This is a genomic window from Sphaerisporangium sp. B11E5, assembly GCF_039871875.1.
Taxonomy (GTDB): domain Bacteria; phylum Actinomycetota; class Actinomycetes; order Streptosporangiales; family Streptosporangiaceae; genus Sphaerisporangium.
The window spans coordinates 227332-285002 of the sequence record NZ_JBDPMD010000003.1 but is presented as its reverse complement, the minus strand read 5'-3'; the positions used below and the strand labels follow the sequence as shown (position 1 = coordinate 285002).

General features: G+C 72.7%; 20 protein-coding genes and 1 pseudogene (2 of these 21 only partly in view). 14 read left to right on the top strand and 7 right to left on the bottom strand.

The window, feature by feature from the left end; all coding sequences use genetic code 11:
• The 3 genes in view from ABGB17_RS05095 to ABGB17_RS05085 are tightly spaced (each overlapping or abutting the next) and all read right to left on the bottom strand, a layout consistent with a single transcriptional unit that may run on beyond the window.
• On the bottom strand, positions 1-701 hold the 5' portion of the coding sequence (locus ABGB17_RS05095; protein WP_347626600.1) for a hypothetical protein. It extends 265 nt beyond the left edge of the window; only the first 701 of its 966 coding nucleotides appear in the window; it begins with the start codon at positions 699-701; its stop codon lies off the left edge, out of view.
• On the bottom strand, positions 698-1744 hold the full coding sequence (locus ABGB17_RS05090) for a polyprenyl synthetase family protein (RefSeq protein WP_347626599.1): 1047 nt from the start codon (positions 1742-1744) through the stop codon (positions 698-700). Before ABGB17_RS05090 ends, ABGB17_RS05095 begins: the two co-directional genes overlap by 4 nt.
• Positions 1729-2349, bottom strand: coding sequence for a hypothetical protein (locus ABGB17_RS05085; RefSeq protein WP_347626598.1), 621 nt, complete (start codon positions 2347-2349; stop codon positions 1729-1731). The genes ABGB17_RS05090 and ABGB17_RS05085 overlap by 16 nt, the downstream gene beginning before the upstream one ends.
• A 240-nt stretch (positions 2350-2589) precedes the next feature.
• On the opposite strand from ABGB17_RS05085, the gene ABGB17_RS05080 reads away from it, so the two are divergent.
• Positions 2590-3756, top strand: coding sequence for a hypothetical protein (locus ABGB17_RS05080; RefSeq protein WP_347626597.1), 1167 nt, complete (start codon positions 2590-2592; stop codon positions 3754-3756).
• Here the strand turns inward: ABGB17_RS05080 and ABGB17_RS05075 are convergent.
• Both ABGB17_RS05075 and ABGB17_RS05070 read right to left on the bottom strand, forming a co-directional pair.
• Positions 3741-6113, bottom strand: coding sequence for a tetratricopeptide repeat protein (locus tag ABGB17_RS05075; protein ID WP_347626596.1), 2373 nt, complete (start codon positions 6111-6113; stop codon positions 3741-3743). The genes ABGB17_RS05080 and ABGB17_RS05075 overlap by 16 nt on opposite strands.
• A 95-nt stretch (positions 6114-6208) precedes the next feature.
• Complete coding sequence (locus tag ABGB17_RS05070; RefSeq protein ID WP_347626595.1) at positions 6209-7597, bottom strand: SAM-dependent methyltransferase; 1389 nt, start codon at positions 7595-7597, stop codon at positions 6209-6211.
• 1142 nt (positions 7598-8739) lie between these two features.
• Here ABGB17_RS05070 and ABGB17_RS05065 point away from each other — a divergent pair.
• Positions 8740-8982 (top strand): hypothetical protein, encoded by a 243-nt coding sequence (locus ABGB17_RS05065; RefSeq protein WP_347626594.1) that lies wholly within the window; start codon positions 8740-8742, stop codon positions 8980-8982.
• A 122-nt stretch (positions 8983-9104) separates the two neighbouring features.
• Here ABGB17_RS05065 and fdhA read toward each other — a convergent pair.
• Positions 9105-10319, bottom strand: a pseudogene (gene fdhA, locus ABGB17_RS05060) (formaldehyde dehydrogenase, glutathione-independent).
• Positions 10320-10574: 255 nt separating this feature from the next.
• Here fdhA and ABGB17_RS05055 point away from each other — a divergent pair.
• The 7 genes from ABGB17_RS05055 to fabD all read left to right on the top strand — a co-directional run bounded on the left by ABGB17_RS05055 (position 10575) and on the right by fabD (position 19735).
• Positions 10575-11018, top strand: a complete 444-nt coding sequence (locus tag ABGB17_RS05055; protein WP_347626593.1) for a CBS domain-containing protein — start codon at positions 10575-10577, stop codon at positions 11016-11018.
• The gene (locus ABGB17_RS05050; RefSeq protein WP_347626592.1) at positions 11015-12304 is read left to right on the top strand and encodes an ArsB/NhaD family transporter; all 1290 of its coding nucleotides are present in this window, start codon (positions 11015-11017) and stop codon (positions 12302-12304) included. The genes ABGB17_RS05055 and ABGB17_RS05050 overlap by 4 nt, the downstream gene beginning before the upstream one ends.
• An 81-nt stretch (positions 12305-12385) precedes the next feature.
• Entirely contained in the window at positions 12386-14581 is a 2196-nt protein-coding gene (locus tag ABGB17_RS05045) for a DEAD/DEAH box helicase (RefSeq protein WP_347626591.1), read from the top strand.
• Positions 14582-14644: 63 nt separating this feature from the next.
• Positions 14645-15550 (top strand): DUF6039 family protein, encoded by a 906-nt coding sequence (locus tag ABGB17_RS05040; protein WP_347626590.1) that lies wholly within the window; start codon positions 14645-14647, stop codon positions 15548-15550.
• Between the two features lie 4 nt (positions 15551-15554).
• Positions 15555-16778, top strand: coding sequence for a hydroxymethylglutaryl-CoA synthase (locus ABGB17_RS05035; RefSeq protein ID WP_347626588.1), 1224 nt, complete (start codon positions 15555-15557; stop codon positions 16776-16778).
• A gap of 5 nt (positions 16779-16783) precedes the next feature.
• Complete coding sequence (locus ABGB17_RS05030) at positions 16784-17494, top strand: enoyl-CoA hydratase-related protein (RefSeq protein ID WP_347626587.1); 711 nt, start codon at positions 16784-16786, stop codon at positions 17492-17494.
• Between the two features lie 15 nt (positions 17495-17509).
• On the top strand, positions 17510-19735 hold the full coding sequence (gene fabD / locus ABGB17_RS05025; protein ID WP_347626585.1) for an ACP S-malonyltransferase: 2226 nt from the start codon (positions 17510-17512) through the stop codon (positions 19733-19735).
• Between the two features lie 22 nt (positions 19736-19757).
• Here fabD and ABGB17_RS05020 read toward each other — a convergent pair whose 3' ends face one another.
• Complete coding sequence (locus ABGB17_RS05020) at positions 19758-20573, bottom strand: alpha/beta fold hydrolase (RefSeq protein WP_347626583.1); 816 nt, start codon at positions 20571-20573, stop codon at positions 19758-19760.
• Positions 20574-20670: 97 nt separating this feature from the next.
• Between ABGB17_RS05020 and ABGB17_RS05015 the strand changes: the two genes are divergently transcribed.
• The 5 genes in view from ABGB17_RS05015 to ABGB17_RS04995 are tightly spaced (at most 4 nt apart) and all read left to right on the top strand, a layout consistent with a single transcriptional unit that may run on beyond the window.
• Positions 20671-33780 (top strand): amino acid adenylation domain-containing protein, encoded by a 13110-nt coding sequence (locus ABGB17_RS05015; protein ID WP_347626581.1) that lies wholly within the window; start codon positions 20671-20673, stop codon positions 33778-33780.
• A gap of 4 nt (positions 33781-33784) precedes the next feature.
• Positions 33785-55933, top strand: coding sequence for an SDR family NAD(P)-dependent oxidoreductase (locus ABGB17_RS05010; RefSeq protein ID WP_347626579.1), 22149 nt, complete (start codon positions 33785-33787; stop codon positions 55931-55933).
• The gene (locus ABGB17_RS05005) at positions 55930-56895 is read left to right on the top strand and encodes an LnmK family bifunctional acyltransferase/decarboxylase (RefSeq protein ID WP_347626577.1); all 966 of its coding nucleotides are present in this window, start codon (positions 55930-55932) and stop codon (positions 56893-56895) included. The genes ABGB17_RS05010 and ABGB17_RS05005 overlap by 4 nt, the downstream gene beginning before the upstream one ends.
• Positions 56882-57118 (top strand): phosphopantetheine-binding protein, encoded by a 237-nt coding sequence (locus tag ABGB17_RS05000; RefSeq protein ID WP_347626575.1) that lies wholly within the window; start codon positions 56882-56884, stop codon positions 57116-57118. The genes ABGB17_RS05005 and ABGB17_RS05000 overlap by 14 nt, the downstream gene beginning before the upstream one ends.
• Positions 57115-57671, top strand: partial view of a hydroxymethylglutaryl-CoA synthase gene (locus ABGB17_RS04995; RefSeq protein WP_347626573.1) — the start only. The gene runs 682 nt beyond the window's last position; 557 of the gene's 1239 nt are visible here — the first part of the coding sequence; the start codon lies at positions 57115-57117; the stop codon falls past the right edge of the window. The genes ABGB17_RS05000 and ABGB17_RS04995 overlap by 4 nt, the downstream gene beginning before the upstream one ends.

Genomic DNA, 57671 nt, shown 5'->3' with positions numbered 1-57671 from the left:
CGCCCTGCCGCCAGATCGTCCCAGAAGTCGACCACGTCGTCGGCGAGCTTGGCAAGGATCCCCACGTGCCCGAACTGCTCGGTGGTCCGCTCACACGCTCGCGCCCCATGGAGGATGGCCACGACGTGGGCGAAACATTCGGCGAATCCGCCTGAGTCCAGCACCGCGCTTTCGAGGTCCTCCTGGAATGACCGGCTGGCCGGTGGAGCGGTGGTGATCTTGACGTAACGGTGGTACTGGCTGGAGATCCTCGCCATGAGGAAGTCCCTGACCGCGAACCGCTCAGGATGCTGTCCGAAGAATCCGACCAGAACGTCGAGCCGCTCCTGCACACGTGCCTCCGCGAAGACCGCACCGAACCGCAGTGACCCACCTGCCGTGAGTCCCCGTTCATATGCGTCGTCGAAGGCACTGATCAACCGGTTGAGGCGGATCATGAGAGGGCCGGTCTCCCGTCGCAGTGGATGCCCGGCCAACTCTGTGTACCCGTCCAGGAACAGATTGATGACGGCGTCGTAGAGCGCGGCGCGGATGCGCGCTTTGACGCGGATCCCAGAGGTCTCCCCGTGAACCGGAAGGCCCCGGCGATACGGCTGGCGCGCGGCGTGCCGGACGAAGTGACGTGCGAAGGGGCCCGAGGTCCTCACAACACGCGCCTGCGCCCGAAACGACCACAGGTCGGAGGTGGTCTCGGCGGTCATGGCGCGACCCCGATGGTGGGCACCGCGGACTGCCCGCCCGATCGCGTGGCGGAACCGGCAATCACGCGGGCGAACATCTCCAGAGGGGACGGAGAGGGCGAAGTACGTCCGTCCTGGCCCGCGGTGAGTTCGCGGGCCTCGATGACCAAATGGTGCGCCATCTCGTCGAGGCGTCTTCGCAAGCCGGTGTCGACGCCATGGTCGCGCATGAGATCGACGATCTCCCGCTGGTGTGTGCCTTCCCGTAGCCAGCGGGTCACTTCGGCGGCGGTGGCCGGAGCGGTCCGCTGAAGACGGGACCGTAACTCGATCAGCGGCCACGTGTACTTGCCCTCACGAAGGTCCTCGGACCGTTCTGGATCGCCGGCGAAGACGTCATCGTAGTCGTCGCTCATCTGGTATAAGGCGCCCGCCCGGGCACCGAATCCCTCGGCCGCGTGTTCGTCCCGGCCGGCCAGGAAGGCGCCGATACGGGCCGCGCACCCGAACAACCCGCCCGTCTTGTGCGCGATCATCGATTCGTACGGGAAGCGGGCCGGCTCCGGGTACCAGCCGAGATCCCACCCGATGTCGATTGTCTGCCCCATGAACAGCCGGGTCGCGGCCGTGTCCAGCAGTCGATGGATCTTGAGTCGATCGCTCGCGGGAAGGTTCTCCGCGCGATGGACCGGGTGGTAGGAGAGTGTGCGCAGCAGCCCGGCCAGATTGATGGCCATGCTGGTGCCGGACGTCGTGTGAACGGCACGCTCCCCGCGGCGGAGCTCGGCGTTGTCCTGGATGTCGTCGAGGATGAGGGAGGCGAGATGGAACAACTCAACCGCGACCGCCGCCGGATACAGACAGGGCAGTCCCTCCGCTGGGAGGCCGGCCGTCGCCAGCATCAGCAGAGGTCGCAGCCGCTTGCCGGGGCGGGCGAGTTGCGTGCAGAGCATTTTTTCCATCGGGGGAAGGTCCTCCCACGGCCACCGGGTGACCTCCGCGAGGGCGAGCCGGTCGATCTCTGTGAGCGAGGCCTCGAAACGAGCGGTCAGTGTTGTGAGCATCGTGTATTCCTCAGGGCTGTCTGTGCGACGGTTCGGGAGGTGGGAAACAGCAGAGGCAGCGCGGCGGTAACGTACGCGGGATGGCGGGCGGCCAGGGCGCGGATCATCTGCCCGCCCTCGGGAGTAGGTCCGGCGTAGGCCGACACGTAGGCCGTGCAGAACGCGGTCACGGTGGACTCGTCGGCCAGACGGCAGTGGAGCAGGGCCATCGCGGCGGTGACATACCGCCAGTAGCGCGCGCATTCCTCGGTCCGCCGGTCACCAGGGGCCGCCATCAGTGGAGCGATGGCGATGAGCCCGCCCATGAACTGGATGTGGCCGGGGCGCATGCCCGCGAATGCCAGATGCCTCGACGACAGCGCGCACGCGGCGTCGACGACGAGGGGATTCCTGATCCCTCCGCTCCAGGCGTTGTCGGTAGACATGCCGAGCAACCGGAGCAAGAAGCGCTTCTCAGCCTTGCCGTCGAGCACCGATCGGGCCATCCGTCCCTCGCGGGCGCGCACGTCCGTGAGGACGGGCAGGGTGAGATACGTGAGGAAGATCAGTGCGCCGGCGATCCCCATGACCCGCGGGGCCGTCCAGATCGATCGCACCGCTTCCATGTCCGGGTCGTATTCGGGGGACCGGACGTAGCCCGGTGGCGGTGGCCGGTCCGCACGTTCGCCGTTATCCATCGTTCCCACCTGCTTGGACCCGGCTTTCCCGGGCGGTCAACCGACAGCAAACGATGTGCGTCTACTTCGGCGGAACAGCACACGGAAATGTCCGTACAAAGTCGTACAAGTGGTTGTTATGTCGGGAGGCCGTGAGTGGACCATCATCCGCCAGCTGACCCTCGTATGGTGAGCGGCGAACTCGCTGCCGGACTCGGACCTGCCGCCGCCTCCGTCCTGTCGCAGTGGGCCGAGATGGAGGGCTATACCTTCAAGCTGATCCGCTGGCTGCTGAACGGCAGATCGACCGCGCAGGTGGCGGTGGTGCGTGAGGCGCACTCGGCCGGGTACCGGAATCTGATCCTCAAGGTCGACCACGTTCCTGCAGACAGGGCAGGGCTGTCCGAACGCCGCCGCCAGGTCGAGGCCTTCCAGCAGGCGCCTGAGGGTTTCCCCGAGGCCCACCTCGCGCGGACCGCGCACCAGTCGCTGCCCGTCGGCGAGGGCCGGTGGATCGTCTTCCAAGAGGTCGCAGGGCCGGCGATGGAGAGAACGATCATGCTCAGCACCCTGCTGGAGGCGGTCAGGTCGGGGCAGGACTCACCCGAGCTGTTCACGTCCGCGTGCGAGACGATCGTGCATTCGGTGCTCGACGCCTGGGCCGTTCATCCCGCCGCCTTCGCGGAGGACATGACCGCCTCTGAGTTTCTGCGGCACGTGCTTGTGGACAAGCTCCGGCCCGGTACGAAGCTCCAGACGCTGGCGGCGGCGCCGGCCGAGCCGGACGTCGTGCTGGACGGCGTACTGTCGCCGAACCCGTTCGCTTTGTTGTCAGGGCGGCTGGACGATCCCGCCGGCCCGTTCACGCCGTTCCTTGGGCGGGCCCACGGTGATCTGCACGTCGAGAACGTCCTGCTTCCGGTGGCAGCGACCGTCGACCCGGCCGGCTACCGCCTCATCGACCTGGCGAAATACTCCTCGGACGCACCTCTCACCCGTGATCCGGTGCACTTCGTGCTCAATGTGGTCGTCCGGGTTCTGCCCGACCTGTCCCCTTCCCAGCGGCAGGTGCTGATGGACGTGCTCATCGGACGCCCCGACCCGGCTGAGCGGCTGCCGTCCTGGCTGGCGGCCTTCGTGACCAGGATCCGCATGGCGGCCGAAAAGTGGCTGGCGAAGAGCAGCCTGGCCACCGAGTGGCGTCAGCAGAGCATGCTGTCGCTCATCGCGTGCGCGCTGATCTTCATGTCGCGTAAGTCGACGCCTCCCGAAGATCGGCCATGGTTCCATTCGCTGGCGGCGAGGGCCACCGCGGCGTACCTCGACCAGGTTTACCGCGGTCACGCGTATCGCTGAAGCCTTGCCAGACGCGCCCTGGTGGCGGCGGTGGCGGGATGGTCCTCACCGAGGACGTGGACCCGGGACTCGAGGACCTGCCGGAACAGGGAGACGGCTTCCACCGTGTGGCCCAGGCTCTGCCTCACCTCTGCCAGTGAATGCAGGATGCCGAGCGTCCGCGGGTGTTCGGGGCCGAGTACCCGCCCGGCGGTGCGCGCCAGGTCCGCCAACTCGGTGTCGGCCGCCACTAAGTCGCCCGCGTCCTGGTCCACCTTGGCCAGGTAGTGCCGTGTGATGAGGGTGGCGGGGTAGTCGTCACCCAAGAACTCACGCCGGGCGCGCAGCACCTCCCGCAGTCGTCGTCGCGCCTCATCGAGGCGCCCCTGGGCCCGCCGTAGGTCGGCCAGGTTGTTTCTGCTGGTCAACGTGTGCGGGTGGGTCGGCCCGAGCACCCGTTCCCGTGAGCGGAGCGTGTCTACGAACAGGGACTCCGCCTCGTCCCTGCGGCCAATGTTGCGCAGAGTCCTGGCCAGGTAGTGCCGGGTCGTCAACGAGTCGGGGTGATCGTCCCCCAACGTGCGGACCCGGGCTTCCAGAACGCGCCTGAACCCTCGCTCGGCCTGCTCGAGCCGCCCCAGGGCGGCGGTGACCCGGTTGAGGTCGTGGTCCAGCGTGAGGATGGCCGGATGGTCGGGAGAGAAGATCGTCCGTCCGACGGCCAGGGCATCCTCGTACCGTCCGGCGGCCTGGGCGAGGCGGCCCGCTGCCCGTAGATAGCGGGCGGCGAGCGTGGCTGGGCGGAGCGCCTGAGACGGTGGCTGCGCGAAGGGGCATTGCCGAAGGAGGTCGAGCGGACTCATGCAGTGGTCGGCCAGAACCCGCCAGTGGCTCCACGAAGCCGGGTCGCTCGGGTTGAGCTTCTCGGCGATCCGGGTGAGGACGGACGTGAGTAGGACCAGGTAGTCGTTGACGTGATCGCGCAGGTCTGGGTGTCTCAGGCCGAGCTCTCGGACCAGCGGATGGATCGTGCTGGTGTGGGCCACGTCGTCTTCGGCATCCGGAGTGCGCATGAGCTCCAGGAGGCCAACCCCCGCAAGCCCGGACAAGGCGTCCCGCAGCTCACGGCCGGTGATGGCGGGGAAGAGCGCCGACTGTGCGAGCTCTTCCACGTACAGCAGGATCCCATACGGTACCGGGGCCGGCCGCAGGCACGACAGGAGCCGCAGGAGTGGCCGGGCGTACGTCACCCCCCGCGCGTCGAGTGACTGGAGCGAAAGCTCCCAGGTGTGGCCGACGAGTTGCCGCGCCCCGCGCCCCGCCGGTCGTTCACCGACCAGCACCTCCTCGTGCATGCCCGCGTCGAGGGCGCGGGCGTACTCCGTGTAGGTGGCCGGCCCTGCGAGCGTCGCGGGCAGCAGGGCGGCCTGACTCAGGTGGCTCCCGGCGAGGCGCAGCGCCAGTGGCAACCCGGCGAGGCGCTCGGCCAGCGTGGTTGCTTCGGGTAGGGTTCCCGCGCGTGTGCCGGCCAGTTCGTGCAGGACCTGGCCTCCGTCGGCCGCGGACAGGGAGCCGACGCGATGAAGTCGGACCCACGAGCCGCGGGCCGAACCCCAGATCGCCGGGTCGCCCTGCCTGCTGGTCACGAGGACCGTTCCGTAGCGGCCTTCGACGGGACGCAGCCAGCCTGGCGCGTCGGTCACCGGGCCTCCGTCGAGCGCGAGGTCGTGTTCTGGGTCGTCGGCGTTGTCGATGATCAGCAGCCAAGGGCGGCGGTAGAGGTTGAGGAGCCGCCAGACCACGTCAGGGGCGCTGCCCACCCGCATGACCTCCCGTACCGCTCCGAGGTCGGCGGCGAGCGCCTGCATCCCCCCGGCCACGCCCGCGCTGCCGTCCGCCGCGATCCACCATGTCCTGACGCCCGTCCTGAGCGAGCGCCGGGCGAGTTCGAGAGCGATGGTGCTCTTTCCCACTCCGCCCAGGCCGTGCAGGATGTGCACCCGGTGGCCATTCCTCGGGGCCCCGTGGCCGAGACCGCGGCCGAGGAGTGCGAGCAGGCTGTCGCGTCCCCGGATCGCTGGCTCCTGGCGGAGCCGTTCGATCGGTGGCCGGGTGGAGACGAGATCGGCCTGCTCGGGGAGTGGTAAGGGCGACGACGGGCCCTCGTCGCTGGCCGGTGTGCTCGGCTCTCCGCGCCTCAACCTGCCCAAGGCCGACAGCCACCGGTCGATGTCCGTGAGGTCGCGGAGCCCGCACGCACGGAGGATCTTGGGCAGGTTGCCCGACTTCAGCGCGGGTAGGTGGCGTCCCGCGAAGTAGCCACCCAGGGTGCTGGCCGGGATGCCGGTGAGCAGCTCGATGTCCCGGATGCTCAACATCGCGCCCTGCCTGACCTCAGTGAGGGCGCGGCCGAGGTCACCGGGACTCTGGAAGGTGGTGGGGTCGGGAAACCCCGAAACGCGGATGAGGCCCGTCATGGACGGGTGAGCGGGGCCGGGGGGGCGAGGGTAGGGGCAGACTCGTGGAGGAGGGTCAGGTCGGAGCGTAGGTCGAGTTGGTGGGACCGCAGGACGGCGCCCCCCTGTTCCAGGAGTTCCACGGCGAGTGGCGGGTGGGCGGCGGCGTCGCGGACCAGGGTGTCGTGGTGGGCGAGCCGACGTTCCTGGTCGGGGTGGATGAGGCCATGCCACGCGACCAGTGGTACGAGGGCGACGGCCTGGCGGTAGGCGTCGGCCGCGCAGGGCCAGTCGTCGGCCAGGTGGGCGTTCAGGCCGCCGGCGGCGCGGGCAGCCCGCAGGCGGGAGTCCGGGGCGCCGGCGCCCGTCTGTTCGAACCGGGTACGCAGCGACAGTTCCCACTGGAACGGACGGACGGCCAGCACCGGGTGGCCGTCGGGCGTGGCGGCGACCGAGTCGCGGGAGGCGGTGAGGGCACCGGTCAGGTCGTCATGGTTCCCGGATCGGGCGAAACGCAGCCAGGGTGTGGCAGCGAGGTCGTCGAGGATGCGGGCAGGGTCTGGGCGGCCGGTCGGGGAAGCACCTGCAGCGGCCTGCGCCAGAGTCACCGCCTCCTCCGGCTCAGGACCCGTCGCGGTGTGGACGGCCTCGTTGAGGTCGGCCAGGTATCCCCGCCGCTCGAACCGGGTGCGCAGGACCGTGCCAACGTTGCCCGCGTACTCCAGCCAATGGGAGCGGTGGGTGACGGTGGAGGCGGCCAGCCGGAGCGTGGCGACCGCCTCGTCCAGGTCGGCCTCGGCGCCGGAACGGTCGTAGCGGGTGAGCAGCGCGGTGCCGAGTTCGGAGAGGTACACCGCCTGCGCCGGATGGGCGGGGGGCTGCCCACGGAGCGCCTTGGCGCGGCAGATCGACGGCACGGTCGAGCTTGGCCGGGTCGTCGACCTGCTGGACCTGCCGCGGCGCAGCAATTCCCGTACCCGGTGGAACACGGACCCCCTTCTGCATGTGGGGGGCAAGGACTTGCGGGCGAGGCTGCCAACGATGGGTGTGGTACGTGGAGTGCTGGTGGATGAGATCGGACGGGTCGGGGCGACACTCGGCCAGGGGACCAGGCCGGGGACGAGGAGGTCGAGGTCGCCGAAGTAGGCCAGGATCTCGTCGCGCGTGCGCCAGCGGCCGGTGCCGAGTTTCTCGTCGCAGATCTTCTCGCTCGCGAGGACCTCTATGGCGACCTCGGGGTGCGCCGCGCCGGGGTTGTGGATGTGGGAGATCGCCTGGTAGCTCCCCGGCGGCGAGCTGGACGCGGAAGCGGGACGCGGTGCCTGCCGGGTCCTCGTGGTTGTTGAGGTGGTGGAGAATCGTGAAGAGCAGCAGGGCGACGGGCTCGTCCCTGTTGATGAGGGCATGGAGCGAGGGGTTCGCGAGGATCCTCTCGGGTTCACGCAGGTCGGCCTGGATGACCGTGGTCGTGGTGCTGGTGGCGAGCAGGGCCCGCCCGCGCCAGCACGATGGGATCGTTGTCGACATGGACGACGCGCGCCTTTGGGGCGATGCCCTGCGCGACCTCGTGCACGTTGCCCTGGGTGGGCAGGCCAGAGCCGATGTCCGGGAATTGCTTGATGCCCGCCTCGGCGCTGAGGTGAGATCACCCGGCGGAGGACCCCGCGGTTGGCGAGGCCCACCTTCTGCGCGTCCGGGGTGATCTTGAAGACCATCTCCGCGATCTCCCGATCGACGGCGACGTTGTCCTTGCCACCCAGAAAGTAGTCGGAGACGCGGGCGATACTCGGCTTCGAGGTGTCGGCCTTGGGCGGCACGTTGTCCTCCTGGAGCTTGGTCCAGCTTCAGTCGCGGCCTGTTCCTGACACCGGCTTGTCCCTGTCATCGTCGTACGGCGGACGCGGGACCCTCACCTTATCGATCCCCGAATGGCGTGACCACCGATCTGTGATCACCGGGCGGGCGCGGCTCAGGGGTCGGCCCGCGCGGTGCGGTGCGGCACGCTCTACTGACTCCCGCGCCACGGCCAGGACGCCGGGCTCTCGGTCTCCCGTGCCGTCACAGCCCGCCGGACGCCGAGCACGGGCCGCGAGACTGACCAGGTCCGGCATGGTGAGGAACAGGGCGACGGACGTCGAGGAGCCGTAGGCGGAGTACAGCGCGGGAACACCGGGGTGCTCCGCCGGCGACGGTGCTGCCGATCGCGTACGCCGCCGAGGCCTGCGAGTGCGCAATATCTGCTTGGTGGTGAAGGGCAGGCCGCACAGGTCGTCCAGCCCGGCGACGCCCTCGGGTCGACGCCGTGCTCGGCGAACAGGCGGGCGTAGAACGGGGAGCGGGCGGGCAGCCCCGCGAGGTGCGCATGCAACATCGCGGTGACGGCGTCCCTGTCCTCGGGCCGGACGAAACCGAGGGTGGTCACGGAAGGTCCCCTCCTGGTCGGAATGGGACCCGACTATGACGACCGGCGGCCGGGACGGTCGACACGACTTCCGCCTCACGGAAGTCGTGTCGTCAGGGCCCGCCGGCGGCGTCAGACTGGTGATCCATGGCGGACAAAGTACGCACGGCCGTGCAGGTCGCCCTGCGGCGCATCGAGATTGGGGAGTTCCCGCGACTGGTGATCGGGCCGGACGAGGGCCTGCTCCGCGTGGAGGCCGACCGCGTCTGCGGCAGCGACGTGGAGGTGCACCGGGGCTACCACCGTGTCGCGGACGGCGACCGCTGGTGCCCGGCCACGAGCCGGTCGGCGTCATCGAGGAAGTGGGCGAACGCGCCCGCGGCCCGGTGACAGGTGACCGTGGAGATCCCCGTGCCGAGCCGCTTCTGCCGGACGTGCCTCGACGGCGGCTACCGGTCCTGCCCCAACCGGACCCCGGCTACGGCATGACCGGCGTCGACCGCGGCTGAGAGTCACCCCGTCAGCAGGCCGTGCGGGTCGAGGACGAACTTGCGGGCGACGCCGCGGTCGAAGTCGGCGTAGCCGCGGGGCCTCGTCCAGCGGGATGGGTGTCGCGTTGACGGCTTCGGCGATGTGGACCCTGTCGTGCAGGATGGCGTTCATCAGGGCGTGGTGGTAGCGCATGACGGGGCACTGGCCGGTGGTGAAGGTGTGGGACTTGGCCCAGCCCTGGACGATGCGGATGGACAGGGAGCCCTGTTTGGCGGCTTCGTCCGCGGCGCCGGGGTCGCCGGTGATGTAGAGGCCGGGGATGCCGATGCGGCCGGCGGCGCGGGTGATCTCCATGGTGGAGTTGAGTACGGTCGCGGGGGCCTCCTCGGCGCCGGTGCCGTGGCCGCGGGCCTCGTAGCCCACGGCGTCGACCGCGGCGTCCACTTCGGGGACGCCGAGGATCTGCTCGATCTGGTCGGGCAGGGAGGCATCCAGTGTCAGGTCGGCGATCTCGCAGCCGAAGCTGCGGGCCTGGGCCAGGCGGTCCCTGTTGAGGTCGCCGACGATCACCACCGAGGCGCGGAGGAACTGGGCGGCGTGGGCGGCCGCCAGGCCCACCGGGCCGGCGCCTGCCACGTAGACGGTGGAGCCGGAGGTGACGCCGGCGGTCACGGCGCCGTGGTAGCCGGTGGGGAAAATGTCGGACAACATCGTCAGGTCGAGGATCTTCTCCATGGCCTGGTCGCGGTCGGGGAACCTCAGCAGGTTCCAGTCGGCGTACGGGACCATGACGTACTCGGCCTGGCCGCCGACCCAGCCGCCCATGTCCACGTAGCCGTACGCGGAGCCGGGGCGGTCGGGGTTGACGTTCAGGCACACCCCGGTGTGGCCCTCCTTGCACATGCGGCAGCGCCGCACGCGATGTTGAACGGGACCGAGCACAGGTCGCTCGGCTTGATGAACTCGACGTCCCGGCCGCGCTCGACCACCTCACCGGTGATCTCGTGCCCGAGCACCAGCCCGGGCGGCGCGGTGGTGCGGCCGCGCACCATGTGCTGGTCCGAGCCGCAGATGTTGCTCGCCACGACCTTGAGGACGACCCCGTGCTCGCACCTGCGCCCGACGTTCGCCGGGTGCACCCCGGGGCCGTCCCTCAGCATCAGCTCCGGGAAGCCGATGGCGCGCACCTCGACCTTGCCCGGCCCTATGTACGTCACTGCCCTGTTGCCGGCCACCACGCCCTCCTTGGGTCTCGTCGGCGGTGGTAGCACAGGAGGGGGATCCGACGGCGTGGATGTCCGTGAAGGCGAGCGCGGTGGGGCCGAACTTCTCCTCCTTCACGATACGCGCGCCGTCGGGAGGGGAGAGCAGCAGGGACCGGCACAGGAAGTCGCCGTGGGACAGGTCGGCCTTCTCGGTGCGGTCGTGGCAGGGTTTGCCGGGAAGTCTAGTCGGCGAGTCCTCAGCCGACCTTTGGGAAAGGCCGCCTCATGCGAGCTCGTGATCTGCTCACCCCGTTCCCCACCGTGACACCCGGCACATCGGTCATCGACGCGGCGCGGCTGCTCGCGGACCACGACCTGCCGGGCCTGATCGTCGTCGACGACGAGGGACTGCCGGCCAGCATCCTGCCCGGCACCCAGGTGCTGCGACTCGCCGTGCCCCGGTACTGCCAGGACGACCCGGCGCTCGCGCGGGTGGTCGACGAGGCGCACGCCGACGCCCTGCTGTCCTCGCTGGCCGGGCGGGCCGTACGCGACGTGCTGCCCGGGCGCCCCCGGGAGCTCCCGGTCACCGACCCCGACGCCACGGCGCTGGAGATGGCCGCGTTGATGGCCCGCACGCACAGCCCGCTCGTCGCGGTGGTCGACGAGCGGCGATTGCTCGGCGCGGTCACCCTGAAGGTCCTGCTGGACGGGTTGCTGGCCCAGTGAGCGTCCTCGCCTGGGTGACGGTCGCCGTCTTCCTCGGTGCGTACGCGCTGATCGCGACCGAACGTGTCCACCGGGTCGCCGCCGCGCTCGGCGGCGCCGGCCTCATGCTGCTGATCCACGCCAGCGACGCGGGCGCGGCGTTCTTCTCCGAGAGCACCGGCGTCGACTGGAACGTCATCTTCCTGCTGCTCGGCATGATGGTGATCGTCGGGGTGCTGAAGCAGACCGGCCTGTTCGAGTACCTGGCGATCTGGGCGGCCAAACGGGCGCGCGGCCGGCCGTACCGGCTGATGGTGCTGCTCGTGGTCATCACCGCGCTGGCGTCCGCCATGCTGGACAACGTGACCACGGTGCTGCTGGTCGCGCCGGTGACGTTCCTGGTGTGCGAACGGCTGGCCCTGTCACCCGTGCCGTACCTGATCGCCGAGGCCATGGCGTCCAACATCGGCGGTGCCGCGACCCTGGTCGGCGACCCGCCCAACATCATCATCGCCAGCCGGGGCGGCCTGTCGTTCAACGACTTCCTCGTGCACATGGCGCCGATGGTGATCGTGCTGATGGTCGTGTTCACCGGACTGTGCCGCGTCCTGTTCCGCCGCTGGTTCGTCTACGACCCCGAGCGGGCCGCGCAGATCATGCGGTTGAACGAACGTGAGGCGATCGCCGACCGCTCGTTGTTGTGGCAGAGCCTGGCGGTGCTCGCCGTCGTGATGGCCGCGTTCGTGCTGCACCCGGTGCTGCACTACGAGCCGTCGGTGGTGGCGATCCTCGGCGCCGGGGTCCTCGTCGCCGCGACCAGGGTGACCACCGAGCAGGCCATCGCCGCGGTGGAGTGGCCCACGCTGGTGTTCTTCATGGGCCTGTTCGTCATGGTCGGCGCCCTCGTCGAGACCGGGGTGATCGGCCAGGTGGCGAGCCTGGCGGTCGAGGCGACCTCCGGGCAGCTCGGCCTGGCGAGCATGGCGCTGCTCGGTGCCTCGGCGGCACTGTCGGCGATCGTGGACAACATCCCCTACGTGGCCACCATGAGCCCGATCGTCGAGCAGATGGTCCAGGCCGCCGGCGGCCCGGGTCCCGGCCAGGTGCTGTGGTGGAGCCTGGCTTTCGGCGCCGACCTCGGCGGCAACGCCACCGCCGTGGGCGCCGCCGCCAACGTCGTGGTCATCGGCATAGCCGCACGCAACGGCACCCCGATCTCCTTCTGGCGCTTCACGAAGTACGGCCTGGTCGTCACCGTGGTCACCGTCGCGCTGGTCGCGCCGTACCTGTGGCTGCGCTACCTGTAGCTTCCGCGTACGCCGGGGACGGGTCCCCCGATACCGTGCGAAGAACCTGTCGCTCAGGGCAGTGGTACGGCGGCAACGGAGGTGGACGCGGTGGAAGGGCGGCGGCTCGTGGGCAGGGAGGCCAGGGCGCTCTGCGCGGGTGCGGAGGCGCTGCTCGCCGACGCGCGGGAGGTGCTGGACGAGTACGGGGTGGTGCGCGGAGCGGTCGTGGAGGCGCTCGGGGCGGTGCGGCGGGAGGCCGCGCGGGGAGAGCTCGGGGCCATTCCCGTCGGGCGGATCAACGACGTCACGGACGGGCGGCTGCGGGTCGGGGTGCTGGAACGGAACGGGTACGCGACCGTTCTCGACGTGCTGGACGCCTCCGCCTACCAGTTGCAGCTGCTGCCGGGGGTGGGGGCGCAGACGGTACGGCAGGTGCAGGCGGCGGCGGGCCAGATCGCGCGGGCGGTGGAGCAGGCGGTCGGGATCCGGATCGACGTCGAGCGGCAGGACCCGCTCAGCGGGGAACTGGTGGTGGCGCTGCGGCGGTTGGTGGACGCCGGGCCGGAGCTGCCGCGTGCCCTGGAGGTGGCCCGGGGCCTCGTCTCGCGGCTCGAAGGGCTGCTCGGCGAGGCGCGGCCGGCCCGCAGCAGGGTGCGCATGTTCTTCGCGGACACCGGCAGGCGTGAGCGTGCGCACGCGGCGGTGGGGCAGATCGCGCGGCTGCTGGAGGACTCCCGGGAGACACGGCTGCTGCTGGCGCAGGTCACCGCCGACCTGCTGCGGCCCCCGGTGCCGGCGTTCGAGGCGTGGGCGGACTTCGAGTTCCGCGGCGCGGAGTACTACAGCCTGCTGGCCGAGGTGGCGGGGGAGCCCGTCGAGAGCGGGCGGGGGGTGCTGCCCGACGACCTGCTCACGAAGGTCAACGCGCAGGCGCTCGACGACACCGAGCGCAGGGTGTCGCTGCGGGGGTATCAGGCGTTCGGGGCGCGGTTCGCGCTCGCGCAGGGGCGGGTGATCATCGGGGACGAGATGGGCCTCGGGAAGTCGATCGAGGCCATCGCGGTGCTCGCCCACCTCAAGGCGCGGGGGGCGACGCACTTCCTGGTGGTGTGCCCGGCGAGCGTGCTGATCAACTGGGTGCGGGAGATCGAGGGCCGCAGCACACTCGCCGCCTACCCGATCCACGGTCCGGGCCGCGACCTGGCGCGGGAGGAGTGGCTGCGGCGGGGCGGCGTCGCGGTGGTGACGATGGACAGCTTGAACCGCCTGCACGTGCCGCCCGGCGTCGAGATCGGTCTGCTCGTCGTGGACGAGGCGCACTACGTCAAGAACCCCCGGACCAGACGTGCCCAGGCGGTGGCCGGGTGGTGTGAGAGGACCGAACGTGTGCTCTTCCTGACCGGCACCCCCATGGAGAACCGCGTGGAGGAGTTCCGCACCCTGGTCTCCTACCTGCGCCCCGACATGACCGACACCCTGCGCGGCGGCGACCTCGCCGCAGGCGCGAAGGTGTTCCGTAAAGCGGTCGCCCCCGTCTACCTGCGGCGCAACCAGCAGGACGTGCTCAGGGAGCTCCCCGGCCGCGTCGACGTCGACGAGTGGGTCGAGTTCAGCGGCGCCGACTTCGCCGCCTACCGCGAGGCGGTCGCCGCGGGCAACTTCATGGCGATGCGCCGCGCCGCCTACGCCGAACCCGCCACCTCCGCCAAGCTGAAACGACTGCTGGAACTGGTGGAGGACGCCCGGGCCAACCACCTCAAGGTGGTCGTCTACTCCTACTTCCGCGACGTACTCGCCACCGTCGGCACAGCCCTGGACGGCCGGGCACGCGGCCCGATCTCCGGCGCCCTCCCCCCGCCGCGCCGCCAGGAACTGGTGGACGAGTTCTCCCGCACCTCCGGCCACGCCATCCTGCTCAGCCAGATCCAAGCCGGAGGCACCGGCATCAACCTCCAGGCCGCCTCCGTCGTCATCATGTGCGAACCCCAGGTCAAACCCACCATGGAATCCCAGGCCGTGGCCCGCGCCCACCGCATGGGCCAGGTCCGCACCGTCCAGGTCCACCGCCTCCTCTCGGTGGACGCGGTGGACCAGCGCATGCTCACCATCCTGGCCGGCAAATCAGAACTCTTCGACGCCTACGCCCGCCGCAGCGACCTCGCCGACTCCACATCCGACGCGGTGGACATCTCCGAACAGTCCCTCGCCCACCGCGTCGTCGAGGAGGAACAGCGCCGCCTCGCCCTCGGCGCTCCTGAAACTCCCGGACGCGCCGCCGGGGCTGCTCAAGATTGAGCGGACGTGCGGTGGCGGTTGGGTGACATTCGGGGGAGGAAGCCGAATCTGGGAGAGGGAGTCATGAGCGAGACGGGAGTGTGGGGGGCGGAGAGGTCGGCGCAGCGTCAGACGACGTTGCCGGCCGAGCAGTTGCTGCATTCGGGGAACGCGGGGCTGATCATTCATCGGGTCGGGATGCTCGAGTACGAGATGGCGCAGGAGGGGCGGGACTTCAGTGTCGAGCTGGTGAACTACATGAACCGGGCTCAGGTGGGGGTCGCGACGACCTTCCTGTACGAAGAGGTGTTCGGGGTCAAGGACCGGGTGCACTGGTTCGTGCACATGAAGTCGCCGGAGCTGTACAGCAGGCTGCTGGAGATGGTCGACCACGACGCGGCGTTCCAGGACATCGCGCAGCGGGACCGGCTGCCCAAGAAGGGCGGCGGGAACTGGGAGAAGATGTTCATCTACGGGAGCCTGCGCGAGACGATCATGTGTCCGCAGCACGGGTTCGCGAACGTGGGGCACGAGGAGCAGCCGAGTGATCCGCGGGAGAGGCGCGAGTCGTTCGTGCCGCCGGCGGTGCACCAGACGTCGCAGCCGCCGGACCAGCAGCTCAACTCGGCGAACGCCGGGGCGATCATCCTGCGCACGGGGGACGTCAGGTACGAGTTCCGCGAGGAGGGGCGGCAGTTCCTCTACGACTGGTCCAACCACATCAACAACGCCCTCCCGGGGCAGGCCACGGCGTTCATCTACGAGCAGACGTGGGGACAGCAGGACCGCATCCACTGCCTGATCCACCTGCGGCAGCTCGAGGACTACCGGCTGGTCCAGGAGGTCGACCGCAGCGAGGGCATGGAGAAGGAGGTCTACGACGCCGAGCGGGTGCCCGAGGCCAAGGGCGGCGGCAAGTGGGACCGGCTGTTCGTGCCCACCAGCATCAACGACACGGTGATGGTGCCGCATCTCGCCGACCGGCGGTGACACCATGGCGCTGGGAATCGAGGCGATCGGCGCCTACGTGGGCCGGGCGTTCCTGGACGTGCGCGGGATGTTCCAGGCCCGCGGCCTGGACATGAGCCGCTTCGCGAACCTCATGATGGAGCGGCGATCGGTCAACCTGCCGTGCGAGGACCCGGTCACCAACGCCGTCAACGCCGCCAGGCCCCTCGTCGACGCCCTCGACCCGGCCGAGCGCGAGCGCATCGAGGTGCTCGTCGTGGGCACCGAGTCGGGCCTCGACTTCGGCAAACCGATCAGCACCTACATCCACCACCACCTCGGCCTGAGCCCCAACTGCCGCTCCTTCGAGGTGAAACACGCCTGCTACGGCGGCACGGCGGCCCTGCAGACCGCCGCCGGCATGGTCGCGGCGAACCCGGTGCCGGGCGTCAAGGCGCTGGCCGTCGCGACCGACGCGGCCAGCGCCACCGTCAAGGCCTCGTACTGGGAGCCGTCGGAGGGCGCGGGGGCGGTCGCGATGCTGGTCGGCGGCCAGGCCGGGGTGCTGGAACTGGACCGGGGCGCCAGCGGGTTCCACACCTTCGAGGTGATGGACACGCTGCGCCCCCGGCACGACATGGACTCGGTGGACCCGGACCTGTCGCTGCTGGCGTACATGCGGTGCGTCGAGGAGAGCTTCGCCGCGTACCGGAAGCGGGTGGCCGGGGCCGACATCGTGGACACCTTCGCCTACCTCGCCATGCACACGCCGTTCGCCGGCATGGTCAAAGGTGCGCACCGCATGCTGCTGCGCAAGCAGAAGGGGTTCGGCCCCCGCGAGATCGAGGCCGACTTCACCTCCCGGGTCGTCCCGTCGCTGACGTACGGGATGCGGGTGGGCAACACGTTCTCCGCCGCGCTGTACCTCGCGCTGTGCTCCCTCCTCGATCACGGGGACTTCGCCGAGCCGCGGCGCGTCGGGCTGTTCTCCTACGGCTCCGGCTGCGCGTCGGAGTTCTACAGCGGCGTCGTGCCCGCCGGCGCGCGGCCCGCCGTGGACATCGGGAAGGCGCTGGAGGACCGGCGCGAGATCACCGTGGACGACCTCGACATGATCACCGATCTGAGCGCCGACCGGGTCTTCGGGGTGCGTGACGCGGTGTTCGACCCCAAGCCGTACGCCGACCTGTTCGAGGACAAGTTCGAGGGCCGCGGGCTGCTCGTCCTCGACCGCATCGCGGAATTCCACCGCGAGTACCGGTGGAGCTGACCGCCATGGCCACCACACTGCGACTGAGGATCCGCCCCACCATCGACGCGGACGCCATCACCGAGATCCACGACGCCCTGGACCAGGCCGAGGCCACCCCCGACTGCCGCATCCTCGTCCTCGAGGGCGGCGACGGCGTCTTCTGCACCGGCCTGAACCTGGAGGGCGCCGCGAACGAGGACGCCTCCGACGGCGGCACGGCGTTCTTCGGCCTGCTCAAACGCTTCACCACCACGCCGCGTGCCGTGGTCGCCCGGGTGGACGGCCGCGTCGCCGGCGGCGGCGTCGGGCTGGCCGCCGCGAGCGACTTCGTGTACGCCAGCGCACGCAGCACGTTCAGCCTGCCCGAAGCCCTGTGGGGGCTGCTGCCGTGCTGCGTGCTGCCCTTCCTGATCCGGCGCACCGGTTTCCAGAAGGCGTACACGATGACGTTCAGCACCCAGCCGGTGGACGCGGCCGAGGCCGAACGGTTCCACCTGGTGGACGCGGTGGCCGACGACCCGCGTGCGCTCGTCAACCGGCTCGCGTACCGGCTCACCAAACTGGACGAGTCGATCATCGGGGACATGAAGGGCTACTTCCGGGAGATGTGGATCCTCTCCGACGAGGTCGAGGCGACCGCGGTCAAGGAGTTCAGCCGCCTGATGTCCACCCCCGAGGTGCGGCGGCGGCTCACCGACTACGCGACGCACAAGCGTTTCCCCTGGGAGCGCTAGAAAGGATCGCTGCCGATGTCTGTCGTCTGGGTCTTCCCCGGGCAGGGTTCCCATCGCCGTGGCATGGGGGACGGGGTGCTGGAACGCCACCCCGATCTGTGCGCCCGCGCCGACGAGATCCTCGGCTACTCGGTCGCCGAGCTGTGCCGCGACGTACGGCGCCTGCGCGACACCCGGTACGTCCAGCCGGCGCTGTACACGGTGGACGCGCTCACCTACCTGACCCGGTGTGAGGACGGCGACCGCCCCGACTACCTGGCCGGCCACAGCCTGGGCGAGTACGCGGCCCTCTTCGCGGCCGGCTGCTTCGACTTCGAGACCGGCCTGCGGCTGGTGCGCCGCCGCGGCGAACTGATGGGGGAGGCGAGCGGCGGCACGATGAGCGCCGTCCTCGGGATGCCCAGGGAGCGGCTGGAGGACCTGCTGGCCGGCACCGGGGTCGACGTCGCCAACGACAACTCGCCCGAGCAGGTGGTCATCGCGGGCCCCAAGGAGGAGATCCAGGCGGCGAGCCAGGCCGTCACGGAGGCCGGGGGCAAGTGCGTGCCGCTCAACGTCCGCACGGCGTTCCACTCGCGGTACATGAGGGACGCGGCGGAGGCCTTCCGGGAGACGCTGGAGTCGGTGGAGTACGCGGACCCGCGGATCCCGGTCATCTCCAACGTCACGGGCCGGCCGCACGGCGGCGGGTCGATCGCCGAGTCGTTGCGCAGGCAGATCGACAGCCCCGTGCGGTGGCTGGACGGGATGCGGTATCTGATGCGGCAGGGCGTCGACCGGCTCGAGGAGATCGGCCCGGGGGACGTGCTGACGAAGTTGTGGGAGGTGACGCGCAAGTACCCCGTCCCCCCGGAGGAGAAGCCCGCTCCCGCCGTGGCCGCGTCCACGGACCTCGCCGCGAACCTCGGGTCCCGGGAGTTCCGGGAGGACTACGGGCTGCGGCACGCCTACCTGGCCGGGTCGATGTTCAAGGGCATCGCGTCCACCGACCTGGTCATCAGGATGGGCAAGGCCGGGCTGATGGGCTTCTTCGGCGCCGGGGGGCTCACGCTCGCCGAGATCGAGGACGCGATCGAGACCGTCAAGCGGGGGCTGGGCACGGGGGAGGGCTTCGGCATGAACCTGCTGTACGGCTTCGACGAGGACGGCCTCGAACGCGACACCGTCGAGCTGTACCTCAAGCACGACGTCCGCCACGTCGAGGCCGCCGCGTACCCGCACGTCACCCCCGCCCTGGTGCGGTACCGCTTCACCGGCGCGCACCGCGACCCGTCCGGCCGGCCGGTGGCCGTACGGCACGTCCTCGCGAAGGTCTCACGCCCCGAGGTCGCGACCGCCTTCATGGCCCCACCCCCCGAGCCGCTGCTGCGCCGCCTGGTCGGCCGCGGCGAACTGACCCCCGACGAGGCCGACGCCGCCGCGAGCCTCCCCGTCAGCGAGGACATCTGCGTGGAGGCCGACTCCGCCGGCCACACCGACGGCCGTTCCCCGTACGGCCTGATGCCCGCCATGGTGAGCCTGCGCGACCGGGAGAACACCCGCCACGGGTACGCCAAGCCCATCCGCGTGGGTGCCTCCGGGGGCCTCGGCGCCCCCGAGGCGGTCGCGGCGGCGTTCGTCCTCGGCGCCGACTTCGTGGTCACCGGCTCGGTGAACCAGTGCTCCGTGGAGGCGGGCACGTCCGGCGAGGTCAAGGACATGCTGGCCGGCCTGGACGTCCAGGACACCACGTACGCCCCCGCCGGCGACATGTTCGAGCTGGGTGCCCGTGTGCAGGTGGCGAGAAAGGGCACCCTGTTCCCCGCCCGCGGCAACAAGCTCTACCAGCTCTACCGGCAGCACGCGGCACTGGACGACCTCGACGGCGCGACCGCCCGCACCGTCCAGGACAAGTACTTCCGCCGCTCCTTCACCGAGGTCTGGGACGAGACCGCCGCCTACCTGGCCGCCCGGAAGCCCGGCGAGCTGTCGAGAGCCGAGTCCAACCCCCGCCACAAGATGGCCCTCGTCTTCCGCTGGTACTTCGTCAACTCCATCCGCCTGGCCCTGGCCGGCACCCCCGGCCGCCGCGTCGACTACCAGGTCCACTGCGGCCCCGCGATGGGGTCCTTCAACCACTACGCCAGGACGATCGGCCTGGAGGACTGGCGCGACCGCCACGTCGATCTGATCGCCGACCACCTGATGACCGGCGCCGCCGAGGTCCTGGACTCCCGCCTGCGCCACCTCACCTCCCGCTGAGAGGCCGGTGCGGTACCAGGGGTCAGTGGACGAAGGGGGTCAGCAACACGCGGTCCAGGTCGTCCTGGACGGCGTCGAGGACCTCGCGGCGGGGGCCCTTCAGGTAGAAGTGGTCGCCGGGGAAGACGCGGAGGGTGAAGCCGCCCGCGGTGGCGCCGCGCCAGGCGGTTATCTCGTCGGCGTCCACCTCGGGGTCGGCGTCGCCGTGGAGAGCGGAGACGGGGCAGGTCAGGCCGGGGGCGTCGAGGGGCGAGTAACGCTCGTTCAGCTCGAAGTCGGCGCGCAGGGTGGGGAGGAAGACCTCAAGGAGGCCGCGCTGGTCCATCACGGCTGAGGGGGTGCCGTTCAGGGTGGCCAGCTCGGCGAGCAGGTCGTCGTCGGTGAGGTCGCTGAAGCGGCGGCGGGTGGCCGGGAGCCGGGGGGCGCGGCGGCCGGAGACGAAGAGGATCAAGGGCTCCCCGGGTGAGCTCGCCGGGTCCCCGCCGTCTCCCGCGCCGCCCGAGGCGCGGGCTTCCGCGTGGCGGGCCTTCAGGGCGCGGGCGACCTCCCAGGCGACGGCGGCGCCCATGCTGTGGCCGAACAACGCGTAGGGGCGGCCGGTGTGGGGGGCCAGGGCGTCGGTGAGGGCGGGGACGAGGTCGGCCATGCGGTTGTACGGGGTCTCGCGCAGGCGGCTCTCGCGGCCGGGGAGGACGACGGGGCACACGGCCACCGACGGGGACAGGTGGTCCTCCCACCGGCGGAACAGGGCGGCGCCGCCGCCCGCGTGGGCGAAGCAGAAAAGACGTACCTCGGCGTCCTCGCGGAGGGCTCCTCCGGCGATCCATGCCTTCGACATGCCCTGAAGCTAGCGAGGCGCGGTCACGGGTGACTGCTCAGTCTTGAGCAGGCATGTCCCGGCCGCGTCATTAGCGTCGGTTGACGGGAGGAGGACCATGGTGTCGAACGAGAGTGTCATTGAGACGGTCATCCGGTTGCTCGATGATGTGCTGCCGGGCGAGGGCGAGCTGACCCCTGGCTCGGTCCTCAGGGACCACGGGCTGGACTCGATCTCCGCTGTACGGGTGTGGTTCGAGATCCAGCGGGTGTTCTCGCTGGACCTCCCGGTGGAGCGGCTCGGTGAGTGCGTCACCGCGGCCGATCTGGCGGAGCGCGTCGCGGACGAGATGGGCACCCCGGCGGGCGACGCCGGGCCGGCCGGGCCGGCGGTCACGCCGCGCCCCGGCGACCGTTTCGCGCCGTTCCCGCTCACCCCGATCCAGCAGGCCTACGTGCTCGGCCAGGACGAGGACCTGACCGAGGACCCGGTCGGCTGCCACGTGTACCGCGAGTTCGAGGTGCCGGACCTCGACACCGCCCGCCTCGAGACGGCCTGGCGCCGCGTCGTGGACCACCACGACGCCCTGCGCCTCGTCATCGGCGAGGACGGCACCCAGCGTGTGCTCGAACAGGCCCCCGAGTGGTCCATGCCGGTCCACGACGGCCCCCCGGAGCAGGTCAGGGACCGCCTCACCCGCCACGTGTACGAGCCCGGCGTCTGGCCCCCGTTCTCGGTCGAGGTCACCCGCCCCGGCACCGTGCACCTCGGTGTCGACGCGAGCGTCACCGACGGCCGCGGCCTGGACATCCTCCTGCGCGACTGGTGGCGCTGCTACCGCGACCCGGCCCGCGAACTCACCCCCGCCGCCGTCTCCGCCCGCGACTGCGTCATCGCCCTGGACGAGTACGGCCAGGGCCCGGGTGCCCGCAGGGACCTCGACTACTGGAAGGACCGCCTGCGGGACATGCCGCCCGGCCCGCGCGCCGCGTCCGGCGAACCGGACGGCGTGGAGCGCATCGCGATGACCGGGGAGCTCACACCGGACGAGTGGCGTTCCCTGCGCCGCGTCGCCACCGGCCTGGACGTCTCCCCGACGTCCCTGGTGCTCACGCTGTTCGCCGAGGCGCTCGCCGGCGACGGCGATTTCTCCCTCGCCCTCACCACCACGGCCCGCGCCTGGCTGCCCCGCGAGGTGGACGAGATCGCCGGTCCGTTCACCTCCACCGCGGTGTTCGTCGCCGAGGACACCCGCGGGGAGCCGCTCGACGAGGCGATCCGCGACGTCCACCACCGCCTGTGGAGCGACCTCGGCCACGCCTCGGTGTCCGGCGTGACCGTCATGCGCGAGCTGCGCGCGAACGGCCCCCTGCCCGTGGTGTTCACCAGCCTGCTCGACGCCCCCCAGGACGACGCCGTCCCGCCCGTGACCTACGCCCTCAGCCGCACCTCGGGCGTCGCCCTCGACCACCAGATGTGGGAGCACGACGGGGCCCTGCGTTTCCGCTGGGACGTCACCCCGGGCCGCTTCACCCCCGGCGCCCTCGACGTCGCGTACGCCGCGTTCCTCAACTCCCTGCGTGCCCTCGCCGCCGACGGCGACGCCGTGGAACGCCCGCTGAACGAGCTGCAGAAGGCCTACTACGTCCCCCGGGCCAACGGCTCCTGCGACTACGACGGCTGCCAGGTCTACCACAGCTTCCACGTCCGCGACCTGGACGTGGACCGCCTGTCGGCCGCCTGGACGCGCCTCGTCGCCGCCCACGACGCCCTGCGCTCCGAGGTCACCCACGACGGCCGCCTGCGCACCCGCCCGCGCGCCCCGCGTACCTGGACCGTGCCCGTGGTGGACGCCGTCCGCCCCGACGACATGGCCGCGTCCGCCTTCCCCCTCGGCCGCTGGCCGCAGTGGGACCTGCGGGTGAGCCGCGACGGCATGGCGCACGTCGCCATCGACCTGTCCGTGCTCGACGGCCGGAGCATCCACGTCGTGCTGCGCGACCTGTTCCGCCTCTACGCCGACCCCGAGGCCGCCGTCCGTGAGGCGGCGCCCGCCGGCGAGCACACCCCCGCCGGCGACAAGGACTACTGGGCGCACCGCTTCGACGGCATGCCTCCCGGCCCGCCGCTCGCGTCCCCGCCCACCCCGCGCGTACGGCTGAGCGGCAGCCTGGAGGAGCGCCCCGGTGCCGGGCTGCCCGACGAGGTGATCCTGGCCGCGCTCACCGGCGCCCTGTCCGGCCGGTTCACCGACCCGTTCACGGTCGCCGTCGTCCGCTGGACCGAGGAGTCGGAACGCCACCGCCCCGGCGAGTTCACCGCGCTGAGCTGGGTCACCACCCCCGGCACACCCGAGGCGGCGGCCGCCGCGTACCGCCGCCAGATCGACGCCGACGCCGCCCACGGCACCCTCGAAGGCCTCGCCGCGCTGCGCGGCATCACCATGAAGGAGCGCCGCACCCGTTCCTACGGGTTCCCCGTCGTCTACACCAGCACGCTGAACCTGGACGAGCACCCGCTCCCCGACGGCGTCGAGCTCGGGCCGTGGATGACCTACACCCCCGACGTCGCCCTCGACTGCATCATCGTGCGGGAGGGCGGGCACCTGCGGTACTTCTGGGACGCGGTGGAGGCCGGCTTCCCCGACGGCCGCCTGGAGGAGCTGTTCGCCGCGTTCGAGCGGGCCCTGCGGCAGAGCACCGAGCGGCACGCCGACCGCGACACCATCCTCTACACCTGGAACGACACCGCCCGCGAGGTCCCCGAGCGGCGCCCCGCCCACCTGCTGTTCGAGGAGCAGGCACGCACCCGCCCCGGCGCCGTGGCCCTGCGCACCCGCGGCGGCACCACCACCTACGGCGAGCTCAACCACAAGGCCAACACCATCGCGTGGCGGCTCAAGCGCATGGGAGTGACCCCCGGCACCGTCGTCGGCATCCGCCTGTGCCGGGGCGCCGACATGGTGGCCGCGGTGTTCGGCATCCTCAAGGCCGGCGGCGCGTACCTGCCGGTCGAGCCCACGCTGCCCGCCGAGCGCGCCCGGGTCATGCTGGACGACGCGGGCAGCGGCATCGTGGTGACCTGCTCGGGGACGGAGGGCTGGCCGGTCCCCGGGGACGTGCGCACCGTCGAGCTGGACCTCGACCTGGACGACGCGGACGGCGGCGACCCCGAGCCGGTCAACTCCGTCGACGACCTCGCGTACGTGATCTTCACATCGGGCAGCACCGGCAAGCCCAAAGGTGTCGAGGTGACGCACCGCCCGCTGCTCAACCTGCTGAACTGGTGCAACCGGACCTTCGGCTTCGACTCCGGCGACGTCGGCCTGTGCGTCACGTCCCTCGGCTTCGACCTGTCGGTGTTCGACATCTTCGGCCTGCTCGGGCGCGGCGCCTCGCTGTACATCGCCGACGAGGAGCAGCAGCGCGACCCCGAGCTGCTGCTCGACGTCCTGCTCACCGAGCCGATCACGTTCTGGAACTCCGCGCCGACCACCCTGAACCAGCTCTCGCCGCTGTTCCCCGACCGGCACGACGGCACCGGGAACCTGCGCCTGGTGTTCCTCAGCGGCGACTACACCCCGCTGCCGCTGCCGGACGCCGTGCGCGGCCTGTTCCCCCGGGCGCGCGTCGTCAGCCTCGGCGGGGCCACCGAGGCCACCGTGTGGTCCAACTACTTCGAGGTCGGGGAGATCGACCCCGACTGGCGGAGCATCCCGTACGGCAGGCCCATCGACAACTCCCGGTACTACATCCTCGACGAGGACCTCGAACCGTGCCCCGTGGGCGTCGAGGGCGACCTCTACATCGCCGGTGACTGCCTCAGCCTCGGGTACCGCAACCAGCCGGAGCTGACCCGGGAACGGTTCGTGCCCGACCCGTTCGTGGACGGGGAGCGCATGTACCGGACCGGGGACCGGGCCGCGTACTTCCCCGACGGCGTGATCACGTTCCTCGGGCGGGCCGACACACAGGTGAAGATCCGCGGCTTCCGGGTGGAGCTCGGCGAGATCGAGCACCGGCTGCGCGGCCACCCGGGTGTGCGGGACGTCGTGGTGCTCGCCAGGGACGACCAGTCGGGCGAGCGGAAGCTCGTCGGCTACGTCATCGCCGAGACCACCCCGCCGCCGTCCGTCGCCGAGCTGCGCCGGCACGCGGCCGAGACGCTGCCCGCGTACATGGTGCCCAACTACATCGCTTTCGTGACGACCTTCCCCGCCACCTCGAACGGCAAGCTCGACCGCGACGCCCTGCCCTGGCCGCTGACCGGCGACCCCACCCCCTCCGAGCCGGAAGCCGGCCCCGAGCCCGCCGCCACGTCCGGGCCCGCCGGGCCGGAGCCCTCACCTGAACTGGTCGCGGAGATATCGGCGCTGTTCGCCGACCTGCTGGCGGTCCCTGAGATCGACCCCGGCGCGGACCTGTGGGACCAGGGCGCGACGTCGTTCACCATGGTCCAGGTCTCCAAGGCCCTGCGGAAGAAGCACGGCCGCCGGGTGCCGGTCTCGTCCCTGCTCGACGAGCCCACCGTCAACGCCATCGCGGCCGTCGTGGCCGGCGCCCTCCCCGGCGACCGGCCCGCCCAGCCGGCCGCCGCCCGGCCGGCGGCGGCCCCTCAGCCGGAGCACTCCGAAAGGCCGGCCCAGGAGCTGCGCGAGCCGGCCCCCGCCTCGGCCGGTGACAAGGCCGGTGACAAGGCCGGTGACAAGGCCGGTGACGAGGCGGGAGGCCAGGCCGAGGACCAGGCCGCACGCCCCGCGCCGCAGGACGGCCCCGGTGAGGTCGAGTTCTTCTCGCCCGACGACCGGGCACGCTTCAAGGAGGCCGCCTGGAACCTGCGCCCCCTGGAGCCGACCGCCAGCGTCATCCGCCTGGACCGGCCGGAGGTGGCGGACGAGCACTACGCCTGGCGGGCCAGCACCCGCGAGTTCGCGGCGGGCGGCATCCCGTACCGCTCGTTCTGCAAGCTCCTCGGGCTGCTCCGCGAGGCCACCGTCGGCGGGCGCGAGCGGCACCTGTACCCGTCCGCGGGCGACACCTACGCCGTGCAGGTCTACGTGCAGGTGAAGCGCGGCGCGGTGGACGGGATCGCCGAGGGCGTCTACTACTACAACCCCCGCGAGCACGTGCTCCAGCTCCTCGACGACCGCCCGGACCCCGGAAGGTCCCTGCACTTCGTCTACAACCGCCCGCTGTACGACCAGGCCGGCTTCAGCCTGTACCTCGTCGGCCAGACCAAGGGCATCGAGCCCCTGTACGCCGAGCAGAGCCTGCGCTACCTCACCCTTGAGGCCGGGTACATGGGCCAGCTCCTGATGTCCGGCCAGGCGGCGTGCGGCATCGGCCTGTGCCCCGTCGGCGACGTCGCCTTCACGCCCCTGCGGGAGCGGCTGGCGCTGGACGACGGCCACCGGTTCCTCCAGGCCTTCCTCGGCGGCCCCGCGCGGTTCGCCATGCGCGCCCCCGGGACCGGCGAGACGCCGATGTTCACGGGGCGGGCCGCCCCGGCGGCCGACCGCCCCCGCGAGGGTGTCGCGATCATCGGGCTGGCCGGGCGCTACCCCGGCGCCGAGGACCTGGACGGCTTCTGGCGCAACCTCACCGAGGGGGTCTCCGCGATCGGCGCGGGCCCGCGCGGCGGCGGCGTGCCCGGCGGCTACCTGGACCACATCGACCGGTTCGACAGCCTGCTGTTCCACATCGCGCCGCGCGAGGCCGAGACGCTCGACCCGCAACTGCGGCTGCTGCTGCACAGCGTGTGGGAGTGCCTGGAGGACGCCGGCCACACCGCCGCGTCCCTGCGCCGCGCCGCGCCCCGGGTGGGGGTCTTCGTCGGCGCGATGTGGCACGACTACCAGCACGCCGGGGCCGCCGCCTGGCGCGAGGGCGGCGACGCCGTCGTCTCCGCCACCTCCTCGGAGACCGCCAACCGCATCTCCCACTTCTTCGGCTTCACCGGCCCGAGCATCGCGGTGGACACCTCGTGCTCGTCGTCCCTCACCGCCCTGCACCTGGCCGCGGAGAGCCTGCGGCGCGGCGAGTGCGACGCGGCCGTGGTCGGCGGGGTCAACCTCGTCGCCGACGACTACCACACAGGTGTGCTCGCCGGGCTCGGCCTGCTCGCCGAGAACCCCGCGGGCCGTGCCTTCGACGCGGAGAACCCCGGCTGGACGGTCGGCGAGGGCGCGGGGGCCGTGCTGCTGCGCCGGGCCTCCGACGCCGTGCGTGACCGTGACGTCGTCCACGGGGTCGTCGAGGCCACCTGGACGGCGCACGCGGGCCACGCGGGCCGTTTCACCGCGCCGAGCGCCGGCGCCATGGCCGCGTCCATGCGGGAGACCCTGGACCGGGCCGGCGTGGACCCCGCGGACGTCTGTTACGTCGAATGCGCCGCCGCCGGGGCCGGGCTCGCCGACGCGGCCGAGGTCGAGGCCCTCACCGAGGTCTTCGGCGAGCGCGAGGAACCCGTCGCGGCCGGCACCGTCAAGCCGAACATCGGCCACCTGGAGGCGGCGTCCGGCATGTCGCAGCTCACCAAGGTCCTGCTGCAGATCCGGCATGGACGGATCGCGCCGACCCTGGTGTCCGGCGGCCCGAACCCGCTGGTCGAGCTCGACGGCACGGCGGTGGAGATCGCCGACCGGCTCGGCACCTGGGAGCACGAGCCGCGCATCGCCCTGGTCAACGCGTTCGGGGCGACCGGCACGCACGCGCACGCGGTGCTGCGCTCACCCGCGCGGCACGAGAAGTACGTCCCTGCTCGCGCCGGTGGCGAACCGCACGCCGTGCTGCTGTCGGCGGCCGGCGCGGACCAGCTCGCCGCCTCGGCCCGCCGCCTGCTCGGCCACCTCGGCCAGGAGACGGTCCCCGAGCTCGCCGACATCGCGTTCACCACCCAGACGGGCCGCGCCGCCCTGGCCCACCGGCTCGCGATCACCTGCACCGACGTGGACGGCCTGCGTGCTGCCCTGCGCGCCTTCCTCGCCGGGGAGCACCACGACGCGGTGACCACCGGCGTCGCCGACAGCCCCCGGACCGCCTCCGGCGAGCCGCCGGCCACCGAGGTGGAGGCCGCGGCGGCGTGGACGTCCGGGCAGGAAGTGGCCTGGGAGCCGTACTGGCCGGTGCCCGGCGCCCGGGTGCCGCTGCCGACGTACCCGTTCGCCGCGGAGCCCTACTGGATCGAGAGCCCCCGCGGCCGGGTGCCCGCGCGTGGCGAGGTGCCCGCGCGCCGCGAGGTGCCCACGCGTGGCGACGAGCCCGTGCCGTCGCGCGCCGAGGTCCAGGAAGCGCCGGCGCCGCAGGAGCGTCCCGGCGCCGGGAACGAGCACGGCCTGCGGGAGTACCTCAAGAGCGTCTACGCGGACGTGTCCGGCATCCCGGCCGGCCGGCTGAGCGAGCACGTGCCGCTGGAGCAGTACGGCCTGACGTCCCTCATGGTGACGCAGCTCAACACCCGCCTGCACGCGGACCTAGGGGAACGTTCCCGCACGCTCTTCTACGAGCACACCGACCTCGCGGGTGTCGCCGCGGCCCTGGCCCGCGCCGGCCGCCGCGCCCCCGGCGCGCCGGCCGCGCCGTCCCGGCGTGACGTCGCCGCGGACACCGGTCGGGCGCCGTCCCGGCAGGCGGTCACCGCCGCGGCACGCCCCGTGCCGGCCGGGGACACCGCGCGGAACGGCACCGAGGACCGGTTCCGGGACGGCACCGGACACCTGTCCCAGACAGGCGCCGACCACCCGTCGCAGGGCAGCACCGGACACGCGTCCCAGGGCGGCACCGGACACGCGTCGCAGGGCGGCGCCGGACACCTGTCCCAGGACGGCGCCGACGACCCGTCTCACGACGGCGCCGGCCGCCCGTCCCAGGGCAGCATCGGTCACCCGGCCCAGGACGGCGCCGAGGACCCGTTCCGGGAGGGGATCGCGATCATCGGCATCGCGGGCCGCTACCCGGACGCGCCCGACCTGGACGCGCTCTGGGAGAACCTGGCCGCCGGCCGTGACTCGACCCGGCGCGTTCCCGAGGAGCGGGTCCGCGAGGGCTGGCCCGCCGGCATCATGCGCGGCGGCTTCCTCGACGGCGTGGACGAGTTCGACCCGTACCTGTTCGGCATCACCCCCCGCGACGCCGCCCTCATGGACCCGCAGGAGCGCATCTTCCTCGAAGTCGTCTGGGAGGCCCTGGAGGACGCCGGGTACCCCCGGACGCGGCTGCGTGAGCGGCACGGCTCGCACGTGGCGGTCTACGCCGGGGTGATGCACAACGAGTACCCGTACTTCGGTGTGGAGAACACCCTGCGCGGCGCCGCGCAGGACACCGGCGCCACCCCCGCCGGGATCGCCAACCGGGTCTCGTACCACCTGGACCTCACCGGCCCCAGCATGTCGATCGACACGATGTGCTCCTCGTCCCTCACCGCCCTGCACCTCGCCGTGCGGTCCCTGCGCCAGGGCGAGTGCGAGGCGGCCATCGTGGGCGGCGTCAACCTGTCCCTGCACCCGAACAAGTTCATCCAGCAGGACCGCATGAAGATGTCCGCCGGAGACGGTGTCTGCCGCAGCTTCGGCGCCGGCGGCGACGGTTTCGTCCCCGCCGAGATGGCCGGCGCCGTCCTGCTCAAGCCCCTGTCCAGGGCCCGCGCCGACGGTGACCGCATCCACGCCGTCATCAGAGGCACCGCCGTGCTCCACACCGGCCGCACCAACGGCTGGGCCGTCCCGAGCGCCGCCATGGAGGGCGAGGTCGTCCGCAGAGCCCTCGCCGACGCCGGCGTGCCCCCGTCCGGCATCGGCTACGTGGAATGCCACGCCCCCGGCACCGACCTCGGCGACCCCATCGAGGCGGCCGCCCTGATGCGCGCCTTCGGCGACGCCGGCCTGAAGCCCGGCAGCATCCCCATCGGCTCCATCAAGTCCAACTTCGGCCACGGCGAACCCGCCGCCGCCATAGCCGGCCTCACCAAGATCGTCCTCCAGCTCCGCCACGGCAAGCTGGCCCCCAGCCTGCACGCCGAGACCCTCAACCCCAACATCGACTGGGACGAGATCCCCTTCCGCCTCCAACGCCACCTGACCCCCTGGACCGAGCCCTCCGACGGCACCCCCCGCCGCGCCGCCCTGAGCTCCTTCGGCGCCGGCGGCACCATCGCCCACGCCGTCATCGAAGAACACATCCCCACCCCCCGCCCGGCCCCCACCCCCGACGGCCACCCCCAACTGATCGTCCTCTCCGCCCGCGACGAGAACCGCCTCCAGGCCGTCTGCACCCGCTTGGCCGACCACCTGCGCCGCGACCACCCCCCGTCCGACCCCGCCGCCTTGCTGCAGGAACTCCGCCGCATAGCCTCCGGCCAGGCCTCCACCGGCCTCTCCGCCGGCGAACTGGCCACCCACCTCCTGCGCACGCACGACGACCAGTCCCCGTCCCTGCGCGACATCGCCTACACCCTCCAGGTAGGCCGCGAGCCCCTGCGCGAACGCCTGGCCCTCATCGTCTCCACCCACGACGAACTCATCGACCATCTGACCCGCTTCACCCAAGGCGCCCCCACCCCCGCCATACAAGGCCGCGCCACCACAGGAAACGACGGCCAAGAGCCCTCCTCCTGGCAGACCACCCCACCCGACCTCCCCACCCTGGCCCACCACTGGACCACCGGCGGCCACGTGAACTGGGAAACCCGCCGCCCCCCCGAGGCCCAGATCGTCCCCTTGCCCACCTACCCCTTCACCCGCATGCACTGCTGGCTCCCCACCCCCACCACACCGACCGCGGAACCGCACGACACGGAGCACGCCGCTCCGTCCGCCGGGGAGAGCGTCGCGCCGGCCGTTGGCGCGCGGAGCGCGGAGCGTGCCGCTCCGTCCACCGGGAACGGCGTCGCGTCGGACGTGGGTCCGCGCAGCGCGGAGCGCGTCGCTCCGCCCGTCGGGGAGGCATCCGCTCTTCGGCGCCGGGACGGCGGGACGTGGTACGGCGAATCCGGCGCCGTCGTGCGGCGGGGGACCGGTCTGGACGGCGGGCGGGAGGACGTGGAGATCCCGCTGTATGTGAAGAGCTGGGTCGAGGCCGGAGAGTTCAGCGGGTACGGGATCGACGCTCCCGGCAGTGTCCTCTGCCTGTTCACCGAGGAGTCCCGGGGACTGGCGGACGAATTGGCCGGTGCCCTGGGCCGCGACAGGGTCGTCCTGGTGGACGACCCTGGACCGGGGGTCGAGCTGCCCGCCGACCTCGTGGGCTGGATCGACCTGTGTGACCTTGGACGATCGACCCCCACCGAGGAGCTCGACCGGCTGGAACTGCTGCGGCGAGCCCTCGGAGGACGAGCCGACCTGCGAGTGCTCCACGTGACCCGAGGCGTGCTCGACCTGGACGGTCCCCGGCCCAGCCTCGCGGGTGCCCGGATGGCGTCCTTCGTCCGCATGATCTCGACCGAGTTCGCGGGTGTGGCCGCGACCGTCCTGGACATCGACGAGCCGGACACCAGGGCCATCCTCGCCGAAGCCGCCACCCGAGCCCCGTACACCGAGATCTGCCACCGGAACGGTCAGCGCCACCGCCCCGCACTGCGCCCCCTGACCGCCCCCCACGCCGTCCCGGCCCTGGACCCCGGCGCCGTCTACGTCGTGACCGGCGGCACCCGAGGCCTCGGAGCACGAGTGGCACAGCACCTGGTGACGAGAGGCGCGAGGAAGCTGGCCCTGCTGGGCGAGCGCCCCCTCCAGTCCCCCGACCAGGAAGAAGCCATCGCCGCACTGGAGCAGGCCGGAACACAGGTGATGGTCCACACCGGCCCGCTCACCGACAGAACCGCCATCGACCACTTCCTGGCATCAGTGCGCGGCGAACTGGGCGCCGTAGCCGGTGTGGTCCACTGCGCCGGCCGGGGCAGCCGCGGCCGCCCCTCCCTGGCCCACAAGGACAAACACGACATAGAAACGGTCCTGGCCCCCAAGACCACCGGCCTGGAGATCCTCGCCCAAGCCTGCGCCACGGACCGGCTCACGTTCTTCGTGACGTTCTCCTCCATCAGCGCCGCCGTCCCCCGCCTGGCCGCCGGCGTCTCCGACTACGCCGCCGCGAACACCTTCATGGACCTCTACACCGGCTACCGGAACCGTTCCGGCCACCAGGAGTTCCGCTCCGTCGACTGGCCCCAGTGGCACGAGTCCGGCGGCGCCAAGGGTGCCCCCAACCCCTGCGCCCCCTACGGCATAGCGACCCTCGGCGACGAGGACGGCCTCCGCGTGCTGGACCGTGTGCTGGCACTGCCGGACGGCGCCACGATCGTCCCCTGCCCCCCGCAGACCGAGCCCCTCGACGACCCCGACACACTGCTCACGGTCACCGCGACCAAGGCCCCCGCGAAGCCCCGGCGCCGAACCCAGGACGAGGACTGGCTCACCGACCTCTTCTCCAGAACCCTGGGCATCCCCCCGGACGCCCTCGACCCCACGATGGAGTTCGGCGACATGGGCGTCGAGTCCGTGATGCTCGCCGAACTGGTCCAGCGCATCGAGGAAAGGACCGGCCGCAGCCTGGACCCGTCCACCCTGCTGGACCACCCGACCCTCGACCGGCTGCGTGACCACCTCGGCCTCCACGAGCCCACTGCGGTGGAGACCGAGGACAAGCCCGCCCCGGCCCCCGAGGCGCGACCCCAGGCAGGCATGGACACCACAGGCAAGGTCGCGATCATCGGCATGGCCTGCCGCCTCCCCGACGCCCCCGACATCGCCACCTTCCTCGGCAACCTCCTGGCGGCCCGCAGCGCCGTGCGTGAGGTCCCGCGGTCCCGCTGGGACCACCGGACGCTGTACGCCCCAGAGCCCCAGGTGGGACGCAGCATCAGCAAGTGGGGTGCCTTCGTCGACGGCATCGAGGACTTCGATCCCGGCTACTTCGGGATGAGCGACGACGAGGCCCGCGGCCTGGACCCCGCGATCCGACTCGTCCTGGAGTGCTGCGCCACAGCGATCAGCGACGCCGGCTACGACCACGCGGAGCTGCGCGGACGCCACCTCGGTGTCTTCATGGGCGCCCGCATGTCGGACTACGGCCGCCGCGCCGGCGTCCGCCCGGGCGGTCTGGCCGCGGACCAGAACTTCATCGCCGCCAGAGTGGCCCACCACTTCGACCTGCGCGGCCCCAACCTCGTCGTGGACAGCGCCTGCTCCTCCGCGCTCGTCAGCGTCAAGCTGGCCTGCAACAGCCTGCTGGCGGGGGAGGCCGAGCTCGCGTTCGCCGGCGGCGTCGAGGTGCTGCTGGACGAGAACGACTACCTGCAGCTCAGCGCGGCGAAGGCCCTGTCGCCGACGGGACGGTGCCACACGTTCGACGCGAGCGCCGACGGGTTCGTCCCGGGCGAGGGCTGCGGTGTCGTGCTGCTCAAGCCGCTCGCGGCGGCGCTCGCCGACGGGGACCGCGTCCACGCGGTCATCGAGGCCGTCGCGGTGAACAACGACGGGCACACCATGGGGATCACCACCCCGAACCCGAAGGCCCAGGCCGAGGTCGTCCGGCGGGCGCTGGCGGACGCGGGCCGGACCGCCAGGGACATCGGGCTGATCGAGGCGCACGGCACCGGCACGCTGATCGGCGACCCGATCGAGCTGCGCGCCCTGACCGAGGTGTTCCGCGAGACCACCTCGGAGACCGGCGTCTGCGCCATCGGCAGCGTCAAGACGAACATCGGCCACACCCTGACCGCCGCCGGCGTCCCCGGCCTGCTCAAGGCGGCGCTCGCCGTGGAGACGGGCCGGATCCCCGCGACGCTCGCGTGCGAGAACCCGAACCCGCGGTTCGACTTCGCCTCCTCCCCGTTCTACCCCGCCACCGAGACCCGGGACTGGCCCGCGACGGGACGCCGGCGCGTCGCGGGCGTGAGCTCGTTCGGCCTGGGCGGCACCAACGCCCACCTGATCGTGAGCGAGCTCCCGCCGGGCGCACGCGACGGCGCGCCACCTCCACGCGAGCCGAAGCCCGCCCCGGTCTTCACCCGCAGGCGACTGTGGCTCGACAAGTCCGAGAGGACGGAGCGGCCCGGACGGACGGAGCAGCCCGAGCGGACGGAGCGGCCCGAGCGGACGGAGCGGCCCGGCACGTCCGTGCCCGCCGCGCGGACGGCGCCCGAGGGGACCCGTGAGGCGGGCCCGCCGCACCGGCCGCTCTCGATCCTCGACCTCGAACTCACGACGAACGGCGACCGAGCGAGAAGGGGTGCCTGAACACATGCCGGCGATCGAAAGTCAGACCTTGCTCACGCACTCCGACTTCATCATGCGCAACCACCGCGTGCACGGAGTGTCCGTCATGCCCGGCGTGGTGTTCTTCGACATCGTCTACCGCACGCTGGCCGCCGCCGGGTGGGACCCCGGCCGCGCCGTGCTCCGCGAGGTGCTGTTCACCGAGGCCGTCGCCACCAAGGAGGACGCCGACCGCGAGCTGCGCGTCACCGTGGGCGAGCCGCGCGGCGGCGAGCACGAGGTGGAGGCCGAGAGCCGCTGGGTGAGGGACGGCACCCCGCTGTCGCCGTGGCGCAGGAACCTCATCGGCAAGCTCGTCCTCACCGACGACCCGGAGCCCGCCCCCATCGACCCGCCCGCGCTGAAGGCGGCCGCCGGGCGCGTGGGCGACATGGAGGACCTGTACGCCCGCGCCAGGGCCGAGGACATCCGGCACGGCGACGCCATGAAGTGCGCCGGCCGCCTCCACCACGGCCGCGGCAGCCTGCTCGCCGAGCTGCGCCTCGCCGCCCCCGAGCCGGGCCACGAACGTTTCCACCTGCACCCGGCCGCCCTCGACGCCTCCACCATCGCGGGCCTCGGCCAGACGAAGGCATCGGGTGAGGAGCCGTTCATCCCCGTCTACGTCCGCGAGTTCCGTGCCCCCCGGCGCCTCGGCCAGGCCTTCTACGTGTACGCGCGGGCCCCTGAGACGCTCGCCCCCTCGGGTGACGTCATCACCAACGACTACGGCCTGTACGACGTGCGGGGCCGCTTCGTCGCCGGGTTCACCGGCCTGTCGTGCAAGCGGATCAGGTTCCCCGGGCTGATGGAGAAGCTCCTCGTCGTCGAGTCCGGGGAGCCCGGGGAACCCGGGACCAGCCAGGACGGCACCCGCGCGGACGGCGAGCCGGCCGCGCCCAAGGCTCTGGTCGCGCGCCTGCGGGAGATGGTCGCGGAGCGTCTCGGCCGGCCCTCCGCCGAGGTGCCGACCGACCAGGGCTTCTACGACCTCGGCCTGGACTCGGTCACGCTCGTCCGCCTCAGCGAGGAGCTGGAGCGGTTCGTCGGCCAGGGGCTCTACCCGACGCTGCTGTTCGAGTACAGCGACATCGACAGCCTGGCCGCGCACCTGTCCGAGACCTACGAGGGCCTGGCCGAGGCCGGGCCCGTGAACGCCCCCGCCGAGGCGCCGCGGCCGTCCGGCCGGGAGCGCACGGTCGCGTACCGCGAGGTCTGGGTGCCCGAGCCCGCACAGGAAGACGACGACCCGGGCGAGCTCGTCGTCATCGCCGGGTCGGCGGACCTGCCGTCCGGCACCGTCGTCCGGGTCGAGCAGGCCGAGGACTTCGAGAAGACGGGCGACCGGGCCTACCGCCTCGACGCCCGCGACCGCGGCCAGACGGCCCGCCTGCTCGCCGACCTCGCGGAAAGAGGCCCGCGTCACTTCGTGCTCGCCGCCACCCCCGGCGACGACGCCACCGACGTGTGCCTGAAGATCTGGGCCCTCGCCGGCGCGATCATCGGCACGAAGCCGCAGCACCCCGTGACCCTGACCTTCGCACACGAGGGCGGCCCCGCCGGGGACGCGGCAGGCGCGCTCGCCCGCACAATCTCGGCGGAGACCCCCGTGCTGCGCTGCCGCAGCGTCCAGGCCGCCGCGGGCGACCTCGCGAAGGCCCTGCGCGACACCTCCTCCGAACCCGCGGTCCGGTACGAGAACGGCGCCCGCCTGGTGCGCCGCTGGGTCGAGCACGACCTCGCCGAGGGCGCCGTCCCGATCAGGCAGGGCGGCGTCTACGTGATCGCCGGTGGCGCGGGCGGCATCGGCGGGCTCCTCGCCGGGCACCTGGAAAGCCACTACGACGCCCGCCCCGTCGTGCTCAGCCGTTCGACCGGCACCGACATCACGAAGCCGGACGAGGTGCAGCGCGCCCTGGCCGAGGCGCGGGACCGGTACGGCCGGATCGACGGCGTCGTCCACTGCGCGGGCGTGCAGCGCGACGGACTGTACTTCCGGCAGGAGCCCGGGGACGTCGAGGCCGTGCTGGCGCCGAAGACCCGCGGCGTGGCCAACCTCGACGCCGCCACCGAGGACGACGACCTGGACTTCTTCCTGATCTTCTCGTCGCTCGCCGCGACCCTGCCCAACCCGGGCCAGTCCGCCTACGCCTACGCCAACGCCTACCTGGAGTCCTTCGCCCGGTGGCGCGACGCGCGGCCCGGCCGGCGGGGCACGACCCTCGCCATCGGCTGGCCGTACTGGGCGGACGGCGGCATGCGCATCGACGCCGCCGCCCTGGACCGCTCACGCCAGGCCACCGGCCTCACCCCGCTGCCCACCGCCGACGCCCTCACGGTGCTGACCCGCGGCCTGGCCGGCGGCGGCCCGGGCTTCGTCGTCCTGCACGGCGACGAGGACCGCGTCTCCAGCCTGCTGCCCGCCCCCAGTGAGATGGAAGCGGACGAGCGCGACGAACCGGACGAGGACGCCATCGCGGTGATCGGCCTGGCCGGGCGGTACCCGCAGGCCCCCGACCTGGACACCTTCTGGCGCAACCTCGCCGAGGGCCGCGACTGCGTCACCGAGGTGCCCGCGGACCGCTGGGACCACGACGCCTACTACGACCCCGACCAGGACCGCGCGGGCCGGACCTACGGCAGATGGGGCGGCTTCCTCGACGGCGTGGACCGCTTCGACCGGGCGTTCTTCGGCGTCTCCCGGCGCGACGCCGAGCGGATGGACCCCCAGGAACGCCTGTTCCTGCAGACCTGCTGGCACGCCCTGGAGGACGCCGGCTACCCGCCGGACGCCCTGACCGGCGAGAACGTCGGCGTGTTCGCCGGCGTGATGTGGAACCACTACCAGCTCGTCGAAGGCGGGGAAGGCGGCGTCGCCCCGCTGGCCATGCACGCCTCCATCGCCAACCGCGTCTCCTACACCTTCGACTTCGACGGCCCGAGCATGGCCCTCGACACCTCCTGCTCCTCCTCGCTGACCGCCGCGCACATGGCCGTCGAGAGCCTGCGCCGCGGCGAGTGCACGCTCGCCCTGGCCGGCGGGGTCAACGTGAGCGTGCACCCGCAGAAGTACCTGCAGCTCGCCCAGGGACGGTTCCTGTCGCCCGACGGCCGCTGCCGCGCGTTCGGCAAGGACGCGGGGGGCTACGTGCCGGGTGAGGGCGTCGGGGCCGTGCTGCTCAAGCCGCTGGCGGCGGCACGCAGGGACGGCGACCACATCTACGGCGTGATCCGCGCCTCCGCGGTCAACCACACCGGCCGCACCAGCGGCGCGACGGTGCCGAGCCCCACGTCCCAGGCCGCGCTGATCGGCACCGCCGTGCGCCGCTCCGGCTGGGACCCCGCGACCATCGGCTACATCGAGGCCCACGGCACCGGCACCTCGCTGGGCGACCCCATCGAGGTCGAGGGCCTGCGCAAGGCGTTCGCCACCTCCGGCGGCACCTGCGCCCTCGGGTCGGTCAAGTCCAACATCGGCCACCTCGAAGGCGCGGCGGGCATCGCCGGCCTGACCAAGGTCCTGCTGCAGATGAAGCACCACCGCCTGGTGCCGTCCCTGCACGCCGAGGAGCCGAACCCGCACATCGACTTCGCCAAGACCCCCTTCCACGTCCAGCACGACCTCGCCCCCTGGCCCCGCCCCCACGGCACCCCGCGCCGCGCCGGCGTCAGCGCCTTCGGCGCGGGCGGCGCGAACGCCCACATCCTGCTGGAGGAACACGAGCAGCCCCCGTCCCGCGCCGATCGCGGCGGCCCGCACCTGTTCCTCCTGTCGGCCCGCGACGACAAGGCATTGCAGGAGTACGCCCAGGCATACGTCACCTTCCTGGACTCCGCGTCCGGCCCGGCCGAGCCGCCGGACGCGCCCGCGGCCCACCCCGAGGACGTCGTCGAGCGGCTGGCGGACCTGCTGGGCGTCCCCGCCGACCAGATCGACACGAGCGAGACCCTGGGCGACCTCGGCCTGGACGCCACCGGCCTCATGCGCCTGCCAGGCGCCTCGGGCCTGACCCTGGACAGCACGGTGGACGACCTGATCGCCCCACGGCCCGCATCCGGCCCGGCCCGCGAGCACTCCGGCCAGAGCCGCGAGCACTCCGGTCGGGACCGTGAGCACTCCGGTCGGGACCGTGAGCACTCCGGTCGGGACCGTGAGCACTCCGGTCGGGACCGTGAGCACTCCGGTCAGGAGAGCGAGACCGGGCGGCCGGGCGGTGTGTCTCTCGCCGACCTGGCCTACACGTCCCAGGTCGGCAGGACCGCGCTCCCCGTGCGGCTGGCCCTCGTCGTCCCCGACATGGCCACCCTGCGGGACCGCCTCGCGGCCTTCGCGCGCGGCGAGGACCCCGGCCCCGGCGCGTACACCGGCACGGCCCGCTCCGAGGCGCCCGAAGAGGGCCCCACTCCTGACGAGTGTGTCCGCCTGTTCCGCGACGGCCGCCTCGGCGAGCTCGCCGCCCACTGGACGGCGGGCGGCCGCGTCCCGTGGCGGCGCTGCCACCCGGACGAGGACGCGCCGCGCCGGGTGTCCCTGCCCACCTACCCCTTCCAGGAGGAACGCTGCTGGGTCGGCGGCTGGCGAGGTGGCCGCCGTGACCCCGGCACACCCCTGGTGACCGCCGTCCCCGAGGACACCCCGGCGGACGCGGTGCGCGCGAACTCGCCGGCGGTGCCGGAAATGGAGCCCGCCGTGTCGTTCGCACCGGAACAGGAGGACGTGCGGTCAGGGGATCGAGAGGACGCGCGTGCAGGGGAACACGAGGACGTGCGGTCAGGGGAACACGAGGACGCGGGCTCAGGGGAACACGAGGACGCGCGCTCAGGGGAACCCGAGCACGTGCGGTCCTGGGAACACGAGGGTGTGCGGCCGCAGGAGCAGGAGGATCTGCGGTTCGCCGTGCGGGACGGCGTGGCCGTGGTGACGATGAACTCCGGGCCGAACATGTTCACCGACGGGCTGATCGCAGGCTTGCAGGACGCCTTCGCGCAGATCGCGGCACGGGACGACGTGAAGGCCGTCGTGGTCACGGGGGCCGGCAAGGTGTTCAGCATGGGCGGCACCCCTGAGGCGCTGCGCACCCTGTCCGAGGGGCAGGGCCGCTTCACCGACGTGCCCTTCCTCTACGAGGGCATGCTGAAGTGCGACCGGCCCGTGATCGCCGCGATCCAGGGGCACGCGTCGGGCGGCGGGCTGGCGTACGGGCTGTACGCGGACGTCGTGCTGATGGCCAGAGAGGGCGTGTACAGCGCCAACTTCATGAAGTTCGGCTTCACCCCCGGGATGGGGGCGACGTACGTCCTTGAGGAGCGTTTCGGCCGGTCCCTGGCCCACGAGATGTTGTTCACCGGCCGCCCGGTGGGCGGCGACGAACTGGAGCGGCGCGGCGCCAACGTCACGATCCTCCCGCAGCGCGACGTACTGAAGATCGCACTCCGCCACGCCCGCTCGATCGCCGCCCTCCCGCTCCCGGCGCTGCGCGCCCTGAAGACGGAACTCGCCGGACGGGTCCTCGGCCGCCTCACCGACGTCATCGCCAGCGAGGTGGACCTGCACGAACGGGTGCTCGGCCAGGAGTCGGCGTCCCGCGTCCAGACCCACCTCGACAAGATCGACGGCTACCGCGGCCGCCCCACTTCCCCACGCCCCACGCCCTCTGCCCCGGCCGCCGCCTCGGCCCCTGCCCCGGCCCCCGCACAGGCCGCCGCCCCAGCCCCTGCCCCGGCCGCCGCCTCGGCCCCCGCACAGGCTCCCGCCTCGGCCGCTGAACAGGCCGCCGCACCGGACCCCGCCTCGGCTGCCGCACCGGACCCCGCCTCGGCTGCCGCACCGGACCCCGCCTCGGCCGCCGCACCGGCACCTGCGGTGGCCGCCGCGGAGCCCGCTCCCGACTCGGCCACCGCGGTCCCGGGAACCGGCCCCGTGGCGGCTCCGGCCGCGTCGCCCTCGCCGACGGGGTCCGAGGTGCGGGAGGTCGTGATGACGACGCTCTCGGCGCACCTCTACCTGGAGGCGGACGAGATCGACGAGAGCCAGAGCTTCAGCGAGATGGGGCTGGACTCGATCGGCGCCGTGGAGATCGTCCGCGACCTGAACCGCCGCTTCCAGCTCGACCTGGACTCGGTGGCCGTCTACGACCACCCGACCATCCCCGCCCTGGTGGACTTCGTCCTGACGACGGCCGCCGACCAGGACGCCCCTGTGGCCGCTCAGGCGGACGCCACCACGCAGGTCCCCCCCGAGGATGTCCCTACTGAGAAGGTCCTCACCGAGAACATACCGGTGGACCACCCGGTGGACGCCGGCCCGGCCGCGGCGGCCGAGGCCGTCCCCTCGCCGCCGTTGACCGAAGCAGGCCAGATCCGGCTCGGTGAGCCCGGGACGGCCGCGGTGCCCTCCGCGTCCTCCGGACCGGAGTACGTCCGCGTGGACCTCCGCCCGATCGGCAAGACCACGACCGGCACCACGGCGCCGGCTCCGGCCGAACCGGCTTCGGCTCCGTCGGCTGCGGCTGCGGCGGCTCCGGCTTCGGCTCCGTCGGCACCAGCTGCGTCGGCACAGGCTCCGGCACCGGCACCTGCGGTGGCATCGTCGGCTCCGGCGGAGGCTCCGGCTCCGGAGAGCACGCCCGACATCGCCGTGATCGGCATGGCGGGCCGGTTCCCGGACGCCCCCGATCTGGCCGCGTTCTGGGAGAACCTCGCCGTCGGCCGGTGCAGCATCCGTGAGGTTCCGGCGGGACGGTTCGACGTGTCCGCCGTCTACGACCCGGACCGGAAGACGCCGGGGACCACCTACAGCAAGTGGGGAGCGATGCTCTCCGACGTGGACGCCTTCGACGCGGGGTTCTTCAACGTCTCCCCGCTGGAGGCCGAGGCCATGGACCCGCAGCAGCGGCTGTTCCTCGAAGAGGCCTGGCACGCGCTGGAGGACGCCGGGTACGCCGCGCGGACCGGCGAGCGGCGGCCGTGGGGCACGTTCGTGGGGTGCGCGGCGGGCGACTACGCGCGGCTGCTGGCGGCGGCGGGGGACGGGAACAGCGGGCACGCGTTCCTCGGGAACGTGTCCTCGGTGTTGCCGGCGCGCATCGCCTACCTGCTCAACTTCAGCGGCCCGACCATGGCGGTCGACACCGCGTGCTCGTCCTCGCTGGTCGCGGTGCATCTGGCGTGCGAGAGCATCCGGCGCGGCGAGTGCCAAGCCGCCGTCGCGGGCGGTGTGGCCGTCATGACGACCGCCCAGATGCACATCTGGTGCAGCAGCGCCGGCATGCTGTCCCCGACCGGCCGGTGCGCCCCGTTCGACGCGTCGGCGGACGGCATCGTGCTCGGCGAGGGCGTCGGCGCCGTGGTGCTCAAGCGGCTCGACCAGGCCCTCGCGGACGGGGACACCGTGCGCGCCGTCATCCGGGGCAGCGGCACCAACGGCGACGGCGCGACGAACGGCATCACCGCGCCGAGCGCCGCCTCCCAGGCCGAGCTGCTGACCGCCGTGCACCGGCGCGCGGGCGTCCGTCCCGAGGACATCGACTACGTGGAGGCGCACGGCACCGGCACCGCACTCGGCGACCCCATCGAGGCCAAGGCGCTGACGCAGGTCTTCGGCACGGACGGCGGGCCCGCCCGTGGCGGTCTCGGCTCGCTGAAGGCCAACGTCGGGCACACGACCACCGCGGCAGGGATCGGCGGCCTGCTCAAGGTCCTGCTGGCCCTGGGCCACCGCCGCCTTCCGCCGTCCCCCGGCTACACGACCGCCAACCCCAAGATCGACATGGACCGCTTCCCGCTCAAGGTCGTCACCGAGCTGTCCGACTGGCGCCCCGGCCCCTCCGGCCGGCGCACCGCGGCCGTCAGCAGCTTCGGCTTCAGCGGCACCAACTGCCACGTCGTGGTCTCCGAGCCGGACGACACCCCGCCCCGGCGCGAGGCGGCCCCCGCCGAGGTCGTCGTCCCCGTGTCCGCCACGACCGAGCAGGCCCTGGACCGCCGCCTGCGGGACCTGGCCGCCCACCTCGCCGCCCACCCGGACCTCGACGTGCGCGACGTCGCCTACACCCTCGCCGTCGGCCGCCCCCACCTGCCCGTACGCACGGCCGTGACCGCCCGCGACGTCGCCGGCCTGGTGGCGGCCCTCAGCGCCCCGGCCGAGGCCGGCGGCGCCTCCGCCGAGATCGTCAGGCGCTACCGGGCGGGCGAGGACGTCGACTGGGCCGGGCTGTACGGCGACCGTCCCGGCCGCAGGGTCCCGCTGCCCGTCTACCCGTTCGCTCGCGACCGCCACTGGGTGGAAGCCCCCCGCCGCACAGGAGACAAGGAGACAGACGCCCGGCCCACGGCCGCCCCGGCCCTGGACCAGGACAGCGTGCCGGTGGAGGCGGCGACCACCGGCCTGGTCCGCGAGGACGTGCCGGCGGGAACGGCGGCCCCAGGTCTGGTCCGCGACGACGTGCCGGTGGAGGCGGCGGCCTCGGGTCTGGTCCGTCCGGACGACTGGATCGTGGCCGACCATCGCATCATGGGCACCCCGGTGCTGCCGGGCGTCGCGTCGCTGGTGATGGCCGCCGACCGGTCCGGTCTCCCGCTGCCGCTCCGGTTCTCCGGGGTCCGCTGGCTGCGTCCCTACGAGATCACCGAGCCGCGCCGGGTGTGCTTCTCGTCGGCCGAGGAGGACGGCCGGACGCGCTTCACCCTGGAGGACGGCGCGGTGCCGTACGCGAAGGGCGCCGTGGCGCCAGGCGCCGGGGACCCCGAGCCGCTGGACCTCGCCGCCATCGCGGCGCGCTGCCCGCGCACACGCGACGCCGGGGAGCTCTACGCCGCCTTCGACCGGGCCGGCCTGCACTACGGCCCGGCCTTCCAGGTGCTGCGCGAACTGCGCGCCGGGCAGGACGAGGCGCTGGCCGAGCTCTCCGCGCCGCCGCGCCGCTGGGACACCGAGGCGCCGCAGCCCGCGCTCCTCGACGGGGCGCTGCAGGTGATCGCGGCGCTCCGCACCGAGGACGCCACGGCGCCGGCCGTGCCGTTCGCCGTGGAGTCCGTGGACCTCGTGCGGCCGCTCGCCGGGCCCGGCCGCGCCTACGCCCGCCGGGACGGCGAGGACCGGTACTCGGTGTGGCTGGCCGACGAGCAGGGCCGGGTCTGCGCCTGGTTCTCCGGTGTGACGCTGCGCACCCGCCAGGACCAGCAGATGATCTTCGTGCCGGTGTGGCGGGAGGCCGAGCAGCTCACCGAGCCCCCCGAGGGCGGGCGGGCGCTCGTCCTGCACACCGCCGCCGACGAGCCGGTGGCCCGCGCCGTGCTCGCCCTGCACGGCGACGGCCGCGCCGCGCCGCTGGGGGAGACGCCGGACCTCACAAGCACGCCCTACGACACCGTCTACGTGCTGGCCCGGACCGGCGACCCGCAGTCCCCGCCCGAGGACGACCCCACCACGCTCGCCGTGTTCCGCCTGCTCAAGCGGCTCATCGACGCCGGGTACGGCAGGCGTGCGCTCACCCTGAAGGTCGTGGTCGCCGGAGCCCTGCCCGTGGCGGACGGCGAGCCCGTCGTCCCGCACGCCGCCGGCCTGATCGGCCTGACCCGCAGCGCCGGCGCCGAGTACCTGCGCTGGAAGACCTGCTGCGTGGACGCCGGCGCCGTGCCGTCCGACCCCGAGGACCTGGCCCGCCGCCTGCGCGCCGAGGACTGCGCGGAGCCGCTGGTCGCGCTGCGGGAACACCGGCTCGTCCGGGTCCTGGAACCCCATCCGCCCGGCGAGGGCCGCCCCGAGGTCTTCCGGCACGAGGGCGCGTACCTGATCGTCGGAGGCACCGGCGGCATCGGCCAGGTGCTCGCCCGCCACCTCGCCAGGACGGTCCGGGCGCGGCTGGCCCTGGTCGGGCGCACGCCCGCCACGGAGGCGGTCACCCGTCAGATCGCCGAGATCGAGTCCCTCGGCGGCCAGGCCGTCTACCTGCGCGCCGACGTGTCCGACCGGAACGCCTTCCGCGAGGCGGTCACGGCGGCGGCCGACCGTCTCGGCCCCCTGAACGGCGCTTTCCACGCGGCCCTCGTGCTGCGCGACACGACGCTCGCCGACATGGACGAGGCAAGCTTCTCCGAGGTCCTCGCCGCCAAGGTCGCGGGCTCGGTGTCGTTCGCCGAGGCCCTGCGCGACCAGCCCGTGGACTTCCTCACCTTCTTCTCCTCCGCCGCGTCCTTCGTGGACGCGGGGGGCCAGGCCAACTACGCCGCCGCGAGCACCTTCGAGGACGCCTACGCCCTGAGCCTCGGCGCCGAAGGACACCAGGCCGTCGTGGTGAACTGGGGCTTCTGGGGCAGCGTCGGCGCCGTCGCCCGCGAGGGCTACGCCGACCGTTTCGCCAACCTCGGCATCGGCTCCATCGAGCCCCAGGAGGGCCTGACGTCCCTGGCCCGCGTCCTTCAGGACGGCCCACGCCAGGCGGTCATCGTCAAGGGCACCGCGCGGGGCCTCGCCCGCATGGGGGTCCGGCGGGACGCCGGGACCGGCCGGGACGCGCACGCCGTGCGGGTCGGCCAGACCGAGCGGACCGGACCCCGCGAGGGCACCCGCCCCGAGGAGTCCGAGCTGGCCCGGGCGAGGGAAGCCTTCGCCGCGCTGGACGAGCTGGCCAGGGACCTGGTGTTCCGCACGCTCGCCACGGTGCTCCCCGCGCCGGGCGAGCGGACGGCGGTGAGCGACCTGCGCCGGGAACTGCGGGTCCGTGAGGACCGGGGACGGCTCTTCGACGCGGTGCTGCACATGCTCGCCTCCTGCGGGCTGATCCGCGTGGAGGACGGCACCGTGCGGACCGCGGGACCACCGGCGGGACCGTCACCCGACGGGACGCTCGCCCGCTTCCCCGACATGGAGCCGCACGTGCGCCTGCTCACCACCTGCGTGGCGGCGCTCACGGACGTGCTGGCCGGGGACCGGGACCCGATGGAGGTCCTGTTCCCGGGCGGACGGGTCGAGCTGGTGGAGCAGGTCTACCGGGGGCAGTCGGCGTCCGACTACTTCAACCGGCTGCTGGCCGGCGAGGCGGCCGAGGCCGTGCGGCGCGCGTACGCCGAACATCGGCGTCCGGTGCGGCTGCTGGAGGCCGGTGCCGGCACGGGGGCGGCCACGGCGTTCGTGCTGCCCGCCGTCGCCGGGACCGGGGTGCCCGTCGAGTACGCCTACACCGACATCTCGCCCGCGTTCCTGCGGCACGGTGAGGAGACGTTCGGGGAACGGTACCCGTTCGTCTCGTACGCCCTGTTCGACGTGGAGCACGAGCCGGCGGGGCAGGGTTTCCCGGCCGGGACGCATGACGTCGTGCTGGCCACCAACGTGCTGCACGCGACCGCCGACATCCGGCAGACCCTGCGGAACGCGGCCACGCTGCTGGGGCCGGGCGGCGTGCTGCTGGTCAACGAGGTCACCCGGGCGGCGGACTTCCTCACGCTGACCTTCGGCCTGACCTCGGGCTGGTGGCGGTTCACCGACCCCGGGCGGCGGCTCCCGCACGCCCCCCTGCTCGGCGCCACCCAGTGGCACGACGCCCTGCGGTCCGCCGGGCTCGCCCCGGCCCGCACGCACGGCATCCCCGGCACGCCCGTCGAGGACCTCGACCAGTGCGTCCTCGTGGGCGCCCGGCAGGAGGCCGCCACGTCCGGGTCACCGGACTCGCCGGACTCATTGGACAAGCCGGTGCGCGCCTACATCAAGCAGGTGTTCGCCGAGGTGCTCAAGTACCAGAACACCGACTTCGGCGAGCGCCTGACCTTCGACAACTTCGGCGTCGACTCCCTGGTCACCCAGAACATCATCCAGCGCTTCGAGCGGGACCTCGGCACCCTGCCCGCCACCTTGCTCTTCGAGAACCTGACGATCGACGAGCTGGCGAAGCACTTCCTGGCCGAGTACGAGGACCGGCTGCGCCCTCTGCTCCAGCCCGCCGGGCCCACCCCCGGGCCCGCGTCCGGGCCCGCCCGCGAGGTCGCGGGACCCGCCGCCGAGCCCGCCGGGGAGCCGTCGGTGGAGATCGTCGAGGTCGAGGACCGGACCCCGGTCACCGAGCCGCTGCCCGAGCCGTCCCCGGAGCCGGCCCCCGTGCCGTCCCCGGACCCGGTCTCCGCCGGCGGCCCCGGTGACACCGGCCCGCTGGACATCGCCGTCATCGCGGTCACCGGCCGCTACCCGCGGTCCCCGGACCTGGACACCTTCTGGCGCAACCTCGTCGAAGGCGCCAACTGCGTCACCGAGGTGCCCGAGGACCGGTTCCGGCTGAACGGCCTCTTCGACCCCAAGCGTGGGCGCAAGGACCGTACCTACAGCCGCTGGGGCGGGTTCATCGACGACGTCGACCGCTTCGACCCCGCCTTCTTCGGCATCCTCCCGAGGGACGCCGCCGCCATCGACCCCCAGGAGCGCCTCTTCCTGGAGACCGCCTGGACGTTGCTCGAGGACGCCGGCTACCTGAGCGAGTACACCCGCGAGCCCGCCACCGGCGTGTTCGTCGGCACGATGTACGGCTCCTACGGCCGGATGGCCGCCGCGGAAGGCTGGCCGCGGGGCCGGTACGCCGGGGCGCACTCGGCGTACTGGTCGATCGCCAACCGGGTGTCGTACGTGCTGGACCTGCGCGGCCCGAGCTTCGCGGTGGACTCCGCCTGCTCGTCCTCGCTGACCGCGATCCAGCTCGCCTGCGAGAGCCTGCGGCGCGGCGAGTGCGCGATGGCCGTCGCGGGCGGGGTGAACCTCATCCTGCACCCGGCCCACCACGTCTCGTTGTGCTCGATGAACATGTTGTCCGGCGGCGACGCCTGCAAGGTGTTCGACGAGGCCGCCGACGGGTTCGTGCCGGGGGAGGGCGTCGGCGCCGTCCTGCTCAAACCGCTGGCGAAGGCCGTGGCGGACGGGGACCGCGTCCACGGCGTCATCAAGGGCGCCTTCGCCAACGCCGGCGGCAGGACGTCCGGGTACACCGTGCCGAACCCGAACGCGCAGGCCGAGCTGGTCGCCGAGGCGATCCGCCGCTCGGGTGTGGACCCCGCGACGATCTCGTACGTCGAGGCGCACGGCACCGGCACCTCGCTCGGCGACCCCATCGAGATCGCCAGCCTGACCAAGGCGTTCCGCGCCACCGGGCGGGCGCCGCAGCGGTGCGCGGTGGGCTCGGTGAAGGCCAACATCGGCCACCTGGAGGGCGCCGCGGGCATCGCGGGCCTGACCAAGGTCCTGCTGCAGATGCGGCACGGCCGGGTGGCGCCGTGCGCGAACCTCGCCACCCCCAACCCCAAGATCGATTTCGCGGGCTCGCCGTTCCACCCGCCGGTGGAGGCGGCCGAGTGGACCCGTCCCGTCGTCGACGTCGACGGCGTTCCGCGCACCGTCCCGCGCCGCGCCGGGGTCAGTTCCTTCGGCGCCGGGGGCGCGAACGCGCACATCGTTGTGGAGGAGTACATGCCGTCCGACACGCCAGGCACCCCGCAGTCCGCCGCAGAGGAGGAGGTCGTCCTGCTCTCCGCCCGCACCCGGGACCAGCTCAGGGCCCTGGCCGGGCGGGTCGCCGACCTGGCGGAGGCCGAGGACGCGCCGCCGCTGCGCTCCCTGGCGTACACGAGCCAGGTGGGCCGCGCCGAGCTGCCCGAACGCCTCGCGGCCCGCGCCACCGGCCTCGCCGAGCTGGCCGGCCGCCTGCGGGCCTTCGCCGGCACCGGCCGGTCCGACGGCGTCGCGGCGGCCACCGCCGGCACGTCCTCCGACGACCTCGACCTGCTCGGCGACGACGACGGCGCGTCCTTCGTCGCCGCCCTCACCGAACGCCGCCAGATCGCCAAGCTCGGCCGGCTGTGGGTGAAGGGCGTGCCCGTCGACTGGCGCCCCCTGTGGCCGTCCCGCCCACCGCGGGTCACCATGCCGCGCTACCCCTTCGACCGCCGCCGCTACTGGCTGCCCGATGCCACGTCCACCGGCCAGGCCGAGGCCGGCGGGCCGCTGGACGGCCGGGCCACCGAGCCGGCCGAGGAGCAGCCGGCCGGTGACCGGGCCGCCGGTGACCGGGCGGCCCGGGAGGCGGCCCGCGACCAGGCCGGGCCACCGGTGACCACCTCCGTCGACGAGGACGCCGACACCCGGTGCACCTACCTGCGGCCCGTCTGGGAACGCGCCCCGCTGGAGGACCAGGGCCCGCTGCCCCGCGCCGTGCTGATCCTCGGTGACGACGAGGAGGCCGGGGCCGCGCTCGCCGCGACGCTGAAGGAAGCAGGCACACGCTGCCTGCGCGTCACCCACGGGAACACGTACGCCGGGGACGGCAACTCCCGCACCCTCGACCTCGCCGGCGGCCCCGAGGACGCCCGCAGGCTGGCGGCCGAGCTCGCCGAGCGGGACGAGCTGCCCGAGGTGGTCGTGCAGCTCCTGTCCGCGCCGTTCCCCGGGCCGGACCAGGACGCGGTGGCCGAGGGCCTGGACCGGAGCTTCTACCCCCTGCTCTGGACGCTGACCGCCCTCCTCGCGACCCCCGGCGGCGGCCCGCTGCGCGCGGTCGTCGCCCACACCGACGACGGCACCGGCCCCCGGCCCCACCACGCGGCGCTCGCCGCCGTGCTGCGGACCCTCGCGCTGGAGCACAGCCGCTTCAGCGGCGTCACCGTCGAGGTCCCCGGCACCGGCGCCGAGCAGCCGGTCCTCGCCGAGCTGCGTGCCGTCCCCCAGGAAGCCGCCCCCGAGGACCGGGTCACCGAGCTGCGGTACCGCGACGGCATCCGGTGGCGCAAGGGCCTTGAGCCGTTCCGTCCGGGCCCGGCCGGGCTGCGGGTGCGGCGCGGCGGCACGTACCTGATCACCGGCGGCGCCGGTGCCATCGGGCTCGCCTTCGCCGGCCACCTGGCCGCCCACGGCCCGGTGAACCTCGTGCTGACCGGCCGTTCGCCGCTGGACGACGATCTGCGGGCCCGCGTCGAGGCGCTGCCCGCGACCTACGTCCAGGCCGACGTCCGGGACGCCCGCGACGTCACGCGCCTGGTCGAGGACACGCGGCGGCGGTTCGGCCCGGTCAACGGCGTCATCCACGCGGCCGGCGTCCACCGGGACGCCAGGGCCGTGCACAAGGAACGCGCGGACGCCGACGCCGTGCTCGGGCCCAAGGTGCTCGGCACCGTGCTGCTCGACGAGGCGCTGCGCGGCGATCCGCTGGACTTCCTGGCGCTGTTCTCCTCGGTGGCCGCCGAGACCGGCAACCTCGGCCAGGTCGACTACACCTACGCCAACGCCTTCCTCGACCGCTTCGCCGAACTGCGCGAGGCCCGCGGCCACGGCCGCACGATCTCCGTCTGCTGGCCGCTGTGGGAGGAGGGCGGCATGACCGTGGACGACGTCACCCGGCGAATGTTCGCCCGCCGCTGGGGAAGCGTGCCCATGCGGACGCGAGCCGGGCTCACAGCGTTCGCGAGGGGAGTGGCCGGTACCGAGACATGCCTGCTCGTGGTGGAAGGCGCCGAGGAGACGTCGCGAGAGGAGAGACCGCACGTGGAGACCACCACGAACCGGGAGCCCGCCCACACCGGCCACGACGAGACCGTCGAGATCGACCACCACGAGGCCGTGCGCGCCGACCTGCGGCGGATCGCCGCCGGATTCCTGCTGGTGGACGAGGACGACGTGGACCTCGACGGGGACCTGACCGACAGCGGCTTCGACTCCATCTCCATCGCCGAGCTGGTGGACAAGGTCAACGGCATGTACGGGATCGACCTGCTCCCGACCGTCCTCTTCGAGGCCGCCAACCTGAGCGGCTTCTGCGACCACCTGGCGGAGAACCACAGGAGCGAGATCGAGGCCGCGCACCGCGGCGACCCGGTGGAGAGCCGTGACGAGCAGCCGGAGGCTGTGGTGGCCTCGCAGCCGGTGCCGCGGCCACAGCCGGTGGCCACCCCCGAGCCCCAGGGTGTCGCGGTCATCGGGATGGCGGGGACGCTGCCCGGGTCGCCTGACCTGGACACGTTCTGGCGGCACCTGGTGGCCGGGGACGACCTCGTGCGGCCGGTGCCGGAGGACCGGGCCGAGCTGCGGGAGAACGCGGGCACGGCCGGGGTGCGGGCCGGGTTCCTCGACGACGTGCGGAGCTTCGACGCCGCGCTGTTCGGGATCTCGCCCAAGGAGGCGACGACGATGGACCCGCAGCAGCGTCTGTTCCTGCAGACGGTGTGGCGGGCGATCGAGGACGCCGGATACCGGCCGTCCGAGCTCGCGGGCACGGCGACCGGGCTGTTCGCCGGGGTGTCCGCGTGCGACTACGACGACCTGCTGCGTGAGCACGGGGTGCCGGTGGAGGCGCACACGGCGAGCGGGGTCGCGAGCTGCATCCTCGCCAACCGGGTGTCGCACGTGCTCGACCTGCGCGGGCCCAGTGAGGCGATCGACACCGCCTGTTCGAGTTCGCTGGTCGCGTTGCACCGCGCGGTCCGGGCGATCGAGGGGGGCGAGTGCTCGGCGGCGATCGCCGGCGGGGTCAACCTCACGCTCAGCCCCGGGCTCTACATCGCGTTCACCGAGTCCGGAATGCTCAGTGCGGACGGGGCCTGCAAGACGTTCGACGAGCGGGCCGACGGGTACGCGCGGGGCGAGGGGTGCGGGGCGGTGCTCCTCAAGCCGCTGGCGGCCGCGCTGGCGGACGGGGACCAGGTGCTCGCCGTCGTCAAGGGGAGCGCGGTCAACCACGGGGGGCGGGGGACGTCCCTCACGGCGCCCAACCCCGAGGCGCAGGCCGATGTGCTTGTCGGCGCCTACCGCCGGGCCGGGGTCGACCCCGGGACGATCAGTTACATCGAGGCGCATGGGACCGGGACGCGGCTCGGGGACCCCATCGAGATCGAGGGGCTCAAGAAGGCGTTCGGGCGGCTCTACGACGAGTGGGGGCGGCCGGCGGCTGCCGAGCCGCACGTGGCTGTCGCCTCGGTGAAGACCAACATCGGGCATCTGGAGGCGGCGGCGGGGATCGCCGGGCTGCTCAAGGTGCTGTTGTGCATGCGGCACGGGGAACTGCCGCCGACCATCCACTACGAGCGGCCCAATCCTTACCTGCGGCTGGACGGGACGCCCTTCTCCATCAACGATCGGCTCCGGGCGTGGGACGGGGTTCCCGGTGAGTCGGGTGTGCCGGTGCGTCGTGCCGGGGTCAGTTCGTTCGGCTTCGGCGGGACCAACGCGCACGTCGTGCTCGAAGCGTACGAGCCCGCTGAACGGGAGACGCGAGGTGGGGGGCCGCGGCTGCTGGTGTTGTCGGCTCGCACCCCTGCCGCTCTCGACGAGTACGCCCGTCGTCTCGCGCGTCATCTGGCGCGGCATCCGGAGGCTGACCTCGACGAGGTCGCTTACACGTTGCAGGTCGGGCGGGAGGCCATGGCGGAGCGTCTCGCCGTGGAGGCCGAGGATCTTCAGTCGGCGATCGTCGCGCTGACCGGGGGGGACGGGGCGCCCGGCGTCCATCGGGGGAGCGTGCGGCGGGGGAGCGGGGCCGCTCGCGCCGTGCCCACCGGTCGTTCCGAACTGGCGCGGGCTTGGGTCGAGGGGGCCGAGGTCGCCTGGGAGGACCTGTGGGGGTCTGCCCGGCCGCGGCGGGTGTCGCTGCCGAGCTTCCCGTTCGAGCGGGTCGAGCACTGGTTCACGGTTCCGGCGCGGTCCGGCGAGCCCACGGGTCCGGTGGGGGAGCGTCCCACGGCTCCGGTTGAGGAGCGTCACACGGCTCCGGTTGAGGAGCGTCACACGGCTCCGGTCCCGGAGCGTCCCACGACTCCGGTTGTGGAGCGTCGCGAGGTTTCCGCGGTGGAGCGTCCCACAGCTCCGGTCTCGGAGCGTCCCGAGGTTCCGGCGGCGGGGCGTCCTGAGGCTCGGGCACGGGGGGTGAAGGTTCGTCTCCGTCCTTCGTCGTCGCGGCCGGCGCCTGTGGAGAGGGAAGAGCGGGCGAGCCGGTTGAAGCTGCGTGGGTCCCCGGGGCGTTCGTCCCGGACGGCCGCCCCGATCACTACTCCTGAGGCTGTCCAGGGCGGTGAGCCTGCCACGGCGGCGACGGGGGTCGAGGAGATGGTGCGCGAGCGGCTCTCCGGGATCCTCGGCACCGACCCGGCGCAGGTGTCCGCGGACACGCCGTTCGCGGAGCTCGGGCTCGACTCGATCTTCCGGATGGAGCTCGTCAAGGGCATCAACGCCGCGTTCTCCCTGAACCTTCAGGCCTCGGAACTCTACGAGTACGACACCGTCGAACGCCTGACCCGCGCCGTCGAGGAGGCTCTCGGTGGCCGTCCGGCCGTCGAGCTCTCGTCCGACGCGCCGGCGGAGCCCGAAGACCCCGTGATCTCCGAAACAGTGATCACCAGGCCGGCTGCCGCCGTGGCCCCGTCCCTCCGGGCCGGAGAGCCCTCGGCGCCCGCCGGGCGTCCGGGGCGCTCGGGAGCGGACGGCCGTTCCCCGGCCGAGGGTTCGGAGGCCAAGCGTCCGGCGGACGTCCAGCCTTCGGCGGACGGCGTCGCGCTTCCGATGGGTGGCGTCGAGCTTTCGGTGGAGGACTTCGAGCCTTCGGCAGGTGACATGGAGTCTTCGGCGGGCGGCGTCGGGTCTTCGGCGGGCGGCGTCGGGGCTTCGGCGGACGTCCGTGATGAGGTCTCGGTGTCGCGGGGTGATGGTTCCACCGAGGAGCAGGTGGCGCGGCTGGTCGCGGGGGTCGTGGGGCGGGACGTCGATGCGGGGCGGACGTTCGCGGACAACGGGCTTACCTCGTTCGAGATGTTGCGGGTGGTCAGTGCGCTGGAGAAGCAGGTCGGGGCGTTGCGGAAGACGTTGTTGTTCGACCGGCCTACGGTTGCGGAGCTGGCGGCGCACCTTGATGCGGAGTACGGGGCGGGGGTGCTGCGGGAGACCGAGGGGGCGCGGGGCGTCACGGGGGAGGCCGGGGACGATGGGGAGGAGAAGGACGGGGAGCCGCTGGTCATCGCCAAGAGGCGGGTGGGGGAGAAGCCTGGGCTGCTTGAGGTGTTCTCGGGGATCGACCGGGAGCACGCCAAGGAAGGGGGGCTCGCGGGGCGGGACATCGCGCCGCTGGCGTTCCTCGGGGGGGAGCGGAAGGGGTACCTGAACTTCTCCGAGAAGGACGGGAATCTGCTGGCCTGGAGCTATGTCGGGTCCGAGGAGTACTTCCCCAGGCTGATCGAGGAGTACGTCGCGTACGCGGGGCGGCACGGGTTCAAGCCGAACTTCCTGTCGCTGATCCCGGTGGACGAGGTGGCGGGGCGGCCGTACACGGCGACGCCGTTCGGTGCGGTGCAGCGGCTGGACGACCTCGGGAGCTTCACCCTCAAGGGCGGGCGTATGGAGCGGCTGCGGTACATGGTGCGGCGGTTCTCCAAGAACGCCGAGTGCCGCACCGTCGAGCACCACCCGGGGGCGGACGCCTCGGTGGACCGCGAGGTGGCGGAGCTGGTGGACCGGTGGGGGCGCGGCAAGCAGATGGTGAACCCCTACGTCGCGGTGGTCAGGCGGGAGATCGAGGGCGGGTCGCTGGACACGCGCCGGCACCGCATGTTCCTGACGTACCGGGACGACGTGCTCACCAACGCCGTCATCATCACCAAGATCCCCTCGGAGAACGCGTACCTGCTGGACGCCGAGTTCTACCCGAAGGACATGCCGCTCGGCGGGCTGGAGTACGCCATCACGCGGATCATCGAGCTCCTCGTGGCCGAAGGGGTCACGATGTTCAGCTTCGGGGCGAGCTTCGGGGTGCAGATGGAGGAGAACACCCCGAACGCCGCGGACGACGTCACCGAGGCGCTGGACGAGCTGCGTTCGGTGGGCATCTTCGGTGAGGGCAACTTCCAGTTCAAGAACAAGTTCCGGCCGGTGAACGTCCCCATCTACCTGTGCCAGCCCGCGGGCCCGGAGCGCACGTCGGTGGCCGACGTCATCCTCATGATCGCCGACCCGCATGTCGCGGAGGACGCCGAGCAGGCCCCCGAGCAGCCCTCCGAGCAGGCCCCCGAGGCCGAGCCGGCGCGTGAGACCCCCCAGGCGGCCGGGGACGACGCCGTCGCGGCGCGGGCGGACCTGCTGAAGGCGCACGGGTACAACCCCATCCGCGTCCCGGCCGACAGGATCGAGACCGACCTCGTCACCGACTCCTGGGCCGAGCTGGACTCCCCCTGCATCCGCCGCCGCATGCGCGACCTCACCGACCGTGCCGCGGACCTGCCGGACGCCACGGAGCTGCCGCCGATCGACTGGCTGCCGTTCCCGCTGGTCGTGCCCACCGGGTCGGGACGGTCGGCGGAGACGCTGCTGTGCCGGTCGTGGCCGGGCAGGCGGGGCACGGTGCTGCACAACGGGCTGTTCCCCACCTGGTACCTCAGCCTGGTGGACGCGGGGTTCGAGCCGGTGCGCGTCCCGGGGACCGAGGAGTCCGGCGAGATCGACATCGACGCGCTGCGGGCGGCGCTGCGCGAGCACAGGAACGTGTCGTTCGTCTGCGTCGAGGTCAGCGACAACGCCGCCGGCGGGTACCCGACCTCCCTCGCCAACCTGCGCGAGGTGAAGTCGACCGCCGCGGGCCACAGCGCCCCCCTGGTGATCGACGGCGCCCGGGTCATGGAGAACGCGATCTTCGTCGCCGACGAGAACGGCCGCGACGAGTGGGACGTCGTGGCGGACATCTTCCGCGTCGCCGACCACGCCACCGTCAGCCTGTCCAAGGACTTCGGCCTCACCGCCGGCGGCCTGCTCGCCACCAGGGACGGCGCGGTCGCCGAGGCCGTACGGGAACGCGTCGCGACCCTCGGCAGGGACGCCGGCCTGCACGACCGCAAGGTCATCGCCGCCGCGCTGGGCGACCGCGCCGCCGTGTCCGCCCAGGTCCGCACCCGCATGGAGGCCGTGGCCACGCTGTGGCAGGGGCTGGAGGACGCCGGGGTGCCGGTCGTCTCCCCGGCGGGCGGCCACTGCGTGCTGCTCGACGTCTCCCGCATGGAGATGTTCGCCGGCCACGACCACCCGGTCATGTCGTGCCTCGCGTGGATGTACCGCGAGACGGGCGTCCGCGGCGGCCCGCACCTCGGCCGCGACGGCTGCGTCAGGCTCGCGGTCCCCGTCGGCTTCGGCGTGGTGGAGGCCAAGGACGCCGCGGCGCGCATCGCGTCGGCGTACCACGAGGCCGAGAACGGCGGCGCCGTGCCCCGCCTGGTGGCCGACGGCGCCCTGCGCGGCGCCGCGGCGGCCCAGGCCGAGTACCGCCCCGCCGAGCACGTCCCCGAGGACGTCCAGCGCGCGCTGCGCGAGAAGCACCGGCCCCGCAACGAGAACCTCGAAGTGCTGCGCGAGCACAACCCGGAGGTCGCCGAGCACCTGGTGCGCACCCCGGACGGCGACGTCGAGGTCTTCACCGCGGGCTCGGGTCCCACGCTGCTGCTGATGCATCCGTTCAACATCGGCGCCGGTGTCTACGCCGAGCAGTTCGCGTCGCTCGCCGAGTCGTACCGCCTGGTCAGCGTCCACCACCCGGGCGTCGGCCGCACCACGGCCGCCGCCGACATCACCCTCGACGGCATCGCGCGCCTCTGCCACGGCGTGCTGGAGGAACTGGGGCAGCCGTTCCCCGCACACGTGGCCGGCTGGTCGTTCGGCGGCCTCACCGCGCTGTCGTTCGCGCTGCGGTACCCGCAGGACACCGCGTCGCTGATCCTCATCGCCAGCTCGCACCGCATCGGCAACCGCGTCGGCGAGATCAACCGGCTGGAAGTGGTCGCACGCGAGGACTTCGACCACGTCATCGCCGAGAGCGGGTCCGAGCGCCTGCGCGCCGAGCGCGATCGCCTGGTGGCGACGCTGCTGCGCGCCGAGAGCATGGACCCGCAGATCGGCCTGCGCTACCTGGACGTGTTCGCCGACCGCCCGGACCTGCTCGGCAGCCTGCCCGACGTCTCGGTGCCCACGCTGATCGTGCAGGGCGCGCACGACACCGTGATCCCCGGCAAGACCGCGCACCTGCTGCACGGCGCGATCCCGGACGCGACGTACGCCGAGATCCCCGAGGCCGGGCACTTCCCCGGCCTGACCAGTCCAGGCGAGGTCAACACCGTCATCGCCGAGTTCCTTGGAGGGGTGTCATGAGCGTCTTCACGACCGCCGCGCCCGAGCGCGGTGGCGACGGCAGCACCGCACGCAGGTCGGTGCTGGTGAAACCCGGCATGTGCGGCCACAACTCGCTGTTCGTCGGCAACCTCGGCGACTGGACGTGGGAGACCGTCAGCGAGCTGTGCGGCACCAACGCCTTCGACGCCACCAACGCCGACGGCGCGCCGACGTACCTGTCCTTCTACTACTTCCACATCAGGGCGAGCCGCGGCATGCACGTCAACGGGCTCACCTTCGGCGACCGCCTGGACGTCACCTCACGCCTGTTCGACTTCGGCAGCGAGTCCATCCTGACCCTGCACGAGGTGCGTCCCGAGGGCTCGCGGGCCGGGCCCGTCGACCCCGACGCCTTCTACCGGTTCGACGACCCGCGGTGCATCTACGTCGAGAACTACAACCGGTGGATCACCAGGAGCCGCCCCGGGAGCAACGAGGACCTCGTGAAGTCGTCCCCGGTGGGCTTCCGGCACGACCACCTGCCGCGGCTCCCCGACGCCTACTCGCCCCGGCGCGTCTACAACCACGCCAGGAACCGGCTGACCTTCCTGGACGGCCTGCCCGCCGGCCGCGTGCCGCTCGCCCCGGGGTTCACCGTGGACTACCCGGTGGAGCCGTCCCGCGACCTCAACGGCGTCGGCCTGCTGTACTTCGCCTCGTACTTCTCGATCATCGATTGGGCGCTGCTGCGGTTCTGGCGGCGGCTCGGCCGCGACACCGCGGCGTTCCTCGACCGGGTCGTGCTCGACCACCGCCTCTGCTACCTCGGCAACGCCGACGCCGACTCGGTGCTGCGCGTCTCGATGGACGCTTGGGGCACGGCGGACGCGCCCGGCGACGAGATCGTGAACCTGGTGATCCGCGACCGGGACTCCGGCCGGACACTCGCGGTCAGCACCCTGCACGTGCTCTCGACAGGAGGTGCTCATGACGATGCGTGACGACGTCGAGCTGGTGGTGCACCAGCAGATCGCCGAGATCCTCCCCTCGGCCCGCATATCCGGCGACCTGCACCTGAAGGACCTCGGTGCCGACTCGGTGGACCGCGTCGAGATCCTCCTCGGCGTGCTCGACCGCCTCGGCCTGCGGGCCCCGCTGTCGGACTTCCGCGACGTGCCGAACGTGGACGCGCTGGTGGACGTCCTCGCGGAGCGTGTCTCATGACGGCCGGCATCGAGGCGCTGAACGTCTACTGCGGCGTGGCCCAGATCCCGGTGCGCGCCCTGTTCGAGGGGCGGGGCCTGGACGTGGACCGCATGGGCAACCTGATGATGCGCAACCGGTCGGTCGGCCTGCCGTTCGAGGACCCGGTGACCAACGCCGTCAACGCCGCCAGACCGGTGATCGACCGGCTGGAGCCCGCGGAGAAGGACCGCGTCGAGCTGCTGATCACCTCCACCGAGTCCGGCCTGGACTACAGCAAGTCCGTGGCGTCCTACGTGCACGAGTACCTGGGGCTGCCCACGACCTGCCGGGTGGTCGAGGTCAAGCAGGCGTGCTACGCGGCCACCGCGGCCGTGCAGATGGCCGTGGCGTACGTCGCGTCCGGCATATCGCCCGGCGCGAAGGCCCTGGTCATCGCGACGGACGTGGCGCTGGTCGACGAGCGGGGCCAGTACGCCGAGCCCGCCACGGGCGCGGGCGCCGCCGCCGTCCTGATCGGCGAGGACCCCCGGGTGCTCACCGTGGACCTCGGCGCGTTCGGCAACCACAGCTA

Coding starts and splice junctions, on each gene's coding strand:
- ABGB17_RS05090 (WP_347626599.1), bottom strand. CDS start 1,744: ATGCTCACAACACTGACCGCTCGTTTCGAGGCCTCGCTCACAGAGATC.
- ABGB17_RS05085 (WP_347626598.1), bottom strand. CDS start 2,349: ATGGAAGCGGTGCGATCGATCTGGACGGCCCCGCGGGTCATGGGGATC.
- ABGB17_RS05075 (WP_347626596.1), bottom strand. CDS start 6,113: ATGTTGAGCATCCGGGACATCGAGCTGCTCACCGGCATCCCGGCCAGC.
- ABGB17_RS05070 (WP_347626595.1), bottom strand. CDS start 7,597: ATGCCCTCATCAACAGGGACGAGCCCGTCGCCCTGCTGCTCTTCACGA.
- ABGB17_RS05065 (WP_347626594.1), top strand. CDS start 8,740: ATGGCGGACAAAGTACGCACGGCCGTGCAGGTCGCCCTGCGGCGCATC.
- ABGB17_RS05055 (WP_347626593.1), top strand. CDS start 10,575: ATGCGAGCTCGTGATCTGCTCACCCCGTTCCCCACCGTGACACCCGGC.
- ABGB17_RS05040 (WP_347626590.1), top strand. CDS start 14,645: ATGAGCGAGACGGGAGTGTGGGGGGCGGAGAGGTCGGCGCAGCGTCAG.
- ABGB17_RS05035 (WP_347626588.1), top strand. CDS start 15,555: ATGGCGCTGGGAATCGAGGCGATCGGCGCCTACGTGGGCCGGGCGTTC.
- ABGB17_RS05030 (WP_347626587.1), top strand. CDS start 16,784: ATGGCCACCACACTGCGACTGAGGATCCGCCCCACCATCGACGCGGAC.
- fabD (WP_347626585.1), top strand. CDS start 17,510: ATGTCTGTCGTCTGGGTCTTCCCCGGGCAGGGTTCCCATCGCCGTGGC.
- ABGB17_RS05020 (WP_347626583.1), bottom strand. CDS start 20,573: ATGTCGAAGGCATGGATCGCCGGAGGAGCCCTCCGCGAGGACGCCGAG.
- ABGB17_RS05015 (WP_347626581.1), top strand. CDS start 20,671: ATGGTGTCGAACGAGAGTGTCATTGAGACGGTCATCCGGTTGCTCGAT.
- ABGB17_RS05010 (WP_347626579.1), top strand. CDS start 33,785: ATGCCGGCGATCGAAAGTCAGACCTTGCTCACGCACTCCGACTTCATC.
- ABGB17_RS05005 (WP_347626577.1), top strand. CDS start 55,930: ATGAGCGTCTTCACGACCGCCGCGCCCGAGCGCGGTGGCGACGGCAGC.
- ABGB17_RS05000 (WP_347626575.1), top strand. CDS start 56,882: ATGACGATGCGTGACGACGTCGAGCTGGTGGTGCACCAGCAGATCGCC.